The sequence below is a fragment of the Psychrobacillus sp. NPDC096426 genome (assembly GCF_044762745.1).
In the GTDB taxonomy this organism is placed as follows: domain Bacteria; phylum Bacillota; class Bacilli; order Bacillales_A; family Planococcaceae; genus Psychrobacillus.
In genome coordinates, this window is the sequence record NZ_JBIWEX010000031.1 from 1 (window position 1) to 44,097 (window position 44,097).

At 36.7% G+C, this 44,097-nt stretch carries 42 protein-coding genes and 1 pseudogene; 39 read left to right on the plus strand and 4 right to left on the minus strand.

The window, feature by feature from the left end:
• From ACIQYS_RS19870 to ACIQYS_RS19885, 4 genes and pseudogenes are all read left to right on the plus strand, one after another.
• Window positions 1-218 (plus strand): annotated as a pseudogene (locus ACIQYS_RS19870) (hypothetical protein); the annotation flags it as partial.
• A 119-nt stretch (window positions 219-337) separates the two neighbouring features.
• Window positions 338-1,318, plus strand: coding sequence for an MFS transporter (locus ACIQYS_RS19875; RefSeq protein WP_402983926.1), 981 nt, complete (start codon window positions 338-340; stop codon window positions 1,316-1,318).
• A gap of 162 nt (window positions 1,319-1,480) precedes the next feature.
• Window positions 1,481-2,518 (plus strand): serine hydrolase domain-containing protein, encoded by a 1,038-nt coding sequence (locus ACIQYS_RS19880; RefSeq protein WP_402983929.1) that lies wholly within the window; start codon window positions 1,481-1,483, stop codon window positions 2,516-2,518.
• 43 nt (window positions 2,519-2,561) lie between these two features.
• Entirely contained in the window at window positions 2,562-3,011 is a 450-nt protein-coding gene (locus ACIQYS_RS19885; protein WP_402983932.1) for an NUDIX hydrolase, read from the plus strand.
• Window positions 3,012-3,378: 367 nt separating this feature from the next.
• Here the strand turns inward: ACIQYS_RS19885 and ACIQYS_RS19890 are convergent, their stop codons facing one another.
• On the minus strand, window positions 3,379-3,975 hold the full coding sequence (locus tag ACIQYS_RS19890; protein ID WP_402983935.1) for a TetR/AcrR family transcriptional regulator: 597 nt from the start codon (window positions 3,973-3,975) through the stop codon (window positions 3,379-3,381).
• Window positions 3,976-4,254: 279 nt separating this feature from the next.
• Here ACIQYS_RS19890 and ACIQYS_RS19895 point away from each other — a divergent pair, with 279 nt between their 5' ends.
• The 35 genes from ACIQYS_RS19895 (at window position 4,255) to ACIQYS_RS20065 (ending at window position 42,359) form a co-directional block, all read left to right on the plus strand.
• Window positions 4,255-5,775, plus strand: a complete 1,521-nt coding sequence (locus ACIQYS_RS19895) for a class I adenylate-forming enzyme family protein (protein WP_402983938.1) — start codon at window positions 4,255-4,257, stop codon at window positions 5,773-5,775.
• 80 nt (window positions 5,776-5,855) lie between these two features.
• Window positions 5,856-6,296 (plus strand): Zn-ribbon domain-containing OB-fold protein, encoded by a 441-nt coding sequence (locus tag ACIQYS_RS19900; protein WP_402983941.1) that lies wholly within the window; start codon window positions 5,856-5,858, stop codon window positions 6,294-6,296.
• Window positions 6,286-7,428, plus strand: a complete 1,143-nt coding sequence (locus ACIQYS_RS19905; RefSeq protein WP_402983944.1) for an acetyl-CoA acetyltransferase — start codon at window positions 6,286-6,288, stop codon at window positions 7,426-7,428. Before ACIQYS_RS19900 ends, ACIQYS_RS19905 begins: the two co-directional genes overlap by 11 nt.
• Window positions 7,429-7,495: 67 nt before the next feature.
• Window positions 7,496-7,930: a MaoC/PaaZ C-terminal domain-containing protein gene (locus ACIQYS_RS19910; protein WP_402983946.1), complete on the plus strand. Its 435-nt coding sequence runs from the start codon at window positions 7,496-7,498 to the stop codon at window positions 7,928-7,930.
• An 11-nt stretch (window positions 7,931-7,941) separates the two neighbouring features.
• Window positions 7,942-9,297 carry a sigma-54 interaction domain-containing protein gene (locus ACIQYS_RS19915; RefSeq protein ID WP_402983949.1) on the plus strand — a complete coding sequence of 452 codons (1,356 nt, stop codon included), beginning with the start codon at window positions 7,942-7,944 and terminating at the stop codon, window positions 9,295-9,297.
• Window positions 9,298-9,730: 433 nt separating this feature from the next.
• The gene (locus ACIQYS_RS19920) at window positions 9,731-11,416 is read left to right on the plus strand and encodes a class I adenylate-forming enzyme family protein (protein WP_402983952.1); all 1,686 of its coding nucleotides are present in this window, start codon (window positions 9,731-9,733) and stop codon (window positions 11,414-11,416) included.
• Between the two features lie 236 nt (window positions 11,417-11,652).
• Window positions 11,653-12,405, plus strand: a complete 753-nt coding sequence (locus tag ACIQYS_RS19925) for an SDR family NAD(P)-dependent oxidoreductase (protein ID WP_402983955.1) — start codon at window positions 11,653-11,655, stop codon at window positions 12,403-12,405.
• A gap of 75 nt (window positions 12,406-12,480) precedes the next feature.
• Entirely contained in the window at window positions 12,481-13,329 is an 849-nt protein-coding gene (locus ACIQYS_RS19930) for an SDR family oxidoreductase (RefSeq protein ID WP_402983958.1), read from the plus strand.
• Between the two features lie 60 nt (window positions 13,330-13,389).
• Complete coding sequence (locus ACIQYS_RS19935) at window positions 13,390-14,178, plus strand: enoyl-CoA hydratase/isomerase family protein (RefSeq protein WP_402983961.1); 789 nt, start codon at window positions 13,390-13,392, stop codon at window positions 14,176-14,178.
• Between the two features lie 570 nt (window positions 14,179-14,748).
• Window positions 14,749-15,975: a phosphotransferase family protein gene (locus ACIQYS_RS19940; RefSeq protein WP_402983964.1), complete on the plus strand. Its 1,227-nt coding sequence runs from the start codon at window positions 14,749-14,751 to the stop codon at window positions 15,973-15,975.
• Complete coding sequence (locus ACIQYS_RS19945; RefSeq protein ID WP_402983967.1) at window positions 15,959-16,519, plus strand: hypothetical protein; 561 nt, start codon at window positions 15,959-15,961, stop codon at window positions 16,517-16,519. The genes ACIQYS_RS19940 and ACIQYS_RS19945 overlap by 17 nt, the downstream gene beginning before the upstream one ends.
• 270 nt (window positions 16,520-16,789) lie before the next feature.
• A complete protein-coding gene (locus tag ACIQYS_RS19950; RefSeq protein ID WP_402983970.1) occupies window positions 16,790-17,800 on the plus strand; it encodes a DUF7065 domain-containing protein in 1,011 nt (336 codons plus the stop codon).
• Between the two features lie 458 nt (window positions 17,801-18,258).
• The gene (locus ACIQYS_RS19955; RefSeq protein WP_402983973.1) at window positions 18,259-19,944 is read left to right on the plus strand and encodes a class I adenylate-forming enzyme family protein; all 1,686 of its coding nucleotides are present in this window, start codon (window positions 18,259-18,261) and stop codon (window positions 19,942-19,944) included.
• A gap of 286 nt (window positions 19,945-20,230) precedes the next feature.
• Window positions 20,231-20,971, plus strand: coding sequence for a tyrosine-protein phosphatase (locus ACIQYS_RS19960; protein ID WP_402983976.1), 741 nt, complete (start codon window positions 20,231-20,233; stop codon window positions 20,969-20,971).
• 288 nt (window positions 20,972-21,259) lie between these two features.
• Window positions 21,260-22,624 (plus strand): MFS transporter, encoded by a 1,365-nt coding sequence (locus ACIQYS_RS19965; RefSeq protein WP_402983979.1) that lies wholly within the window; start codon window positions 21,260-21,262, stop codon window positions 22,622-22,624.
• Window positions 22,625-24,322: 1,698 nt separating this feature from the next.
• Window positions 24,323-25,819, plus strand: coding sequence for an aldehyde dehydrogenase family protein (locus ACIQYS_RS19970; protein ID WP_402983982.1), 1,497 nt, complete (start codon window positions 24,323-24,325; stop codon window positions 25,817-25,819).
• A gap of 353 nt (window positions 25,820-26,172) precedes the next feature.
• Window positions 26,173-26,937: an SDR family oxidoreductase gene (locus ACIQYS_RS19975; RefSeq protein WP_402983984.1), complete on the plus strand. Its 765-nt coding sequence runs from the start codon at window positions 26,173-26,175 to the stop codon at window positions 26,935-26,937.
• 58 nt (window positions 26,938-26,995) lie between these two features.
• A complete protein-coding gene (locus ACIQYS_RS19980; protein WP_402983987.1) occupies window positions 26,996-28,147 on the plus strand; it encodes an acyl-CoA dehydrogenase family protein in 1,152 nt (383 codons plus the stop codon).
• 24 nt (window positions 28,148-28,171) lie between these two features.
• Window positions 28,172-28,969, plus strand: a complete 798-nt coding sequence (menB, locus tag ACIQYS_RS19985; RefSeq protein WP_402983989.1) for a 1,4-dihydroxy-2-naphthoyl-CoA synthase — start codon at window positions 28,172-28,174, stop codon at window positions 28,967-28,969.
• 8 nt (window positions 28,970-28,977) lie between these two features.
• The gene (locus tag ACIQYS_RS19990; RefSeq protein ID WP_402983992.1) at window positions 28,978-29,760 is read left to right on the plus strand and encodes an enoyl-CoA hydratase/isomerase family protein; all 783 of its coding nucleotides are present in this window, start codon (window positions 28,978-28,980) and stop codon (window positions 29,758-29,760) included.
• 30 nt (window positions 29,761-29,790) lie between these two features.
• On the plus strand, window positions 29,791-30,534 hold the full coding sequence (locus ACIQYS_RS19995; protein WP_402983994.1) for an SDR family NAD(P)-dependent oxidoreductase: 744 nt from the start codon (window positions 29,791-29,793) through the stop codon (window positions 30,532-30,534).
• A gap of 31 nt (window positions 30,535-30,565) precedes the next feature.
• On the plus strand, window positions 30,566-31,477 hold the full coding sequence (locus ACIQYS_RS20000; RefSeq protein WP_402983997.1) for an SDR family NAD(P)-dependent oxidoreductase: 912 nt from the start codon (window positions 30,566-30,568) through the stop codon (window positions 31,475-31,477).
• Window positions 31,478-31,520: 43 nt separating this feature from the next.
• Window positions 31,521-31,979 (plus strand): FAS1-like dehydratase domain-containing protein, encoded by a 459-nt coding sequence (locus tag ACIQYS_RS20005; RefSeq protein WP_402984000.1) that lies wholly within the window; start codon window positions 31,521-31,523, stop codon window positions 31,977-31,979.
• A gap of 32 nt (window positions 31,980-32,011) precedes the next feature.
• The gene (locus tag ACIQYS_RS20010; RefSeq protein WP_402984003.1) at window positions 32,012-32,419 is read left to right on the plus strand and encodes a MaoC/PaaZ C-terminal domain-containing protein; all 408 of its coding nucleotides are present in this window, start codon (window positions 32,012-32,014) and stop codon (window positions 32,417-32,419) included.
• 61 nt (window positions 32,420-32,480) lie between these two features.
• Window positions 32,481-33,725 carry an acyl-CoA dehydrogenase family protein gene (locus ACIQYS_RS20015; RefSeq protein ID WP_402984006.1) on the plus strand — a complete coding sequence of 415 codons (1,245 nt, stop codon included), beginning with the start codon at window positions 32,481-32,483 and terminating at the stop codon, window positions 33,723-33,725.
• 43 nt (window positions 33,726-33,768) lie between these two features.
• Window positions 33,769-34,062 (plus strand): Dabb family protein, encoded by a 294-nt coding sequence (locus tag ACIQYS_RS20020; RefSeq protein WP_402984009.1) that lies wholly within the window; start codon window positions 33,769-33,771, stop codon window positions 34,060-34,062.
• 62 nt (window positions 34,063-34,124) lie between these two features.
• Window positions 34,125-35,300 carry a CaiB/BaiF CoA transferase family protein gene (locus ACIQYS_RS20025; RefSeq protein WP_402984011.1) on the plus strand — a complete coding sequence of 392 codons (1,176 nt, stop codon included), beginning with the start codon at window positions 34,125-34,127 and terminating at the stop codon, window positions 35,298-35,300.
• 23 nt (window positions 35,301-35,323) lie between these two features.
• Window positions 35,324-36,490, plus strand: coding sequence for an acyl-CoA dehydrogenase family protein (locus ACIQYS_RS20030; RefSeq protein ID WP_402984014.1), 1,167 nt, complete (start codon window positions 35,324-35,326; stop codon window positions 36,488-36,490).
• 51 nt (window positions 36,491-36,541) lie between these two features.
• Window positions 36,542-37,417, plus strand: a complete 876-nt coding sequence (locus tag ACIQYS_RS20035; protein WP_402984016.1) for an HpcH/HpaI aldolase/citrate lyase family protein — start codon at window positions 36,542-36,544, stop codon at window positions 37,415-37,417.
• Window positions 37,418-37,448: 31 nt separating this feature from the next.
• Window positions 37,449-37,898 (plus strand): MaoC family dehydratase, encoded by a 450-nt coding sequence (locus tag ACIQYS_RS20040; protein WP_402984019.1) that lies wholly within the window; start codon window positions 37,449-37,451, stop codon window positions 37,896-37,898.
• A 44-nt stretch (window positions 37,899-37,942) separates the two neighbouring features.
• Entirely contained in the window at window positions 37,943-38,947 is a 1,005-nt protein-coding gene (locus ACIQYS_RS20045; protein ID WP_402984022.1) for a zinc-binding dehydrogenase, read from the plus strand.
• Between the two features lie 644 nt (window positions 38,948-39,591).
• Entirely contained in the window at window positions 39,592-39,822 is a 231-nt protein-coding gene (locus ACIQYS_RS20050) for a hypothetical protein (protein WP_402984024.1), read from the plus strand.
• Entirely contained in the window at window positions 39,812-40,117 is a 306-nt protein-coding gene (locus tag ACIQYS_RS20055) for a hypothetical protein (RefSeq protein WP_402984027.1), read from the plus strand. The genes ACIQYS_RS20050 and ACIQYS_RS20055 overlap by 11 nt, the downstream gene beginning before the upstream one ends.
• A 171-nt stretch (window positions 40,118-40,288) precedes the next feature.
• Window positions 40,289-40,831, plus strand: a complete 543-nt coding sequence (locus ACIQYS_RS20060; RefSeq protein ID WP_402984030.1) for a D-glycero-alpha-D-manno-heptose-1,7-bisphosphate 7-phosphatase — start codon at window positions 40,289-40,291, stop codon at window positions 40,829-40,831.
• Window positions 40,832-40,889: 58 nt separating this feature from the next.
• A complete protein-coding gene (locus tag ACIQYS_RS20065) occupies window positions 40,890-42,359 on the plus strand; it encodes a protein adenylyltransferase SelO (protein WP_402984033.1) in 1,470 nt (489 codons plus the stop codon).
• Between the two features lie 60 nt (window positions 42,360-42,419).
• Here ACIQYS_RS20065 and ACIQYS_RS20070 read toward each other — a convergent pair whose 3' ends face one another.
• The 3 genes from ACIQYS_RS20070 to ACIQYS_RS20080 all read right to left on the minus strand — a co-directional run.
• Window positions 42,420-42,737 carry a DUF3889 domain-containing protein gene (locus ACIQYS_RS20070; protein WP_402984036.1) on the minus strand — a complete coding sequence of 106 codons (318 nt, stop codon included), beginning with the start codon at window positions 42,735-42,737 and terminating at the stop codon, window positions 42,420-42,422.
• 82 nt (window positions 42,738-42,819) lie between these two features.
• Window positions 42,820-43,437, minus strand: coding sequence for an FMN-binding negative transcriptional regulator (locus tag ACIQYS_RS20075; RefSeq protein ID WP_402984038.1), 618 nt, complete (start codon window positions 43,435-43,437; stop codon window positions 42,820-42,822).
• 222 nt (window positions 43,438-43,659) lie between these two features.
• A partial coding sequence (locus ACIQYS_RS20080) for a transposase (RefSeq protein WP_402984040.1) occupies window positions 43,660-44,097 on the minus strand: 438 nt, incomplete at its 5' end.

Below are 44,097 nucleotides of genomic sequence, written 5' to 3' on the forward strand. Positions count from 1 at the left end.
TTCATTTACACAGCGGGCTTAACTTCGTTACACCTATACAATGTCACACTGGGGCACATGTGGACATACTAGAAAAACGAAAAGAAGTGTATGAAGCGGCAAAAGAAAAGCACCCAGAACGTTGGGCACGGGACACAAGAGACTGGGCACCACATCAACAAGTCGCGCTCAATCCCATGCGAGATGAGGGAAAAACAGAAGCATTGGTTCAACCGTAATCCCCCCTTATCCTGGTGGTTTGAATGGAAAGAACGCTCTTCCTTTCCATTCAAATCACCAGGCCAGCAAGCACAGCGCGGTAGCCTTGATTGAATTAGGGATTACAAGATATAAGAATATGTATTTTAAAGATATTAAACTAGCTAAATGCGACAACTATATTGACAAACACCGCTATATAATTACGAGCAGTCTTGGTCGGCCAGCGATGCATGCTATTATTATTGATTCAACTACACCAGAAAATAGAAAAGAAGTGTATGCACTCGATTATTGGCTAGTAAATTTATCAATGGCTATAGGGGCGGCACTTGGGGGTTTACTGTATTTAAATCACCAAATTGAATTATTTGCATTACTAACTATAACTTCGATTATTCTACCGATAGCTTACAAGATTTGGTTGATTGATGAACATACACATACGTTACAAAAGCGGTATGAAAACGTGTTTATTGATTTATTTCAAAACTATAAGGTGGCTTTTCAAGATCTACCTTTTGTCAAAGTAGTAGTAGGTTCTATGTTTATCTTTTCCGCTGAATTTACTTTAAACAGTTATATCGGAGTTCGGCTTGCAGAAACGTTCAAATCTGTACAAATTGGAGCATTTGAACTAGTGGGTGTGCGCATGTTAAGCATACTTAATATAGAAAATATGCTACTCGTTGTTTGCTTCACGTTTTTGATTAATAAGTTTACAGATCGTTTCAGTAAGCAAAAAGTGTTATTGATAGGTCTTATTATTTACAGTATCGGATATATTACTGTGACTTCAGCGAACACTTGGTACATACTGATTCTGTTCAATCTAATTGCGACAACTGGTGAATTAATTTATTCACCAGTTAGAAATGCCGAGCAGGCAAATATGATTCCAACGGATAAAAGAGGTTCCTACTCTGCATTTTCGAACATTTCATTTAGCGGAGCGGACTTAATCGCACGCTCTACTATTATCATCGGTGCATTTTTAATACCTACGATGATGTCCGTTTATATTGGCATTATTTTGATGATAGGAATCTTCTTTGTGTACACAGGTTTGTTTATAAATCAAGCTGTTACAATCAACAAGAAGATTAAAATAACTGATTAAATAAATTGTAATAATAGTTAAAGAGTTGCAGATCAAACAACTAATCTGTAACTCTTTTATATTGGTTTAACTTTGCACGCAATTCATAGAAAATTCCAATATAGAGAACATACATTCTTATGTTTGTGATATAATAATGCTACAAATAATGGGAGGTTTCATATGAATCTAATTAATATGAATATTAAAGAGCGGATGGATTATTATAAAGTTTCCGGTTTAAGCATTACAGTAATTGAAGGAGGTCAAATCAGTACTACAGAATGCTTCGGCTTGCTTGAAGAAGGAACCAATAAAAAGGTAGACAGTAATTCTATTTTTAGTGCAGCTTCAATCAGTAAGTTTCTTACATCCTTTCTAGTGATGAAGCTCTCGGAGCAAGGTATTCTGGACTTGGATGAGGATGTAAATAAGAAGCTTTCCTCGTGGAAAGTACCTGAAAATGATTTTACAAAAAATAAAAAAGTGACCTTACGAAATTTGCTTAGTCATCAAGCTGGAATAATAGATCCAGAAGGTAGTTTTACGGAACTTACTTTGATAAAAGGTATACCTTCAATGGTTGAGCTATTAGAAGGTAGAACATCGTATTGCAATCTACCAATTGAAGTGAGGTATGAACCAGAGAGTAATTTTCAATATTCAGATGCAGGTTTTTGTATCATTCAACTATTAATAGAAGATGTCACAGGATTACCTTTTCAACAAGTTATGGAAGAACAACTATTTCAGCTATTAAACATGAAAAATAGCACATTGAAAACAACGATACCAGAAGCAAAAAGAGAATGGCTTTCTAGTGGTCATAACAAAAGTAGAAAATTAGTAGACGGAAAATATCCGATATATCCTTATCCTGCAGCTGCCGGATTATGGACAACATCTTCAGATTTAGCCATATTGGTTATTGAATTAATGGATTCTTTAAAAGGGCAAAGTACTATTGGACTTTCTGCGCGTAAAGCGAAAGAGATGATAAGTCCACAAGGTGGAAGGGAATGGACTGGGCTTGGATTATTTTTAGATGGATCAGGTCAAGAGATTGAAATTTCTTCCCTTGGTTGGGGCGTAGGTTTCCAATGTATGATGGTAGCTTATCCATATTTAAGAAAAGGTGTAGTCATCATGACAAATACAGATTTAGGAATTCATCAATTGGAAGGAATTATTGGTGAAATATATAATTCTTTATCTATATAGTGAAGGTTAGCAAACAATATAATTTTAGAGGGGATCAGAAAACATGAAAAGAGTAGATGTTACATATGTCCTTCTGTTTGATGAACTTGGACAGAATGTATTAATGGTGAAAAACAAAGGTACAGGGCCCTCTTACTATACACTCCCAGGAGGAGCGGTGGAAAAGGGTGAAACGCTAAAGCAAGCTGCTATTCGTGAAGTAAAAGAGGAAACGGGATTAGATGTTCAAGTTGATGGCATTTTCTCCGTGAGTGAAGCGTTTTTTGAAGAAAGGGGACACCACGCCATCTTCTTTACTTTTATCGGAAAAATAATTGGTGGAGAAATAAATATATCATTTCCGGAAGAAATTGAGGAAGTGACTTGGATGGATCTAAAACAAGCGGAAAAATATATACATATTTCAAGTACGTTTGAAGGGCTGATAATGGATAGAAATACGGTTCCATATATGCTTAGAGAAGTTGAAAAAAAGGGTGAGTTAAAAAGTTGAAAGAGCCTATATAGAAAAGCATATATAAAGCAGTATTTTATAGCTCCTGCTGGGAACCTTAAGTATAAAAGGATTTTATAGATGTTCAAAATAATTTATGCAAGCTGTCTTATACTATAGATGTTATCATTAAGTTTAGAAAAGGCTTATGAGAGTGAATGAGTGGTTTATACAAATAATTAGGCACCCTAATTAGGTAGACAGAAGAAAAGTGAAAATTAATCTATCTAATAGGGTGCATATCAAGAGTAAATTATTTGTCTAGTAAGTACTTATCTTCAAAAAGAATACAACAACCTGCGGAAAACCGGAAAAAGGACCAATCTTTAACTGATTTCTTCAAATTTATGTGATTTGTATACTCTTTTTACTCCTTTTTTAATCCCTTTATCATGATACCAAATAAGTTCTCCTGTTCCTTAATTAGTGAAAAATCGCCCCTATGAAGACTCCAATCATATAAAATGCCACGCATTACTCGAACGCAGATAGACATCATATATTCAGGTGTAAAGTCATGCCTAAACTCATTATTTTTTTGTCCTTTTTCGAAAATACTAAGAAGAATAGAATACAATGCTCTATTTGGCAACAAGAAAAAACTATCCCTTTCAGTATTTAATTCACTTTCATAGATAGTCCTTATAAGATCCCAGCCGAGGTCCTGTTCAATATATGTCATTTGTAAGCCTAGAAAGACCGTTAATTTATCAATGTATGTTTTTTCTGTGGCGATAATATCAACTAATTGGTTTAGGTAATAATTATCTACTTCTTTGAATTTTTCTAAGAAAATATCATGTTTACTTTTAAAATGAGTATAAAAAGCACCTTTAGATGTATTAGTTTTATTGATAATTTCATCTACTGTCACCTGGCTGAAACTTTTTTCATTAAAAAGTTTCAGTGCAGTATCGGATATTTTTTTCTTCGTTTGTAGTGCCTTGAATTGTCGGATATTCATTCTACCTCTCCTTATATAGAAAATTCAAAATATATTGACAAAGGGACTATGGTCTGCCAAAATTAAGTTGGAATTTATATTGCTTTCTGAAATTTATATATTAAATATGTAAGCGCTATCAATGGTGTTGAGAATTTTTCCAAAAACATTACTTTTTTGGGGGGCTCTCAAAAGTAATTATTGATCCTATATCTTTTACTCTACAACCTATTGTAACATCGATTTCCAACTCCATTGTTCAATAAATATGTAATTAGATTAAGAAGGGAGAAATATTAAATGCTTACACATGGAAATATGACGATTTATACGTATCTTGAAAAGCAAGCAAAAAAATTCACATCAAAACCTTTTATTTATTTTGAAGATGAAGTCATTTCTTATTCAGAGATGGTAGAACGTACAAATAAGACAGCGGATTGGTTAAAGAAAAAAGGGATACGAAAAGGTGATAAAGTGTCTGTCATGTTGAAAAATTCACCTGTTTTTTATGATATATGGTTCGCTTGTGGTGCATTGGGAGCTACTATAGTCCCGATTAATATTGCTTCTACAGCATCTGAATTAAGGTATTTTCTTGAGCATTCAGATAGTAAAGGATTTATATATGATGATTCACTTATAACAAGTAAACATGAACATGTAATTAATGATGTGCCGATTCTTTTTCATCAACCAACAAGCTCAAAGTGGAAAAAAGAAGTTAATCTATTAGGAGGTACTTCACATGATAAAAACGTTGGATCTCAAGATATATGCGGAATTATGTATACATCAGGTACAACTGCTAATCCAAAGGGTGTATTAATTACACATGAAAATTATTTATATGCCGGGCACTCTTCTGCGCTTTATCAGCAATTAACACCAGAGGACCGCTATTTAATCTTTTTGCCATTATTTCATGTTAACTCACAGTATTATTCATCAATGGCTACACTAGTTGTTGGTGGAACAATTATTCTACAAGAGAAATTTAGTGCAAATACTTTTTGGAATGATGTTGAAAGATACCAACCCACTGTTTCTAGTTTTGTTGCAACAATCATTAAGATTTTATTGAAACTAGATTTACATCCATATGAAAAGAAACATTCAATAAGACAGATTGGATATGGATTATTTGTTACCAAAAATGATGTAGAAACATTTATAGAGCGTTTTGGAATTCATATATTTCAGTGGTTCGGTATGACAGAATCAATTACAACAAATATTACCACACCTTTATATACAGATATGCAAGTGGATGAAGAAACTGGAATACTATCTATTGGAAAAGCAGGACTAGGGCAAGAAGTGAAAATTGTTAATGCAGAAGGATTAGAATGTCCAATTAATACTGTAGGAGAAATTATTATAAAAAGTCCTTCATTAATGAAAGGCTACTACAAAAATGATATTGAAACGAATAAAACGATAAGAAACGGCTGGCTTTATACAGGAGACAATGGATACATGAATGAGGAAGGTTATGTATGGTTTGTTGATCGTAACAAAGACATGATCAAACGAGCTGGAGAAAATATATCCTCTTTGGAAATAGAAAATGTTTTATCTGGCCATCCTTCCGTAGCGAATTGTGCCATTGTGGCAGCGCCGGATGAATTAAGGGAAGAAAAAGTGATAGCTTATATTGAGCCAAGCGATTCTAAAGTAACGGCAGATACGCTAAGAGAATATTGTGCGGAACGACTTTCTGCTTTTAAAATACCAGAGGAATTTTACTTTGTGGATGAATTTCCAAGGACGTCGATTGGGAAGATACAGAAAAATGTATTGCGGGAAAGATACAACTAAGAACCACGGTTACTTAAGGTGTGTCTTTTTGTATATGAATATATTTATTTAATGATAGAAAGAAAGGATGGTTAATGGTTATGAATGGTTATAAAAACTCAATTCCTAATAACATTAAAGGCTTTGCTACCAATAAATTTTGGAGTGACTTGAAAAAGGAAAAATTTATGTATCAAACTTGCGATGATTGTGGTTCGCCAATTTTTTACGCAAGAGTCGTTTGTCCAGACTGCATGTCGGAGAATCTTTCATGGAATGAAGCAATTGGTAGGGGAAAGATATATTCATTCACAGTTATTCACCGAACTTCATTACCAGGCTATAAAGAAGATGTTCCATATGCGGTGGGATTAATTGACTTAGAGGAAGGTATTCGTGTGATGGGAAATATTATTGGGTGGGATGCTCCAGAAACACTGCGAATAGAACAAAATGTTTCCGTAACATATAAAAGAGTTTCAGATGAATTTACATTTCCAGTTTTTAGCGTAGTAGAGGAGGAGAAGAGTAATGAGTATTAAAGGAAAAGTTGCTATTGTTGGGGTATCTGAAACAGATAGTTGGAATTTACCTGACCTTTCTCCGTTAGATATTATGGCAAAAGAAGCCAAAAGAGCTTTAGAGGAAGCAGGAATTGATAAGTCGGAAGTGGATGGATTATTTTCGGCTTCTTCTAATTACCATATGCCGACGATTTCGCTCGGAGAATATTTAGGAATTTCACCTAGATATACAGATTCTACAACTATTGGCGGTGCTTCATTTATATCTTACTTACTTCATGCTGCAACTGCAATTTCTTCTGGGGTTTGTAAAGTAGCTTTAATTTGTTATGCAAGCACACAGCGAAGTGACGCTGGAAAGGTAATGAGTATGTCGGAAAAAAATCCATTCGAGGATTCTTTTGGTTTTCCTTATCCACTTGGTTCTTATGCGTTAGCTGCACAAAGGCATATGCATCAATATGGGACGACAAGCGAGCAATTGGCAGAAGTGGCGGTTGCAGCAAGACAATGGGCTATGAAAAATCCAAAAGCAACGAAGCGAGACCCGCTAACGATCCAAGATGTATTAGATTCACCTATGATTAGTTCACCTCTACATTTATTAGACTGTTGTCTGGTAACAGATGCAGGTGGAGCAATCGTTCTTACATCTGCAGAGCGTGCACGGACTTTGAAGAAAAAACCGGTATATTTATTGGGAGCTGGTGAATCACATTCCCATCGTTCCATCAGTTCAATGCCTGACTTAACAGAAACAGCAGCAAGGTATTCTGGAGAAGCTGCCTTTAAAATGGCTGGGGTAAGTCAATCAGATGTTGATTTATTAATGTTATATGACGCTTTTACCATAAACGTGATTTTGTTTTTAGAAGATTTAGGATTCTGTCCTAAAGGCGAGGGAGGAGCTTTTGTTTCTAATGGAAGAATCGCCCCAGGTGGGCAACTAGCAGTAAATACAAATGGCGGAGGTCTATCTAATTGTCATCCAGGTATGCTTGGTATTTTTTTGATAGTTGAGGCAGTACGACAGTTACGCGGTGAGACAGGTGAACGGCAGTTGGACAAATGTGATATAGCTCTTGTACACGGTAATGGCGGTACCTTGTCTGCCCAAGCGACAGCAATATTATCAAACCAACCTTCATGAGTATACTGGTTAGCACTAGCCAAAAAAAGGACAAGTTAATAGTAAACTTTAGGAAGGATGAAAGCATTTGACTATAGGAGAAAAAAAAATATCGAAATTTTACATTGGGCAAAGTAGTAGTATTGAAAGAACTTTTACAGAAAGAGATGTAAAAAGTTATATGGAACTAACAAGAGAAGAAAATTCCGTTTACTCGGATGATGTATTTATGAAGAAAGTTCAATTGAAAGGTAGAGTTGTTCCAGGATTATTAAGTGAGGGTTTAATCATGGAAGTGAGTTCAAAGGAGCTTCCTGGTAGTCCCGGATTATTATTGCAAAAGGAACTGATTTATCACCATCCAGTTTATATAGGAGATAATATTACAGCTAAAGTGGAAATCATCGATATAGATTTGAGGCGACGTTGGATCACACTAATGGTACAATGCACCAATCAACTTGGAGAAGTGGTAATAACTGGACAAATCGTAGCTTTGGTTATCATAAATACTAGTGAGTAGGTGACTTCATAATGGAAGCAACAAAAGTTAATAATAATTTATTGAATTTTGGTTACTTTAAAATTGATTCATTTGGAATAGTAAGCTACCTAAGTTCCGATTTGTGCAAAAGATTTGGATTAAGTAAAAATGAAAAAATTGGTGTTCCAGTAGAAAACCTTTTAACTAGTCGAGCTTTTCGAGAAAAATTGGGGAAAATAGAGAATGAAAATAAAGTAGTTTTTGGAGTCATCGGTGAGGTAGCTTGTCTTATTTCAATTTCACCCAGTTATGAAGAAAATAGAAGTGAATATACTTGCTCAGTTATTCTCCTTAAGGAGGACATAGAAGCGAATGATGTTTTAGACTTTTGGAAATCCATGAACCCTGAGGAAAATAATAAGAAAAAAAAGAATCCTCAAAATAACTATTCTCATAAATATAGTTTTGATCAACTTATCGGGTCAAGTCCAGCTATGAATGAGGTTATAGAACTTGCTTCTAAAGTTGCTAAGAGCCGTTCAACGGTTTTGATTACGGGGGAAAGCGGTACAGGAAAAGAGTTATTTGCCCAATCAACTCATGACTTAAGTTCAAGGAGAACAGGACCGTTTGTAGCGATTAATTGTACTGCGATTCCCGAACACCTTTTTGAATCAGAACTATTCGGGTATGAGGGTGGATCATTTAGTGGAGCAAAACGTGAAGGAAAACCTGGGAAAGTGGAGTTAGCACAAAACGGAACCTTATTTTTGGATGAAATCTCAGAGCTTCCTTTATTAGTTCAAGGGAAAATTTTACGAGTATTGCAGGAACGAGAGGTTGAAAGAATAGGGGCAACAGGTTGGAAATTTGTTGATATTCGAATAATCGCCGCTACTAATAAAAATCTTGAAACACTTGTTAATGAAGGGAAGTTTAGGCAGGATCTTTATTATCGCCTTAAAGTCTTCGAATTAAATGTTCCGCCATTAAGGAAAAGAAAAGAAGATATATTGACATTAACCTGGCACTTTATTGAACGATTTAACAATGAACTTGGTTTAGATGTTAAAAATATAGATCCTTCTCTTAAACAATGGTTATTAAATTATCAATGGCCTGGTAATGTTCGAGAATTACAAGCCGCCATTGAACGAGGAATGAATATTGTAGAAGGGAACACGCTCTATTTGGATAACGTAGGATTACACTCCGATTTATATAGTGTCGAAGACAGTGTAGATGAAGAGTTTTTACCAATGGAAGAGGAAGTAGCTAAGGCTGAAATTTCCGCAATCCATCGTGCTTTAAAAAAGACCAATGGGGACAGAATGGCTGCAGCACATATATTAAAAATTCATATTGCTAGTTTATATAGAAAGTTAAATAAGTACAACTTGAAATAATAAATTTTGATAGAGCTAGTATAGATGTATGGACTTAATAAAAATTATGTCCATACATCTATACTAGCTCTGAATGTATGGAGTATTTCCAAACGCTTTTGCATTTTTATATCGCAAATTTGCGTTTTTTTTTGCAGATTTAAGAATTATCGGTTTTTAGTAGTCTTAAATCCTATGTCCAAATATGGCACGAATATTGCATTAGATATTACAGAAAGAAATGAGGAGAGTGGCAATCTTTAAAAATTCAAAGGAGGACTATTAAAATAGTTGATTTATTTGCTTTTTTTCATAATAAGAATGGAGTACGTAGAACTAATTAAAATTCAATTTCAATTCTGATTGCATACTATAGGGTTTGCCGCTTTTTTTGAACGTTCAATAGTTAAAGTGAAATCTTATTAATAATTATAAAAAGAAGGGTGATGTAATTATGGTACAAAAATTGAAAGTGGAAAAAAGCGTTGAGCGTCTCCTCTCCAGAGATGATGTGAGACTTTCAAGAGATCAGGTTAATCATTACTTGAATACTGGACAATGGGGCGTTAAAAGTTTTGTAGATTATCTGGAACAGCATGCAGAAAGCAATCCAAATAAAGTTGCTATTACGGATGAAAACGGGAAAAAAACGACTTATTCTCAATTACATCACCAAACAGAACAATTCGCTTTAACATTATTGGAATTAGGAATACAGCCTGAGGATCGAATCGCACTTCAATTACCAAATTGTAGTGAGCTAGTTATTTCTTTAATGGGAGCTGCTAAAGCCAGTATCTTGCCAGTATTTTGTCATATGCCATATATAGAGCATGACTTAGATTATGTAATTGGTTTGACTGAGGCAAAAGCTATAGTTATACCTGATAGTTTCAACAACAAAAACTATATAGATATGATTAGAAGTGTACAAGAAAAACATCCCTGTTTAAAACATATAATTGTAGTTTCTGATAAGGAGTATGAAGGAACAATCAACTTCTATGATCTTTTGCAAAAGGAAATCAAATCTCCTTCTTCCAAGTTGGAGGAAGTTCGTCCTGTTGGAACAGATCCTTTTTTCATCATGTTTACTTCCGGGACAACTGGGAAACCAAAGGCGGTATATCATTTACATGCCAATAATCTGTTTTATATTGAAACATTAAATGAACAATTAAGTATTCCAAAAAACGGAAAAATGTTGGCGGTTCCACCTTTAGCTCATCTAACGGGTTTAGCATTCGGAGTTTTGACAACTTTGCATAGAGGTGGATCGGTAGTTTTACTTTCTTCTTGGAATGTAAAAAAAGCCGTAGATTTAATAGAAAATGAAAAACCTACCCATTTTCTTGGTGTAACGCCAATGCTAATTGACTTAGCAAGATACGAGGGCTTGGAAACAAGAGATATTAGTTCTTTAAAGAATATCATTTATGCGGGTGCACCCTGCCCGGCGGAAATTTTAAATATCTATACAAAAAAATATAATTGTGAAATTATAGCTTTTTATGGGTATTCTGAAGCAGGTTTAACTCATGGTACCCGTGCAGGGGATGATGTAGCTATTACCAGTACGAGTTTTGGTAAAGCTGCAAAGGGAATAGAAGCAAAAATTGTTGATGAATTTGGAACTGAACTACAAGCCCCTTGTGAAGGAGAGGTAGTAGTAAGAGGAGCAAATTTTATACCAGGATATTATCGTCAACCGCAAAACAATACTAAAGCTTTTGATGCAGAAGGGTGGTTCCATTCTTCAGATATCGTTCGGATGGATGAGAATGGATATTGTACTTTTCTAGCTCGCAAAGATGATCTTATAAACAGAGGTGGATATAAAATTGATCCACGCGAAATTGAAGAGACACTTTATGGTCATCCAATGATAAGCCAAATAGCTGTTATCGCTATGCCAGATGAGAGACTTGGAGAAAGGATAGCAGCCTTTGTTATTCTTAAGGACAATTCGAAAGAACTATCTTTAGCGGATATTACAGCATATCTTTCAGAAAAGGGTTTGAATAAGAAAAATTGGCCAGAGGCAGTAAGAATAGTTGATAGTTTCCCTATGACTGCATCAGGTAAAATTCAGCGTTTTGCAATGCGTGAACAGGCGAAAGAGTTAAAATTGGCAAAATAAAAAAATTTATAAAAAATAACAATTTCAACAATCACTGATTGGTCAGATCAAATAAAGATATTGTTTCATAAATAACTAATCAGTAATTGTTGTGTAAACAATGTGTCCATAGGGAGCTTCTACACTTGTATTAATGAAAGGATAATCGTAGGAAGTATTATACTTTCGTTAATAAACTGAAAATTCCGAAAGAATATTTTGCTTTTATATCAAGTCTTACAATGTGAGGTGAAAAAATGCGTCTAAAAAATAGAGTAGCTATGATCACGGGTGCCGGGGGACCAATGGGGCGGGCAATTGCTTTACGATTTGCTGAAGAGGGGGCAAATTTGGTACTCACAGATATATCAGAAAGAAGATTAGAAGAAACCAAGCAAATTTTAACCGTATTAAAAAAGGATGTTATCGCTGTAAGGTCTAACGTATTAAATTATGATGAAGTTAAAAGTGTCGTGGCTAATGCATATACTCACATGGACAAAATTGACATATTAATTAATGTCGTAGGTGGTATTAGAAGTCAACCAATGAATCAATCAATTTTAGAAATTGATGGGGATCGATGGGATGATACCATGGCGTTAAATATGAAAGGAAGCGTCAATTGCATTCAACTAGTTGCACCACAAATGATTAAAGGTCAATACGGGAAAATTGTAAATATCTCCTCTATTGGTTTTGCAGGGGAAGCGGGTCTATCAGATTATGGCGCAGCTAAGGCAGGTGTCGCATCTTTAACAAAAACGGCGGCAATTGAATTAAGTCCTTATGTTAATGTGAATTGCATTGCTCCTGGAATCATCCAAACGTCGATTACTACAAGGATGGAGCAAAGTGAACTGGAGTCTTATAGGAATCAAACACTTACAGGAAGGCTTGGCGAACCAATCGATATTGCCAATACGGCATTATTTCTATCAAATGAGGAATCAAGGAATATAACTGGGCAGATTATTGCGGTTTCTGGTGGGATATCTCCGCATTTGTAAACAATAATAACTGAATATTAAGAAATCAAAGAGAGTAATAGGTAGATCAAATGACAAACAAGGAGGAATATTACAGTGTTTAAATCAGATTTATTAAAAGATAAAGTAGTGCTTATCACTGGCGGTGGAACCGGTCTTGGCCGTGCAATAGGTGAAAAGCTATTACAATTGGGTGCGAAGTTGGCGATAACTGGGCGACGCGAGGAAGTTTTACAATCAGCTGCGAATGAAATGGGTGCAAACGGTGGGGAAGTTTTCTACACGACTTGTGATATACGAGACGCGAGTCAAATCGAATTGATGGTAAATAAGGTGGAGAATCGTTATGGAAAGATTGATGTGTTGATTAATAATGCTGCTGCAAACTTTATAAGTCCTACAGAGAGACTCTCATCTAGAGGTGTGGATGCCATCTTAAATACGGTATTGCATGGTTCATTTTATACGACACTTGAAGTAGGAAAACATTGGATTGAACAAGGTAGAGGTGGAACGATGTTGAACATGGTTACCGTATATGCTGAAACAGGTTCTGCGTTTGTAGTCCCATCTGCGGCAGCTAAAGCAGGTGTTTTAGCATTAACACGCTCTCTCGCTGTCGAATGGGCAAAGTATGGAATCAGACAAGTTGCCATTGCCCCTGGTTCTTTTCCAACAGAAGGAGCCTGGTCGCGTTTAGCACCGACCCCTGAAATCTCAGACGGAATGATTGAAAGAATTCCTTTGGGGCGTTTTGGAGAACAACAGGAGCTTACGGATCTCGTTGCATTTTTAATATCTGATAATGCTGGATTCATAAATGGTGAGGTTATTACTATCGACGGCGGTGAATGGTTAAAAGGTGCCGGGGTATTTAATGGACTTACAGAATTGAAGGAAGAGCAGTGGGATGAGCTTGAGACACTGACGAGAAGTGGGAAGTAAATCTTATAATAATTACAATGAAGTCTAGTTGAAATTTATTAGAGAAAGGAATGGTTAGTAGTGGAAAGAAATACAAGACTCGAAAAAATAGGTTCCGTTGCAAAGATCACTTTTGATCGACCGGCTCAGAAAAATCCATTGAATGCCCTTTTCCCTATTGAAATGAACGAACATTTAGATGAGATTGAAAAAGATAATTCGATCAAAGTCGTTCTCCTAACGGGGGAAGGTGATGCATTCTCTGCCGGTGGCGATCTTAAAGATGCATTGAGTGTTGAGGAAGTTGAACTAATGAAGGAACGGAATTTTGTCCGGGATTTCTTAAGAATTCCATTGAAAATGAGGAATATGGATAAACCGATCATTTCGGTTGTTAACGGACTAGCAGTAGGAGGTGGTGTTGCGTTAGCACTAGCTTCGGATATTATCATTGCCTCTGAACGTGCTAAATTTCACATGGGATTCGTGAAAATCGGTTTGTCTGCTGCAGACATGGGAATGACATACTTTCTACCAAGAAATGTTGGCTATGCAAAGGCATCTGAATTGTTATTGTTTGGAGAGGTCATAACTTCAGAAGAAGCGGAAAGGATTGGCATGATAAATAAAGTTGTTGCTCATGATAAATTGGAAGCAACAGCAGAGGAATGGGCTAAGCGAATTACTGAAGGTCCACCAATAGGTATTTCTCTAACTAAACATGCTCTAAATAAAGAACAAGGAATGGATTTGGCATCCGCATTAGAGTTCGAAACATATGTTCAAAGCTTTGCATTAAAAACACAAGATCATAAGGAGGCTGTTCGTGCAATTCTTGAAAAGAGAAAGCCAGAATTTATTGGGAAATAATCATTTTGATTTGTAACAGTCAAAGATGATAAAACTAAAGAGTTTTTCCTTTTATTTTTCTCATATTTATTTCATGCATTTGCGACTCTTATTCGCAGGATTAAGAATTATCTATTGTGTAGCCAATAAACGCAGAGCTCCTCGATCATTATTTTCTCAAAATGGACGACTGAATGAGTAGGGAAAGTTCTTGATTAGCAATGTCAGATCTGCCAATTCTAGTGGCTGTTAAATCACAAAAAGTGATGATGAACCATAATTATTAATCAACAGCCCTTAATTGGCATAAAAGTTGCATATTAAAACACTGAAAGGGGGAGTGGAATGATGTTTATGGTTTCTCGATTCCTTTCTGCAGACCTGCAAGCATAGACGTGTAAGGCTCTTATCTTACAAAATATAGTTAATAGTAGAAAAGGGTACATTATTACGTTTGTGTTTGTTTTATAGTCTAGGAATGCACCGTCTAGTAACCTTACAATTATGAGGGGTTAATCGCTAGATAATGAAATCTATGAGAATACGTTAGATCAGGAGTTTATTAAAAAATTTTCGAGGAGGGATTATTATATGGCAAATAAAAATACGGAGATTGATTTACGTGATAGGCCGACGGTCGAGTTTATGCGTCGTATGACCAAGCTATATCCTGTAGAGAAAGAAATTGAAGGAATATTGCATTCGAAACTGGAGCGTCGTATTCAACCGAGCGCCAGTTCTTACTCTTTAGATGAGCTAGAAGTAAGTATTCGTGCCATGCTTCATGAGAAACTAAATGATGAGTTTTCGATACAAAACATGCGGTGGCTGTCTGGCGGTGCTTCAAAGATACAAATTGCATTCGAACTAAATTGGATGGAGCCTAATGTCGGACGGACAACGACTTCAATGGTATTGAGAATGGAGCCTGTCGAGTCGCTCAACTCTACAAGTAGAAGACGTGAATTCCAACTCTTGAACTACTTTCGTAACATCATCCCTGTACCGCGTGTCTATTGGCTAGATGCGGACGCACAATGGTTTCCTCAACCAGCTTTCGTGTATGCGTTTGCTGAGGGTGTGACAAAGCCTGCAGGGATGAAAAGTAGCGTTAGTGGCATTGGTCTGAAGTTTCCAGAAAAGCTGCGTGGTTCATTGGGAATCCCATTTGTAGAGCATCTAGCACGCATACATTCTCAAGAACTCGATCATAGTCAACTGACTGCTTTCGACATCCCCGCAGTGGATTCAACGGAAAGTGCACTCTTACAATTGAATAGGGCACGTCGGGTGTGGGAGGAAGACCGTGGATACGAATTCCCAATCTTTGAGGTGGCCACCAATTGGCTTTCACGAAATTTGCCTAAACTAGACCGCCCAAGCATACTTCATGGCGAGTATCGTGCAGGAAATTTCTTGTTCGATGAAGCAACCGAAAAGATTACGGCGTGGCTTGATTGGGAACGAGGCTATATAGGTGATAGGCATCGTGATCTTGCCTGGACAATGTCAAGCTCATTTGGTAGTTACGCTGAGGATGGTTCGACATTTCTTGTAAGTGGATTAATCCCTATAGATGATTTTTTTGCTAAATACGAGAGACTGTCGGGTTTAACTGTAGACCCTAAACGGCTGAAGTTTTACCGTATACTAAATACTTATCAAATGATGGTTACGACAATCGCTACGGCTTATCGGCTAATTCGATTAGGAAAAACCCATCAAGACGTGCTAATAGCATGGGTTGAAGGTGTCGGTTATTCACAGGCTGAGGTCTTAAGGGGTTTGCTTAAGGAGGAAATTGTTCATGCCAAATAATATCGATTATATATTGCAGGCTGCTATACGTTCGATGGAAGAGACTATTATTCCGGCAGTGGACATAAAAAACCCGCTAGCTCAAGAACAGGTGACTACTATTACTCAATTGCTTAAGTTTATGAGGGAGCGGATTCCTTATGTCCAACAGCGAGACTGGTTAGAATTGAAGATATACGCCGATATGACTGAAAAACTTTGGGAGGACATTGTCGTTTTATTGCCAGACCAAGCAGAAAGTACGTTAAAAGTGCGGAATGAAGTCGATGTGGTACTCACAACACCTACCCCAGAGCCTGGTTTGTTGGAGAAGTTGGCAGAGAAACTCCGAACTACATTAAGTGATCTAATTAGATACTCGCATGATCAAGAAGAACAACAACGTAATCGTATTGAGTCAGTGATCTTGCTTGATAGTAAACGAGTATTGGATCTTCACCGTGCGTGGTTGGTGCCAACAGGTCTGGTAGCTGATTCAGATTTGGTTCCTGACCTCGAAAGGCAATTATACATGGAGCAAGCACAACCGACTTTTACTAGATAGCGAAGAATAGAAAAACACAGTAATAGCCGAACATAACAGGAGCTAAATGTATTTGTTTCCGATAGTTGTTTCCTTAATACAATATCGATGTATTAGTGATTTGGTGAGTTCGCTAAAACATGGCATCACGAATAATTAAGTTGTTTTAATTTCAGCCAGTTTCAGCCCTGCCTTCATCATTGGTATCGTGAGAAATTAAGGATTTTATGTTTAGTTTGTCTTAAAATACCATTTGAGAAATAAAAATGATAAATATATGGAGGAATAAAAATGATAACTAGCAAAAATTTTGAGTTTCAGAATCCGTCGGATGCTGATCACTTATGGGTTGAAACATTGTTATTTCCTATAGTTATACCGGAGGAGCATCTGTATGCATTAGTATATTTAAATGTTCGTCCTAGCCTTGGAGTAATGTGGAACCAAGTGATGGTGTGCGGAACATTGACCGAAAGCAGGACAGATCTACTGCATTATAATGAAAATAACTACTTACCAGCACCAAAAAATTACAAAGATGTACAATCACCTCTTGGTTTAAAAATTCAGGCTCTCGATTTACCCCGAGATTTCGCTATTGATTATGAGCACGAGGATGGTACTGAAATACATGTTACTTGGAAGGGGATGATGCCTCCTTTTGATATACGTAATCCGTCCCACAGCCCCCAAGCTATAGCGGGTCCTAAAGATATTCATACTGACCAGGATACTAAACATTACGATCTGGGTGGTCATTTCGACATGACTGGAAGGATTACAGGAAGCCTTACTGTACGTGGACGGACGTATAAAGTTGACAGTATGGAACGTATGGATCGTAGTTGGGGTCCTCGCCATCCAATGCAGGTTCCGAATGTGTTTATAATTTCTGCTTCGTTCGAGCCAGATCTTGCTTTCCATATGATTTGCCCATGGGATCCAGAGAAGGTTGGTCCTGAAGCGTTTGAGTTAACTCACGGCTATGTAATGGAAGGTGACAAGGTTTATGGACTAACCAACGATGCGGTTATCACGGCACAACACCATGGCTTAATGTGTACAAGTTTAAAGATGTCTGTAAACGATGTTCGAGGAAAGCAATTCAATCTTAAGGCTACTGTAGATATTGGTGCCCCGTGGATTGCAGGACCTAACGCTATGACATTTAACTCATTAATGGAATGGTCTCTTGAGGGTAAAGAAGGATACGGTGTAGTAATGAAAACCGCTAGCTTGAAAGATCTCAATCAAAAAAGAGGTCGATTCTATGACGGGAAAACGACGGCCATCTATGTATGATTATCCAAACGCAAGCGCCATGAAAAAGCGATTATTTTATGTTGGAAGTCAACAATTTAAGCAAGTAAGCAAGAAAACAGCTTCATTACCAAAACTTGTCACCTGCTTTTGTGTATTTAATAGGTTCGATACCTAATAATACGCTGATTTGATGAGGTGGCAAGGAATTAAATTAACGAATTGGTTTTCCAATAGAACAAAAGAATATACAAATTGATACTCGTACCAAAAGCATTAAAGTGTCTAGGAAATAAAATTTCAATTGTGTTTTTTCAACTATCTCTTCTAAATCTATGCCATAGAAAGATGGAGTAAGTTTTGCTTCTTAATCCCTTTCGCAAGATTGGAGATAGTATATCTTTATATCTATTAATCACCTTATATTGGAACTTGGTAATTAAAAACCCCAAAAATACTTTTTGAGATTCATATAAATAGACAAGAAGGGTGATGTAAAAATGGTACAGAAAATCAAATTAGAAAAAAGCATAGAACGACTTCTATCCAGAGAGGATATAAGACTCAAGAGAGAACAAGTAGAGGAATACTTAAGTTCAGGTCAATGGGGCGTTGAAACTTATGTAGATTACCTAGAACATCATGCAAAACGAAACCCTAATAAAGTCGTGATTACTGATGATAATGGTAAGAATACGACTTATGCTGAATTAAATAAAAAAACTGACCAACTTGCATTGGCCTTTCTTGAATTAGGATTACAACCTGGAGATCGCATTGCTGTTCAACTGCCAAACTGCAGTGAGTTAGTTGTAACCTTAATGGGAGCAGCAAAGGCTGGTATTATCCCAGTCTTTTGTCATATGCCTTATATTGAACATGACTTAGATTATATAATAGGGTTAACTGAATCAAAGGCAATGATCATACCTGATCGATTTAAAAATAAGGATTATATTCAGATGATTAAGAATCTCCAAGAAAAACATGAATGTCTAGAACATGTAATCGTTGTTTCAGATAAATTATATGAAGGGACAATTAATTTTTATAGCCTACTTCAAAAAGAAAGCAAATCTTCTTCATTTGAGTTAAATAAAGTACGACCTGTTGGAACAGATCCTTTTTATATTTTGTTTACCTCAGGCACAACTGGAAAACCGAAGGCTGTTTTTCATTTACATGCGAATAATCTGTTCTTTACAAAAAAGATAAATGATAGTTTAAATGTTCCTAATGACGAAAAACTCTTATTGGCTACTCCTATGGCTCATTTGGTAGGTTTGGCATTGGGTGCGCTGACAACCATACAAAGAGGAGGGACAGTCGTATTACTTTCTTCATGGAATGCAGCTAAGGCCATGGAATTGATTGAAAATGAGAAGCCTTCTTATTTTGTTGGAGCAACTCCGATGTTAATTGACTTAGCAGGTTCAGAAAATAGGGACTTTAGTTCCTTAACAAATATCGTATATGCAGGAGCACCTTGTCCAGCAAAAATCCTAAATGTTTATACTCAAGAATATAACTGTGAAATTACAGCATTTTATGGGTATTCTGAAGCAGGTATCACCCATGGTACGCGTGCTGGTGATGATACTTCAATTACATCTAAAACCTTCGGTAAAGTAGTGGATGGAATTGAAGCAAAAGTTGTTGATGAGTTTGGTAATGAACTCCAAGGCCCATGTGAAGGTGAAGTAATGACAAGAGGAGCCAATTTCATTCCAGGTTATTATCGTCAACCTGAAAATAATCGAAAGATGTTTGATGAAGAGGGATGGTTCCATTCGTCTGATGTTGTAAGCATGGATGAAAAAGGGTATTGTACCTTCCTAGGAAGGGCGGATGATCTCATTAATAGAGGTGGCTATAAAATTGATCCGCGGGAAATAGAAGAGGCGCTTTATACTCATCCAAACATCAGCCAAGTAGCAGTTATTGCAATGCCCGATGAAAGATTAGGGGAAAGAATTGCAGCTTTTATAATATTAAAGAATTCGTTGGAAGGGTTAGAGTTAGAAGATGTTACTCAATTTTTGGATAAAAAAGGACTTAGCAATAAGCGTTGGCCAGAAGCGATTAAAATCGTAGAAAGCTTCCCAATGACACCTTCGGGAAAAATTCAGCGCTTTGTTATGCGTCAACAGGCTAAGGAACTAAACAGTGTTGAGAAATTTGTATAAAATCTTTAAAACATAATACCAAACTCTTATATATTTGTATTTGCAAATTTTTCCCTTGATAGATGCCAACGATAAACAGAAATAGATTCCATGTCAATCTCAATTAACTCAATTATCTGGATAATTAATTTTTGGAGCTCTAAACAAATACTGAAATTAATGTTGGACTCTACGTGGTATACCTAGACAATTACCACGAGAACGTTTGGGAAAAGTCTACCCGTAGTTCCAACCCCATCCGTACTGAAAGTTTAGACTATAAGTAAACTTATAGGAGGAAATAAATGTGTCCGATTTAAAAACTAAGGACCAGAGACGCCTTATGAAGCTATATGGGGCTTTTAATGTTCGAGATTTAGGAGGATATCCCGCAACCGGTGGGAAATATACCCAATGGGAAAAGTATTTTCGCTCAGATTCAATACATCGGTTACCATTGGAAAGCCAAGAAGCTCTAATTGGGAAAGGGATTGGATTAATTATCGATCTTCGTTTTCCATATGAAGGTCCCTACTATTTCTATAAGGAATTAGGCATCAAATACGTCAATATTCCATTGTTAGATCCTGCTAACCTAAAAGATAAAGAATCTACAAGTCTTCTAGATATGTATTGCGACATCATCGATTTAAAACAAAAAAGCATTTATCAGATTATGCAACATATTATTGCGGGGCAAGATAAAGCGATTCTATTTCATTGTGCATCAGGTAAAGACCGAACAGGTATTATTTCAGCTTTACTACTTGATTTGGCAGGCGTTCCTCATAATATAATTGCTCAGAACTATGCACTTTCAGCCATCTATCTCCAACCATTGCTTAAAGAAAGACGAGACAGATTAATAGAAACGTATGGAATAAAAGACGAAAATATACTTGATTGTAATCCTGAAACAATGCTTGAGTTTTTACAATATATAAATAAAAAATATAAAAATGCAGAAGGCTATTTAAAAGAAACAGGTATTGATGATTGGGAAATAGAGTTAGTAAAGAGAAACTTTATAGGAAATGAAAATAATTAATACAGAAGTATAGGAAGAAAACTAAAAGAGTTTTTCTTTTTATTTTCCTCGTATATAAATTCTTAAGCAAATTCAGATTCAGCTAATTCTAGAGGCTGTGAAATCAAAAAAAGTGATGATGAACCAAATTGTTGGGAAAGTATTTGTGTATCCTGACTACAAGAAATTATTTAAGCTAAAGAGTTTTTAAAGGGGGAAATGCAGCGGATTTTCTTTCACTTTTTAATCAGTTCATTAATAAGGTTCTGGTTTCCTATTATTAATTTCACACATTAGAGGGGGATTCAAATGAGGAATATTAATATAGCTCAGATAATCGGTGAAAGTAAATTGAACTCCTTTCATTTTAAAATCATAGCAATGGGCGTTTTTATATTGGTATGTGATGGCTTCGATATGATGGTTTATGGTACTGTAATTCCTAGTCTTATTGAGGAATGGGGATTGACCTCAAGTACAGCAGGTTATGTCGGAAGTCTAACACTGCTTGGAAGTTTAATTGGTTGCTTAGTTAGTGGAACTTTGGGAGACAAATTAGGCAGAAAAAAAGTAATCATTTTTGGTTTCATTATTTTTAATCTTTTTACTTTATTAGCAGGTTTTGCACAGGGACCGTTGGACTTCTCCATATATCGCTTTGTTGCAGGATTAGGTTTGGGCGGAATGCCGCCATTAATAACTGCCCTTACTTTTGAATACTCTCCCAAGAAGAGTAGTAGTATGTTGATTGGTATGGTATCCACAGGGTTTGCAGTAGGGGGAATGTTGGTAGCATTATTAGGGATATTTGTTATTCCAAATATAGGCTGGCAATGGATGTTTTATCTTGCTGCAATACCGTTATTAACTGTTCCGTTTTTAATTAAACATTTACCAGAATCATTAGCATTTCTTGTTGTCAAGGGGGAAGACGAAAAAGTAAGGAAAATATTAGAACGCGCAAATCCTACTTATGAACCTATTAAGGATGACAAATTTCAAGTGAATTTACCAACAAGCGGTATGACAGTAAAAAAACTATTTGAAGAAAAACGAAGTATTTCAACACTAGCGTTCTGGGTTACATCTTTCATGGTTTTGCTAGTTGTGTATGGATTGGGAACATGGTTACCTAAATTAATGGTAGAGGCTGGATTTCCGTTAAAATCTAGTTTAATCTTTTTATTTGCCTTGAATATAGGGGCAGTTACCGGACAGGTAGGCGGAGGCTGGTTAGCTGACCGTTTAGGTTCAAAAAGGGTTATTGTAATTATGTTTTTGATTGGCTCTTTAAGTTTAATATTCCTTGGATTCAGATCGCCGGAAATCATTATGTATTTATTGGTTGCAATTGCTGGAGCGTGTTCAACAGGAACTTCCACGGTCAATAATGCGTATTTATCATTATTTTATCCAACATTTATAAGATCCACTGGGATTGGTTGGTCTTTAGGAATTGGACGTTTTGGTGCAGTTATTGGACCTATATTCGGCGGATTTTTACTAGACCTAAGTTTACCAACACATGTAAATTTTATTGGTTTTGCTTTTCCAGGCGTATTAGCGGCAATAGCCATATGTTTTATTCAAGAAAAATATAGTAATTTTAAAAATCCTATATTAGCACGTAGTTTTGAAAGTTTAAAACATGAAGCCAAACCTAAATTAGAATGATTTGCTCATTAATAATAACAACTGAAAAAAGAGGCGGGGAACGTGGAACTGTAACAATGACAGGTGCAACGGTGTAATTCGATGGCTGAACCACCCATGAATCATGCTAAATAAAAATAGTCGTGTATTTGCAAATTTTACCGTTTCATAAAAGAAACATAGCTGGACGCCAAGTGTAAAAGGAAGTAGCTCACATGCCTAACTCAATTCCTAAAATCGTGTTTTCTTCGATAATCTCAACATTTTCATCACGTAGAAAGGATGTCCCTTAAATTATCATCGAAATTTTCGCCACCAACACCCATGATACAGGCTTTCTTATCTAGCGAACTTACTGTTTATTCTACTTTCATTGTGGAATCTTGGGAAAATTGACTCTTTGGGATGCCTCAATGAACTAGTCGGTCAATCACCCTTCCGTATTAGAATACACTCAGGTCGATAAGCTGGCTAGAAGCTGCAACTTCCAGCATGTGATGCCAGAGGAGGGGCCTTCGGGGGAGAAGTTCGAACAAGAAATGGAGATACTGCTTGAGGTAGTAGTCAGATCTACGGGTTTTATTTTCCCAAACGATCCTATGGTCGCAGTATAGGGATATTACGAAAAGTACAACCTTAATTTTAAAAAAAATATAATGATGCAGAAGGCTATATAAAAGGAATAGGTATTAGCGAATGGAAAATAGAAAAAAACAAGTCAGAGATTACCCAAATGTAGGTAAACCTCACTCGCTCTTAACCCTTAATCTACATTGGAAATGGAAAACGACATTTTCCATATCACGGCTAATGTTTGCACCAAAAAATTGTGGAAAGGGATTGAAGTTATAATCGCTTTTTTCAAAAACCATATAAGTATGCGATGAAAAGCAGTATAATTATGTGTTATTGGATTTTCCAAATAAAATAGGCCGATTCAAATGGCTTGAATTCCAATGGAAAAAAGACTCGATAGCCCAGAGGCAGCTGAAAAATTTACCTTTTAAATTTTAAAGCTTATAAAAAAAAAGAAAATCCGATATTGTTCAATTTGAACAAAAATCGGATTTTTTCTGCTATTTTTCGTCTTTTTCATTTATAAGTGTCAGTATCTGATAGCGAATAGGGTTGTGGCACTCTGTATTTCGATCTCCAAAAAAAACAGAGATTTTGCTTTATCGGATGAGGTGGATCCTTCAATACCTCATGACTTCTTCTTTATTTTTTTTATGTAAGCGCTAGAATTTCCCATCTTTCTTTGTGAGCATTATTTGGCGTTGTTAACAAGCATAAAAATCGCTTTATGATTCGCGTAATTTCGTCGCATAAATGCAAAACATTTAGCAAAATTGATAATACATTATCTATTTTGACTGATATAGTGATTAATTAAAAGTTGGCATAGTACTTGCATGTACACATTAATGAAGAGGGCAAAAGTGTGATGAAATAATTGTAAAAACTATAGTATACCCTATTTTAACTTTACTGAAGAGTGTTAAGTCACGAATTCCATTTATCATATTTCCATCTCATAGTTAAATTTAATAATAGTAAAAAGTAATTATAATTTTCAAACATTTTAAAGGAAAATAAGGAAAGGGGTGATACGACTCTTAATAATATTGCTGTGGTTTTGAAAAGTCTTGCTAACCCAAGTCAATTTTGAAACGAATATTGAGATATTAGTAAAAAGATTCAGAAGAGAGGGGTATTATTTTGCAAACAACATTAACTTCGCTAAATGCGAACGCTGCTAAATTTATTGCCACACCTAGAAAGATGCTTATTAACGGTCAATGGGTGGAAGCTGCATCTGGAAAAAGAATTGAAACAAAGAATCCTGCAACTGGTGAGGTGATAACCACGGTTCCAGAAGGTGGTGTGGAAGATATTAACCGAGCAGTAGCGGCCGCACGTAAAGCATTTGAAGAAGGACCATGGCCGAAAATGAAACCAAACGAACGGGGGAACTTACTCCTAAAGTTTGCTGATCTTCTCGAAGCAAACGCAGAAGAATTTTCTCATTTAGAAACACTTGATAATGGTGCGCCACTAAGTATCACTGAAAGTTTTGTGAGTTTGAGTGTAGATAATTTACGTTATTTTGCGGGATGGACAACGAAAATTACAGGTGAAACAATACCTGTTTCTGTACCAGGTAATATTTTCAATTATACACGAAGAGAACCAATTGGTGTTATCGGTGGAATTACACCATGGAATGGCCCTCTCTATATGGCTATATTAAAATTATCAGCTCCATTAGCTACAGGTAATACGGTGGTGCTTAACCCTGCTTCACTGACGCCATTGACTGTTTTACGACTTGGTGAACTTGTTCAGGAAGCTGGATTCCCGGATGGCGTTGTGAACATTGTGCCTGGTTCTGGCTCGATTGCAGGCGCAGCTTTAACCGAGCATCCGAATGTTGATAAAATTTCATTTACAGGTTCTACCGAAGTTGGGAAACAAATTATTAGATCGAGTGCTGACAATGTGAAAAAAGTATCCCTTGAACTCGGTGGTAAATCTGCACATATTATTTTTGCAGATGCTGATTATGAAACCGCACTTCAGAATGCGGCAAATGCTGTCTTCTTTAATTCGGGTCAAGCGTGCATTGCTGGCTCTAGATTATTTGTTGAAAACAAAATTTACGATAAATTCATGAGTGATTTAGCAGAATACACGAAGAATTTCAAACTGGGGAATGGATTTGATCAATCAACTATTTTAGGACCACTTATTTCCGAAAAACAGAAAAATAGCGTGCTGGGCTACGTGGATATTGGTCTGCAAGAAGGTGCTGAACTATTAGTTGGTGGAAATCCTACTGAGGCCGAGTTAGCAAATGGTTACTATGTGAAACCTACTGTTCTGGCGAATGTTTCGAATGATATGACAATTGCTAGAGAGGAGATCTTTGGTCCAGTTGTAACAGGGATGCCATTTAACGATATCGATAAAGTGATTCGGTTAGCAAACCAAACGGAATACGGGTTGGGTGGTGGGGTCTGCACAACAGATATCCGTAAAGCACACAAAGTAGCCAATGCAATGAGAACGGGGAATGTCTGGATAAACACCTACAATCTTTTAGATCCAGCCTCACCCTATGGGGGTTACAAACAAAGTGGACTGGGCAGAGAAAATGGTTCTGCTGCTATTGATATGTTCACAGAAACGAAGAGTATCTGGGTTAATTTAGATTAAACAAAACCCTACATTACCAATATATTTTGCGTAAGGCGACTAATTAATATTTTTGTGTGAAAGGATGGCTGTCCAGAAAGTTAGGTGAAAACTTACTTTCTGGACAGCCCTTTTATTTTTTTGCTGAATATTTAATGGAAAAATCTGTTGCATAAATCACTATTTGCACTCCCGCTTCGTATTCTTGCGACTTAATTCGCCGGATCAAAAAAATTTATACATACACCCAATTAAACAATGAGTTAAAAGTTGGCATGGAAATTGCATTATAGTTTGTAATCGGAAATATGGCAAAGATTCATTAAGTCATATTAGATTCAAAGAATAATAGTAGGGAAAGTAGGAGAGGTCTCATGACAAAAACAGCACTTATTACAGGAAGTTCACGTGGGATTGGTCGAGCGACAGCCCTTGAATTGGCAAAGCAAGGATATGACATAATCGTACATTATAAGAAAAATGAATCTTTAGCAAAACAGGTTTTGGAAGAAGTTAGAGAATTGGGAGCAGACGGATTAACAATAGCTGCTGATCTAGAAAACACTGATGAAATTAGGGCAATGGTTAATGAGATTCGAAGTAAAATAGGGCACTTGGACGCTCTAGTATTAAATGCTGCGGCTACAGCCTTTAAACCACTTAACGATTTGAAAGAACACAACATGGACCGAACATTTAATCTAACCATTAAAGGAGCATTAGTTGCAGTACAAGAGGCAACACCGCTCATGTCGGGTCGATCTGGAAAAATTGTTACAGTTTCCGGATTTGATAGTATAAAATACGTAAAATTTCATGGGATGTTAGGTGCAGTCAAAGCTTCACTTGAATCCCTAACTCGTTATTGGGCATGTGAACTTGCAAATCATGGGATAAATGTAAACTCTGTGAACCCTGGAGCAATAGAAACAGATTCATCACGGACATATGCTGGAGACAATTGGGAATCATGGAATAAGGAATGGCTTGCTGCAACACCAAAAGGCAGAATGGGAACACCACAGGATATAGCAGGTGTTATTGCTTTTTTATGTTCCCCTGAATCTGAATTTATCTGTGGTCAAACAATTGTTGTCGACGGAGGAATTACGCTGACAGCACCACCTTATTATTCCTAAATAACTAGTGGGCTATTAAAAAATTATAAATATCATAAGCGAGAAGGTGGGAATACTCATGTTGAATTTTGCATTTACAGAAGAACAAGAAGAATTTCGTAAAGTACTTAAGGATTTTACGAAATCAGAGCTATTGCCGACTTACATGGAATGGGATCGAAAAGGGATTTTTCCAGGTCGTCTTTGGAAAAAAATGGGAGAAATAGGACTTACGGGACTGCGAATACCTGCTAAATATGGAGGCAGTGAAGTCGATTGTGTCACTACAGGTATAGCAGCGGAAGAAATTGGACGTGGTAATTTTAGCATGACTGCTGCTGTCTCGTCGAATGCGCTTATTGGAGAAATTATTACGAAGCATGCTTCTGAAGAGATGAAAAGTAAATGGCTACCTCCTTTTGCAAGTGGTGAAAAGATAATTGGGATTGCTATAACGGAGCCGGGTTCAGGATCTGATGCGGCAGGGCTTAAAACGAAAGCGGAACGAAGAGGCGACTCCTACATTATTTCTGGGGAAAAATCGGGGATTACGTTAGCAACAGTAGCAGATGCCTTTATCGTTTTTGCAAAAACGGATCCAGAGCTAGGTTCTCGTGGTGTTAGTGCATTTTTAATCGAATCAGATCGTATTGGATTTGATAAAAAAGGATACGAAGATGTAGGCAATATTCCTACTGGACGCGGATCACTTTATTTGGATCGAGTAGAAATACCAAAAGAAAACTTACTTGGTGAAGAAGGAAAAGGATTCTATCAAGTGATGAATGGGTTTGACTTTAGCCGATTCTTACTAGGTTTACAAGCTTTAGGTTCAGCCTACCAAACTATTGAGGAAACAATAGAGCATGTGAAAACTAGAGAGTCTTTTGGTAAACCTTTAGTAAGAAATCAGGGTGTATCTTTTCCAATAGTTGAACATTATACACAAATGGAGTTGGTACGTTGGCAATGTTATCGTGGTCTATGGATGAGAGATCAGGGTATGACACATACAGCTGAAGCTGCTATGTGTAAATGGCTCGGACCAAAAGTCTCGCGAGAAGCGATTCAGGATTGTTTACTATTAAATGGCCATTATGCTTACACGAAAGAAATGCCAATTGAACAGAGATTACGTGATGTTATGGGAATGGAAATTGGCGATGGAACAGCACAAATACAAAAAATAGTCATTGGAAAAAAATTGTTTGGAAAAGAATTCAAGCTTTAAATACAACTAATGGAGGGATTTAAGATGGAATTATTAGACATTTTATATGAGAAAACAAATGGAATTGCAAAAATCACGATGAACCGTCCCCAAGTATATAATGCATTTCGACCACAAACGGTAAGAGAAATGATCTGGGCATTTAGAGATGCTTGGGATGATAATACTGTCGGAGTTGTCGTATTAACAGGTGCTGGAGATAAATCCTTTTGTACTGGTGGAGACCAAAAAGCGCGTGATCTTGATGGGTATGGTGATTCAAAAGGATTGGGAGGTGGTGTTGGTTTAGAAATTGAAGCACTTCATGGTGTTATGAGAGATATTCCTAAACCTGTTATCGCTGCAGTAAATGGTTATGCAATTGGTGGAGGGCATGTATTACAAGTAATTTGTGACTTAACTATTGCCTCAGATAAAGCTATTTTTGGTCAAACAGGACCTAAAGTAGGAAGCTTTGACGCTGGACTAGGAACAGCTTATTTAGCAAGAATTATTGGAGAGAAAAAGGCAAGAGAAATTTGGTATCTTTGTCTTCAATATAATGCGGAACAGGCTTTACAAATGGGACTTATTAACAAGGTAGTGCCTCATGAAAAATTAGATGAAAGCGTGGAGGAATGGTGCAATTTAATTTTAGAGAAAAGTCCTACTGCTTTAAAAATGATTAAGTATTCATTTAACGCAGACAGTGCTAATATCCAAGGGATTTCCCAAATGGGATTAGGTAGCGTTGCCATGTACTACAATACCGAAGAAGCACTAGAAGGTAAAAATGCCTTTGTTGAAAAGCGTCCAGTTAATTTTAATAAATTTAGAAAGTAGGAATTAATATGATACTTAATACTTTATTATTTGAGAAGGTTAAAGAGATTGCTTATATCACGCTGAATCGACCGAAGAAGTTAAATGCAATTAGTCGAGAGATGCTTTCTGAACTAAATGAGCTTATTGGAATTGTAGAAAAGGACGATGATATTAAAGTTTTAATTATTACTGGAAATAGAAAAGTTTTTGCTGCGGGAGCTGATATTGATGAATTAAATTCATATCAATCAACAGCAGAATTATTAAATACAACTGATTTAGGGCATGAGGTCCTACTGCGGTTGGAACAATTAAGCAAACCATCTATTGCTGTAGTAAATGGAATTGCATATGGTGGTGGATGTGAAATCAGTCTTGCTTGTGATTTTCGAATTGCTGCAGATGACGGCAAATTTGCCATACCAGAGATAAAACTAGGGTTGATCCCAGGTTGGGGCGGTGCATCTCGTTTGCAGAAATTAGTACCTTTTCCAAAATTCAAGGAAATGCTTTTAACAGGGGAACCATTAACAGCAGTCGATGCAGCCTCCTTTGGTCTAGTAAATAAGGTAGTATCAAGTGATCTTGTAATGGAAACGGCCGTTGAATTTGCTAGTAACCTTACTAACAAAGCACCTGCTGTTATTGGGGCTGCAAAAAGACTAGCGAATATTCAGTTGAACACTAATTTACAAACTGCCATTGAACTGGAAAAACAAACGATCGCTGTATTATATGGAGCAGAAGATAGAATTGAAGGTACAAAAGCATTCGTTGAGAAAAGACAACCAATTTGGTCCAGTCGATAAATTGCAATAAATAGGGGAGATGAGTGTTAAATGTCTAATTATAAGGTAGCTTTTGTAACTGGTGCTGGTAGAGGTATGGGCGAAGCAATAGCATTAGAATTAGCATCAAATGGAATGTCTATTGTTGTTGCGGATATAAATGAAGACGATGCAAAGAAGACTGTCAAAGCAATTGAAGAAAGTGGAGGAAAAGCATTAGCTGTTCACTGTGATGTAACCAGTTTGTTCGACGTAACCCAGGCAGTAGAAAAAGTAAAAAATCATTACGGAAAAATTGATATTTTAGTAAATAATGCAGGTTGGGATAAAGTAGAACCCTTTTTAAAAAGCGAACCAGAAACATGGGATAAAGTAATTAAGATTAACTTCTTAGGTCCAATTCATACATGTAAAGCCATTTTACCGATGATGATTGAACAAAAAGCTGGAAAAATTATTAATATTGCCTCAGATGCTGGACGAGTGGGTTCTGTTGGTGAAGCAGTTTACTCGGGTACAAAAGGTGGCTTGATCGCTTTTTCAAAGACTATTGCAAGGGAAATGGCTCGATATAATATCAATATAAACTGCATCGCTCCTGGTCCAACAGATACTCCACTTTTTGCAGAGATGAGTAATGAAGGCTTGAAAGAGGCACTTGAAAAATCTATTCCATTTAGAAGATTAGCACAAGCAGAAGATATTGCAAAAGCTGTTGCTTACTTTGCTTCTAACGATGCAGATTATGTTACTGGGCAAACTATTTCTGTAAGTGGCGGTTTAACCATGGTTTAAAAAGAAGAACTTTAAGGGGGGTTATATAAATATGCAAAGTCTAGAAGATAAAGTCGCAATAGTTACCGGAGCTGGCCGCGGAATTGGCCGTGAAATTGCTATTTTATTAGCAAAAGAAGGAGCAAAAGTAATCGTAAATGATCTCGGTGGCGAGAGTGACGGAACTGGTAAAACCGTAGAGGTAGCTGATCAAACAGTTGATGCTATAAAGGAATTTGGTGGAGAAGCTATTGCCAATTATGATTCCATTACAGAATATGAAAACGTTGAAAATATGGTACAAACTGCATTTAATCAATTTGGAACGTTAGATATTGTAGTAAACAACGCTGGGATTGTCAGGGATAGAATGATCTTTAAAATGTCAGAAGAAGAGTGGGATGCAGTAATTGCCGTACATTTAAAAGGATGCTTTAATTTAACACGCATTGCTGCCCCATATTTCAAAGAGCAAAAAAGTGGTAGATTTATCAACTTCACATCCACTTCTGGTCTCATTGGGAATGTTGGTCAAGCAAATTATTCAGCGGCAAAACTTGGGATTGTAGGGTTAACGAAATCTACAGCGATAGATATGGCCCGCTATAATGTTACGGCTAATGCAATTGCCCCATTTGCTTGGAGTAGATTAGTAGGAACGAAACCAACAGATACACCAGAAGAAATGGCAAAGGTTGAAAAACTAAAAAAATTATCACCACAACTTATTGCGCCAATGGTGGCTTATCTAGCAACAGAGGATGCTGCAGATGTAAATGGTCAATTATTTGGAGTAAGAGGTAAAGAGATAATACTGTTTTCACAACCCAAGCCAGTGCGTACTGCATACAATGCGGAAGGTTGGACGGTCGAAAGTCTAGCTGGGATGAAACAATCGTTTAAATCGGATTTTACTCCAGTTCAAACGAGTGGGGAATTATTTAATTGGGATCCTTTAGTGTAAAAAGAGTGGAAGGGAAGTACATCTTTTTTGGAGGGAGAAATAAATGAATTTGTCAAATACACAGGATTTAATTGGAGTTGAATTTAAACCTTACAGTTTTGATATAGAAAAAGGGAAGATCAGAGAACTAATGAATGCAATTGGTGATGATAACCCGATTTACACAAGTATAGAAGCTGCGAAAGAAGCAGGATATGATGGCATTCCTATTCCTCTTACTTTTCTCAATACAATTGATTTGTGGGGCGGATATGGATTTGAAGAAAAAGCGAAAAAGCTGAAACTAAATAAGATTAAAGTTTTAAACGGTGAACAAGAATTTGAATACTTAGGGGAAATTTATGCTGGGGATCAGATTACCGTTACAAGTAAAGTTATTCATCACGAAACGAAAACGGGATCAACTGGAAAAATGGATTTAATCACAACAGAAAATCAATATAGAAATGATCAAGATAAATTAGTTGCTATATCTAGAAATGTGATTATTAATCGTGCTTGAAAAGTATGTTGTATAGAGGGAGTGAGAGATTGATGAATCTTGATTATTTAAAAGAAGGATATATATTTCCTGTCCTCAAAAAAGAGCCTATAACAAGGGTTCAATTGGTGAAATATGCGGGGGCATCGGGAGATTTTAATCCACTTCACACGGTAGAAGAAGTTGGAGAGAAAGCAGGCTCTGGAATTATCGCCCATGGTATGTTGATTATGGGAATGGCTGGTCAAGCTGTGACTTCTTGGATTCCAAGGAAGTATGTTAGTAAATTAAAATTTCGTTTTCAAAAAATGACTTTTCCAGAGGAAAAAATTGAAATAAGTGGGAAAGTAATTAGCATTGGATCAGATAATAAAATGGTATGTGAGGTTGTTGCAAAAAATAGCGATGGAGAAATAAAAGGTTCTGGGATATTTGAAGCAATTCTCCCTCCAAACAATTAGTAATATTATTTTGATATAAATAGTCTGAAAATTTAAAATATACTAACTAGGAGGGGTGTCAGTGATTGATTTCAAAATACCTGATGAGATTAAAGAAGTTATTACTTCTATAGATAAATTTATTGAACGAGAAATAACACCTATTAAGAGTAAATATCAGAAACAGATAGAAAATGAAAGATACTATTATGATGAGGACGGCCGGTTTTCTAAAGAAATTCTAGATGCAATGCGGGAAATAAGAATGAAATCAGCAGAGGCTGGATTTTACAATATGTTTGGTGACCCTGCTCTTGGTGGAAATGGGGATATGTTTGGTCCTATAGCGGTAGCGCTAGTCCACGAGTCAATTATGAAAAAACATGGATATGATCCACTTATTATGGAAATATTCCCTGGAGGGTTATTCACAAATGGTCTTACACCTGTCTTACTAGGACTTCACCCGGAAGTAAAAGATGAAATATTACCTGGTGTAGAAAGTGGTGAAACCTTGCTTTGTTTCGGCTTAAGTGAACCAGATGCTGGTTCAGATGTATGGAGTATGAAAACAAAAGCAGAAAAAGATGGTGATCACTGGATTATAAATGGCACAAAACAATGGATTTCTTATTCACCTTACGCTCAATATTCAATGGTTTTTGCAATTACAGATTCCGAATTATTTGCAAAAAGAAAAGGTGGCATAAGCTGTTTCTTAGTTCCATTTGATGGTGAAACATGTGTAAATACATCGGTTATACCTATATTAGGACATTTAGGTGGAAGAATTGGTATTGTATCACTTGAAAATGCCCGAGTACATGAAAAATATATCATTGGTGATTTGCATCAAGGATTTGGCAAAGCATTGCATGGTGTTGATATTGGTCGTGTAGTAATGGCGGCAAACTGTGTAGGAGCTGCGCAGTGGGCTTTGGACTTGGCAATAGATTATGCAAATGAACGAAAAACTTTTGGTGTTACTATTGGACAGCATCAAGCTGTACAAATAATGTTGGCTGATTGTGCATTGGATATTTATGCAGCTCGTAATATGCTTCTACATTGTGCATGGAAAATGGAAAATCAAGAGAGTATTCCTATTAAAGAAATCTCAATGATTAAAGCCTTTTCTACAGAAATGTTACAACGAGTTGCTGATCGTTGCATGCAGATTCACGGTGGGATGGGCTTAACAAATGAATTAAAACTGGAAAAAGTATGGAGATGGGCCAGATCCCAACGAATTCCTGATGGAACAACTGAAATTCAAAAAAATACAATTGCGAAACGCCTGTTAAAAGGAGATCGCTCGTTTATTTAATAGAAGAAATGCAAATTTTAATAACTAGAGGTGATAATAGCAGATGTATAATCATCTAGTCTTATTTAAGTTTGATTCATCTACCAGTGACGAACAAAAAAAAGAAGCTATTTTAAGATTAAAATCACTAAAAGACAGTATCCCTGGGATTGAAGACTTGAAAGCAGGACATAACTTTTCTGAAAGAAATAAAGGTTATGATATTGGACTTTCAGTAATATTAACAAATAAATTAGCTTTAGAAGAGTACGGACCACACCCAAAACATCAAGAGGTTGTATCATATCTTAATAACATTGGCCTAATTGACTTAGTCATAGTAGATTTTGAGATTTGACGTTCTCTATAACTTTTTTCTGAGATTAGTGTAATGAAAATATTTAGAAAGGAGTGATGAATTTGTTTGAAAATATACGTGTTTTAGACTTCACTCGTGTTTTTTCTGGTCCATATTGTACTCAAATGCTTGCAGAATTGGGTGCAGATGTTATTAAGGTAGAAGAGACTACTATTGGTGATGAGACTAGAAATTGGTACCCCATTAAGGAAGAGTGGAGTGGGTACTTTATGGCTTTGAATAGAAGTAAAAGATCCCTTACATTAAATTTGAAAACTGAGGAATCTCTTAAAATTATTAAAGATTTGGTCGAAACATGTGATGTTGTGGTAGAAAACTTTGCTCCGGGTGTAGCAGAAAAACTCGGTATATCCTATGAAAGACTGAAAGAAATAAATCCCAAAATAATCTATTTGAGTTTATCTGCATATGGTCAAACTGGACCTAATAGAACCGTAAAAGGGTATGACCCTATTATTCAGGCAGATGCTGGCGTTATGAGTTTAACGGGAGATCAAAATGGTGCTCCAGTTAAAACAATGTTCCCAATTGCTGATATTTCGGCGGGTTTATATGGGGCTTTTGCAGTATCAGCTGCACTATACAAACGTGCAATAACTGGACAAGGGGAAAATATTGACATAGCCCTTTTTGATTCCGTTGTTTCGTTATTAGGAGTACTAACAGCAATCCCCTTTTTTACGGATAATGTGCCTGAACGTATGGGGTCGCAACATCCACATCGAGTTCCAAGTAAGAATTATTTAACGGGAGATGGAACTTATTTACATGTGATTTGTAATAATAAACAATGGCTTGAGCTATGCGAAGTATTAGATCTTGAAGAAAAATATAAAAAAACACCGTACACAACTGATATAGGAAGACTAAATAACAGAGATGAAATAGATGGTCAAGTACAACAGGGCTTGCTTAAAAAGCAAGGTTCCGAGTGGGTGAAGTTACTAAAGGAAAAGGGGGTTCCATGTTCATTGGTGAATGATATTGCTCAAGTTTTAAATAAGGATCAAACAAAAGCAAGAGATTTGATCGTAAACTGGACGCAAGGAAACTTAGGAGAGGTTTCTGGAATAAATTTTCCATACAAGTTTCTTCATGCTGAGTCAAAAATCCAACGACCTGTACCAAAACTCGGAGAACATAACGTCGAAATTCTTAAGGAATTCGGTTATACAGATAGTGATATTCGTCAATTAAAGCTAGATAAAATTATTTAAAAAAGAACAAGGAGGAATAGGAAATGAATTTTGAATTAACTCCAGAACAAGAAATGCTAAAAAAAATTACAAGAGATATTTGTAAGTCTTTTGATGATGAGTATTGGAGAAATATTGAGAAGGAACATACTTTTCCTACAGAATTTTGGAATCAGTGTGCGGAAGCAGGTTTAATAGGTGTATTAATATCTGAAGAATATGGCGGAGCGGGGCTTAACATTACAGATGCAGTCATTATCTTAATGGAGATAGCTAAATCTGCAGCTGGCATGGATGGTGCCTCAACGATTCATTTATCTATGTTTGGTGCAAATCCATTATTTTATCATGGAAATAAAGAACAACTACAAAAGTATCTTCCCGATGTTGCCAGTGGGAAAATGCATGTATGTTTTGGAGTAACAGAGCCTAATGCAGGAACAGATACATCTAGAATTACTACATTTGCTAAGAAACAAGGCGATAAATATATCATTAATGGACATAAAGTATTTATAACAAAGGCACAACATTCGGATAGAATCTTACTCCTTACTCGTACTACACCATATGATGAGGTGGAGAAAAAGACAGACGGAATGTCGTTGTTTTTTGCTCCATTAGATCGCTCTGCCATAACCATTAAAGAAATTGAGAAAATGGGTCGAAATGGGATTGATACAAATGAACTTTTTATTGAGAATTTAGTTGTAGATGAATTTGACTTGATCGGTGAGGAAGGAAAGGGATTTTATTATTTGTTGGACGGTTTAAATCCTGAAAGAATGCTGATTGCAGCAGAGGCGGTTGGTATGGGTTACGGAGGGATAGAAAGGGCTGTTAAATATGCGAATGAACGTATTGTGTTTAATAGACCGATTGGTCAAAATCAAGGGGTTCAATTTCCATTAGCAGATGCATATTCACACTTGAGAGCAGCTGAACTTTTGATTTATCAAGCATGCTGGTTATATGAAAATGGAAAACCTTGTGGTGCAGAAGCAAATATGGCGAAGTTACGTGCTTCAGAAGCAGGATTTGAAGCAGTGGATGCAGCTTTTCAAGTGTTTGGTGGATATGGGTATGCAAAGGAATACAATATTGAACGAATGTTCCGCATGGCTAGACTACCGAGACTTGCCCCAATCACGAATGAGTTGGTAAAAAGTTTTGTAGCAGTAAAAGTTTTAGGGTTACCTAAATCATTTTAGTTTTATCTATTACTTTATTAATGAAATCCATTAATTAAAAGGAGACTAATAATGAAACCAATTCGCTCGATGTTGTTTGTACCAGGATCCAAGAAAAAGTGGTTTGAAAAGATACCTGACTATAATTCAGATACAATAATTCTAGATTTAGAAGATAGTGTACCCGATAACTTAAAAGAGGAAGCAAGAACTCAAGTGTCTGAGGTAATAGGGGCTTTAAGCCAAAAGGGGCAACGAGTTTATGTACGCATAAATAAGGGACCGTATTGTTTTAATATCGATGATTTAGAATCTGTTATTCATTCGGAAATAGAAGGCATTGTTTTACCGAAAATAGAAGGACCGGAAGATATAGATATTTTAACAAGTATTGTTTCGGAAATTGAATTTAAAAAAGGAATCGAAGTTGGATCGACTAAGTTTATTGCCACATTAGAAACTGCTAAGTCCATTCATCTTGCTTATGATATAGCAGTAAAAGAACGTGTGGTCGGATTAGCTGGTGTAAGTCCTAAAAGTGGTGATGTTGAGAGATCCCTTGGTTATCAGTGGACAGCAGAAGGCTTAGAAAGACTATACATTCGTTCGCGTGTTGTGCTAGCAGCTAAAGCAGCCAATGTTATTCCAATCGGTGGACTTTGGCAGGATGTTCATGACTTAGAAGGATTAAGAAAAGCAGTAAGTTTTAATAGACAATTAGGATTTGAAGGCGAAATGATTGTACATCCTTCAAACGTAGAAATAGTTAATGAAGTGTTTTCAATATCAGATGAACAAATAGCTTATTATAAAGGTCTAATCAGTAGTTTTGAAACAGGTGTAAAAAATGGCAAGGCGGCTGTTTTATATGATGGGGAACATATCGATTATGCACATGTTAAAACAGCTAAACAAATGCTCGATTTTGCAAACAATTTTAAGAGGTAATGAAAAAAATATTAATTAGGGAGTGGGTTTAATGGCGAAAGGGAAATACTTTGAGGAGTTAAATATAGGGGATATATATACACATGATGTTACACGTACAGTTACAGAGACGGATAACTTATTATTTTCTACATTGACTCATAATACACAACCTTTACATTTGGATAAAGAATTTGGAGAGGCGAGTATGTATGGAAGTATTATAATAAATAGCTTTTTTACAGCTGCGTTTATCGTTGGAATCTCTGTGTCAGATTTAACACTAGGAACCACCTTTGGAAATTTGGGTTATGAAGAAATGAAGTTTCCGGCACCGGTGAGGATTGGGGATACACTCAGAGGTGAAACTGAAGTAATTGATAAACGAGAATCAAAGTCTAATCCTGATAGAGGGATTGTTTGGTTTGATCATAGAGGGTATAACCAAAAAGGGGAACTTGTTGTGTCTGCAAAAAGAGTAGCTTTGATGATGCGTTCGTAATTGAAGTTATATTATAGTAACTTAATAAACTTGGAGGGGTCGTATTGAAAGCTTTCGTACACAAAGGAAAACCAGGTATTGAAAATACGTATTTCACGGATATGGAAGAACTGGAACCCAAAAAAGAGGAAGTAAAAGTACGAATTAAAACAGCTGGATTGAACCATCGCGATTTATTGAATCTGCACCGTAGAAAAGAAGATTCCGAGCCTGTCGTAATAGGCTCGGATGCAGCGGGAATAATTGTAGCCATCGGAGAAGGTGTAGAAAATGTGAAAGTTGGAGACGAGGTAATTATTAATCCTAGTTTGAAATGGTCTATTAAAAGTGATGCACCTCCAAGTGAATTTGAAATACTCGGTGTTCCTTCACACGGTACATTTGCAGAATTTATCAACGTACCATTTCAAAATGTGGAATTAAAGCCAAAGCATCTGTCATGGGAGGAGGCAGGTGTTCTTCCATTAGCTGCTCTAACTGCTTATCGTGCACTGTTTACCAGAGGTAAAGTGAAACCTGAACAAACGATTTTAATTCCCGGCATAGGTAGCGGTGTTGCAACTTTTGTATTGTTGATGGCTAAGGCAATTGGTGCAAGGGTAATTGTATCTTCCAGAAGTGAAGAGAAAATGAATCGGGCGCTAGATCTTGGAGCAGATTTGGCTATAAACAGTAAAAGCGATTGGAAAGAAGAATTAAAGAATGAAAAAATTGATTTAATCATTGATAGTGTCGGTCCAGCTACTTGGGATAAAGTTATGGATGTAATACAGGATGGTGGAACTGTTGTTTGTTTTGGAGCTACGACTGGTGAGGATATTCATATTAATTTAAAATCACTTTATTTCGGACAATATAATATACTAGGAACAACGATGGGAAGTCGTGAAGAGTTTAAAGAAATGCTTCAACTTGTCGAAAAATATCAGTTGAGGCCAGTAATTGACGAAGTCTTTTTACATTCTGATACTTTATATGCATTTAAACGCATGAGTGAAGGAGAACAGTTTGGAAAAATTGCTTTGCAGATTGGAGAACAATCAATATGAATCATCAGATTAATGGGGATGTAAATAAAAGGATTAAACTTTGTTTTGGATGTTCTCAATGTATGACATAAATGTTTGTTCGATTGTCGATAAGGATAAATGTAGTTTATTGCACTGTTCGAATTTCTAGATTCGAACTTTTTTTGCTTCTGTCGCGACATTGCGAGGAAAATATTTACTGCGGATTGACTACCATGAAAGCAACGGCTTTAATTCTGTCATTAATCTGCTGAATGGTAAAGCCTATAATCTGCAAGTTAATAGATGCTAGTTTTATAAGATTGAAGCAATTATTAGATCATTTGTAGTGTTGTTATTTTCATTGGTAATTTTCAGGGCAACAAGTATGTTGATTTATGAATTGCTAATTATTAGGGACTCCATGTTTGTAAAGGGCAACTTATTTCCATTCCTAAATTAATAACCGTTCATTCTATTGTAAAAAGGCTGCAAGAGCTATTGTATCAAACAGTCTACTGACAAGCGGTTTCTTCAAGATGAGCATTTATTAAATTGTATTTTAAAGCTCCTGCTGGGAAACTTAAATACAAAAGGATTTTATAGATGTTCGAAATGATTTATGCAAGCTGTCTTATACTTCGATGTTATCATTAAGTTTAGAAAAGGCTTATGCGAGGGAACGAGTGGTGCTATTAATAAGCGTACCGTCCGATATATGGTATAAAAGAGTCTACTTAATTGCAGATAAAAAAAGCTGGATGGACTATGAAAATTTTACTGTTCAAATTGGTGATCGTGGAGAATTAGTTTATGATTTTCCAAACTGGTACCATGGAAAGTACGATCCTGCATTAAATTATGAGATATTAATGGTGACACGACACGCTAGAGGATGTTCTCATCGTGTTAAATAATGATAAAGCTAGTATTGGAAAGCCTCTTAAAGATATTCATATCCTCAATCAAATACAGGACCCTTATAAATTTGAAGAGGCCCAAGTTGAACCTATTAACTTGAGCATTAATTGCCTTCTGAAAATAGTGAAGTATGATAATATTGCGACTATTATTGCGGGCAAAATGAAATATGAAGTTGATATTTCTAAGCATAATTTCACTAATCCTCGGAAACCTTATGTCAGTATGGAGACAATTGAATATTCTATCGAAAATGGAGCAGTAATAGGAACTATGAGCGCCTACGTATAACGAGATGATAGTGTTTATGGAGGATTGCTTGGTCATTTAACTATTGCCTACTTTTGGAATGGTAAAATGTATAAAGCAAAGTCCGTTACATTTAAACAAGAGGAGTCTGAAAAAGATGAATCTTATCTCAGTGGCAGATACAAGGAACCATACTGGAAAGGCGTGAAGTAAATGAAAAAGGCGGTATTTTTGGATCGTGATGGTGTCATCAATGAAGTACTGACTGAGCGCGTTAAATTTGTGAACAAGCCACATGAGCTATACTTTTTACCGGGCGTGTCGGAAGCTATCAAAAAGTTAAATACTTTCTTTGATTACATATTCGTTGTAACGAATCAAGGCGGTGTTGGACTAGGATTTATGAAGGAATCACAACTCATTAAAATTCATGATTATATGATTGCGGAGCTCAAGAAAGAAGGAGCGATTATTCACGAGGCGGTCTATTGTGCACATAAACCAAAAGCTGGGTGTGCTTGTCGCAAGCCAAACAGCAAGTTAATCGTAGATCTCGGTAAAAAATATGATATTAATTTATCGCAGTCTTACATGGTTGGCGATACCGATACAGATATTATTGCAGGGAAGAAGGCAGGTACAAAAGGAGTATTTTTAGGTAAGAGTGACCCGATTGCGGACGCCGTTTTTCCTGACCTCTTAAGTGCCGCGGACTGGATAATTGAGGATGCATCAAAAAGTAAGAAAGAGGATTAATTTCACTAAAAGGGTATAATAAATGGACGATAAAGAATGAAAAAGATAAGGAGACAAGATGACAAAAAAACAAGAAGTGAAAGAGACGTGGAATTTCGATAATAGTTATGCTCGTCTACCGAAAATATTTTTCACAAAACATGAGTTAAATTCTGTTCGCGTTCCTAAGTTGACGATACTAAATGAACCGCTAGCAAATTCTTTGGGGTTAGATGCTCAGTCGTTACAAACCGAAGAAGGTGTTGCAGAGCTAGCGGGTAACAGAGTTCCAGAAGGTGCTGCGCCACTTGCTCAGGCTTATGCAGGACATCAGTTCGGGCATTTTAATATGTTAGGAGATGGACGGGCTATTCTGCTTGGTGAGCAAATTACTCCAAACGATTCGCGGGTCGATATTCAACTGAAGGGTTCAGGGAGAACAATATATTCTCGAGGGGGAGATGGTCGTGCGGCACTTGGACCGATGCTTCGTGAGTACATAATGAGTGAAGCAATGCACGCACTTGGTATTCCTACTACACGTAGCTTAGCAGTAGTGACAACAGGTGAGACGATCATTCGTGAAACGAATTTACCTGGGGCCATTTTAACTCGAGTGGCTAGTAGTCATTTGCGTGTCGGTACGTTTCAATACGCTGCGAGATGGGGCACGAAAGAGGATCTTCGTACGCTAGCTGACTATACATTGCAGCGCCATTTTCCGGAAGTAGACTCTGATTCGAATCGCTATCTTTCGCTGCTTCAGGAAGTGATCAAGCGGCAAGCGGAGCTGATTTCAAAGTGGCAACTCGTTGGTTTTATTCACGGTGTGATGAACACGGATAATATGAGCATTAGTGGAGAAACCATTGATTATGGTCCTTGTGCCTTTATGGATGTGTATGACCTAAAAACAGTATTTAGTTCCATAGATACGCAAGGTCGCTATGCATATGGCAATCAGCCAAATATCGGTGGGTGGAATCTAGCGCGATTAGCTGAATCGTTATTGCCATTACTTGATGAAAGTCTAGAGGAAGCATATAAACTGGCCGAAAAAGCGCTTCAAGCGTTCCCTGAATTCTATTACGCTAATTGGTTATCGGGAATGCGAGCAAAACTAGGATTATTTAATGAAGAGGCAGAAGATGAGGCACTTATCGAAGAACTCCTCGGCATGATGCACAAGTATCGAGCGGACTACACAAATACCTTCCGTACACTAACTTTTGATAAAAAGGAAGATACCATTTTGTTCGGTAAGAAGGAATTTGACCAATGGTATGAGAAGTGGCAAGAAAGACGAAGCAGACAACAGGAATCAAAGGAATCCGCGCAACAGTTGATGCGAAAAAGCAATCCAGCGGTAATACCTCGCAACCATCGAGTAGAAGAAGCGCTAGAAGCTGCACAACTAGGGGACTTGCGTGTTATGGAGCGGTTAATTGAGGTTCTTTCGAATCCTTATGCACATACAACGGAACAATTGGAATACGCAAAACTACCGGAGCAATGTGATCGCCCTTACCAAACTTTTTGCGGAACATGAAATAGACTTCCAGTGCCAGTATAAATTCAATTTGTGCTGGCATTGGAAGCTGATTTTCAATTATCTAGCGGTTTCTTTAAATTCAATATGAACCAATTCGCCCGTTTTGGTCTTATACGTAATTGTTACAAAAACACCGAATTCACGATCCCCATCTTTTAACCATAGTTTAAACTTTTCAATCGTAGAGTCCTCTTTAGATTCGCTTCCTTCATGCAAGTAGTCAATAATATTTGCATCCGGATATTTTATTTTTGTCTCCCTAATAGCGAGCTTTCCCCACGGAGCGTAAGCTGGTACTTCTTGCTGTGCGTACGTATGTGTTGATGCTGAACTAATTGTGAGTAAAATTCCGAGTGCCAGAAATGTATTTCTCATGATTTCATCTCATCTCTTTTTATCTAGGATGAGCGATTTAGTTAAAATCATGTTCGCAAAGTGAGTTTTTATCGCTGGGCAATTAATTACTTTTTCTCTCTTCCATCACTTTTGCCATTTGTTGAGAGTTAATGTCTTGCTCCTTATGCAGTTCCTCTACGATGTTCAGATAATCCTTTTCGTTACGATTTTGACTTAATTTATATGCAGCTTGAATTTCCTTCACATCGATTTTAAATCCTACAATCCCTTTTAGTTCTTTTTCTAAAAGTTGTGGGGAAAGTTTTTCCCATAAAATTGGATTTTCTCGATGTTTTTCATATTTTTGAAGTAGGCTGGTTAAGTCTTGTTTTAATTCTTTTTCATCCAAAATACTAGCAGTTCCATATACATGCACAGCCTGATAATTCCATGTTGGGACATTTTCATGTTCGTACCATGAAGAAGAAATGTAAGCATGTGGACCCTGGAACAAAACGAGGACATCATCACTCGTATCGAATGTTCTCCACTGAGGATTTCCATAGGCCATATGCCCGGTTATAAAGTGTTGATCTCCATTTTTATGAAACATTAAAGGTAAATGAGTCGCAATTGGTTTACCGTGTTTCGTTGTAACAATTGTTCCAAATGAGTTCTGTTGCACAAATTCTCTGATTTCATCAACATCCGTTATGTTAAAAAACTTAGGTATGAACATAAATGACTCCTTCATTCGTAGTTTAAATTTCTGTTAATACTATTATAGTGGAATTTTAACTGAAAGGGACTGTCAATATTTTTGTGTAAATGATAATCCAACCTTCTCTTGTAGACTATCACTTTTTGAATTTTATACACTGGATTCGAAGGAATGATTTTGATATTTGGGAAAGGGGTACCCCTTTCCCAAATATCAAAATTGCGTATGCATGCAGTCGTCCTATTCTTGGGTTTCAAACATCGCTGCTAATTCAGCACGGGCCTTGTCAAATCCAATATGGCATCGAGTGGCGAAGCGTTGGTTGTAGTCTTCAAATTGCGACACAAGAAATCGTTCCAGTGCTTCTTCGTTCGGAAATTGCTCTTTGCGCTTTGTATATTTCTTTATTTGCTTGTTAAAGGACTCAATTAAATTTGTTGAGTAAATGCTCCGCCAGATCGACTTTGGGAAGCAGTAAAACGTTAGTAAATATGCATTTTCTGCAAGAGATTTTGTGATTTTAGGGTATGCTTTTTTCCACTTGGAACAGAAGTCTTCCAGCGCTTTTTGCCCGGCTTCTTGGTTTTCCGATCGGTACACGGATTTGAAGTCCTCACAAATTTCACCGCGATCTTCGACGCGTACTTTATGCGAGATGTTGCGTGCAACATGGACTAG

Coding starts and splice junctions, on each gene's coding strand:
- ACIQYS_RS19875 (WP_402983926.1), top strand. CDS start 338: ATGTATTTTAAAGATATTAAACTAGCTAAATGCGACAACTATATTGAC.
- ACIQYS_RS19965 (WP_402983979.1), top strand. CDS start 21,260: ATGAGGAATATTAATATAGCTCAGATAATCGGTGAAAGTAAATTGAAC.
- ACIQYS_RS19905 (WP_402983944.1), top strand. CDS start 6,286: ATGAGTATTAAAGGAAAAGTTGCTATTGTTGGGGTATCTGAAACAGAT.
- ACIQYS_RS20020 (WP_402984009.1), top strand. CDS start 33,769: ATGTATAATCATCTAGTCTTATTTAAGTTTGATTCATCTACCAGTGAC.
- ACIQYS_RS19975 (WP_402983984.1), top strand. CDS start 26,173: ATGACAAAAACAGCACTTATTACAGGAAGTTCACGTGGGATTGGTCGA.
- ACIQYS_RS19980 (WP_402983987.1), top strand. CDS start 26,996: ATGTTGAATTTTGCATTTACAGAAGAACAAGAAGAATTTCGTAAAGTA.
- ACIQYS_RS19955 (WP_402983973.1), top strand. CDS start 18,259: ATGGTACAGAAAATCAAATTAGAAAAAAGCATAGAACGACTTCTATCC.
- ACIQYS_RS19900 (WP_402983941.1), top strand. CDS start 5,856: ATGAATGGTTATAAAAACTCAATTCCTAATAACATTAAAGGCTTTGCT.
- ACIQYS_RS19925 (WP_402983955.1), top strand. CDS start 11,653: ATGCGTCTAAAAAATAGAGTAGCTATGATCACGGGTGCCGGGGGACCA.
- ACIQYS_RS20060 (WP_402984030.1), top strand. CDS start 40,289: ATGAAAAAGGCGGTATTTTTGGATCGTGATGGTGTCATCAATGAAGTA.
- ACIQYS_RS19990 (WP_402983992.1), top strand. CDS start 28,978: ATGATACTTAATACTTTATTATTTGAGAAGGTTAAAGAGATTGCTTAT.
- ACIQYS_RS20000 (WP_402983997.1), top strand. CDS start 30,566: ATGCAAAGTCTAGAAGATAAAGTCGCAATAGTTACCGGAGCTGGCCGC.
- menB (WP_402983989.1), top strand. CDS start 28,172: ATGGAATTATTAGACATTTTATATGAGAAAACAAATGGAATTGCAAAA.
- ACIQYS_RS20040 (WP_402984019.1), top strand. CDS start 37,449: ATGGCGAAAGGGAAATACTTTGAGGAGTTAAATATAGGGGATATATAT.
- ACIQYS_RS19880 (WP_402983929.1), top strand. CDS start 1,481: ATGAATCTAATTAATATGAATATTAAAGAGCGGATGGATTATTATAAA.
- ACIQYS_RS20030 (WP_402984014.1), top strand. CDS start 35,324: ATGAATTTTGAATTAACTCCAGAACAAGAAATGCTAAAAAAAATTACA.
- ACIQYS_RS20010 (WP_402984003.1), top strand. CDS start 32,012: ATGAATCTTGATTATTTAAAAGAAGGATATATATTTCCTGTCCTCAAA.
- ACIQYS_RS20075 (WP_402984038.1), bottom strand. CDS start 43,437: ATGTTCATACCTAAGTTTTTTAACATAACGGATGTTGATGAAATCAGA.
- ACIQYS_RS20065 (WP_402984033.1), top strand. CDS start 40,890: ATGACAAAAAAACAAGAAGTGAAAGAGACGTGGAATTTCGATAATAGT.
- ACIQYS_RS19895 (WP_402983938.1), top strand. CDS start 4,255: ATGCTTACACATGGAAATATGACGATTTATACGTATCTTGAAAAGCAA.
- ACIQYS_RS19950 (WP_402983970.1), top strand. CDS start 16,790: ATGATAACTAGCAAAAATTTTGAGTTTCAGAATCCGTCGGATGCTGAT.
- ACIQYS_RS20070 (WP_402984036.1), bottom strand. CDS start 42,737: ATGAGAAATACATTTCTGGCACTCGGAATTTTACTCACAATTAGTTCA.
- ACIQYS_RS19940 (WP_402983964.1), top strand. CDS start 14,749: ATGGCAAATAAAAATACGGAGATTGATTTACGTGATAGGCCGACGGTC.
- ACIQYS_RS19890 (WP_402983935.1), bottom strand. CDS start 3,975: ATGAATATCCGACAATTCAAGGCACTACAAACGAAGAAAAAAATATCC.
- ACIQYS_RS19915 (WP_402983949.1), top strand. CDS start 7,942: ATGGAAGCAACAAAAGTTAATAATAATTTATTGAATTTTGGTTACTTT.
- ACIQYS_RS19995 (WP_402983994.1), top strand. CDS start 29,791: ATGTCTAATTATAAGGTAGCTTTTGTAACTGGTGCTGGTAGAGGTATG.
- ACIQYS_RS20005 (WP_402984000.1), top strand. CDS start 31,521: ATGAATTTGTCAAATACACAGGATTTAATTGGAGTTGAATTTAAACCT.
- ACIQYS_RS20035 (WP_402984016.1), top strand. CDS start 36,542: ATGAAACCAATTCGCTCGATGTTGTTTGTACCAGGATCCAAGAAAAAG.
- ACIQYS_RS19920 (WP_402983952.1), top strand. CDS start 9,731: ATGGTACAAAAATTGAAAGTGGAAAAAAGCGTTGAGCGTCTCCTCTCC.
- ACIQYS_RS19885 (WP_402983932.1), top strand. CDS start 2,562: ATGAAAAGAGTAGATGTTACATATGTCCTTCTGTTTGATGAACTTGGA.